At 70.5% G+C, this 49,239-nt stretch carries 46 protein-coding genes; 26 read left to right on the top strand and 20 right to left on the bottom strand.

The genetic code is table 11. The annotated features are described in order from the left end of the window. Positions 1–113: 113 nt before the first annotated feature. The 5 genes from ACZ5XS_RS40005 to ACZ5XS_RS39985 all read right to left on the bottom strand — a co-directional run bounded on the left by ACZ5XS_RS40005 (position 114) and on the right by ACZ5XS_RS39985 (position 3,174). On the bottom strand, positions 114–590 hold the full coding sequence (locus ACZ5XS_RS40005) for a MarR family winged helix-turn-helix transcriptional regulator (RefSeq protein WP_217239320.1): 477 nt from the start codon (positions 588–590) through the stop codon (positions 114–116). A 95-nt stretch (positions 591–685) separates the two neighbouring features. Next, positions 686–1,483, bottom strand: a complete 798-nt coding sequence (locus tag ACZ5XS_RS40000) for an AIM24 family protein (protein WP_468659928.1) — start codon at positions 1,481–1,483, stop codon at positions 686–688. A gap of 2 nt (positions 1,484–1,485) precedes the next feature. Beyond that, positions 1,486–2,136, bottom strand: a complete 651-nt coding sequence (locus tag ACZ5XS_RS39995) for an AIM24 family protein (RefSeq protein WP_468659924.1) — start codon at positions 2,134–2,136, stop codon at positions 1,486–1,488. Position 2,137: 1 nt separating this feature from the next. Continuing rightward, the gene (locus ACZ5XS_RS39990) at positions 2,138–2,770 is read right to left on the bottom strand and encodes an AIM24 family protein (RefSeq protein ID WP_217239503.1); all 633 of its coding nucleotides are present in this window, start codon (positions 2,768–2,770) and stop codon (positions 2,138–2,140) included. 86 nt (positions 2,771–2,856) lie between these two features. Beyond that, a complete protein-coding gene (locus ACZ5XS_RS39985) occupies positions 2,857–3,174 on the bottom strand; it encodes a DUF6191 domain-containing protein (RefSeq protein ID WP_468659922.1) in 318 nt (105 codons plus the stop codon). A 133-nt stretch (positions 3,175–3,307) separates the two neighbouring features. Between ACZ5XS_RS39985 and ACZ5XS_RS39980 the strand changes: the two genes are divergently transcribed. The 8 genes from ACZ5XS_RS39980 to ACZ5XS_RS39945 all read left to right on the top strand — a co-directional run bounded on the left by ACZ5XS_RS39980 (position 3,308) and on the right by ACZ5XS_RS39945 (position 9,326). After that, positions 3,308–3,652 carry a DUF3817 domain-containing protein gene (locus tag ACZ5XS_RS39980; RefSeq protein WP_217239317.1) on the top strand — a complete coding sequence of 115 codons (345 nt, stop codon included), beginning with the start codon at positions 3,308–3,310 and terminating at the stop codon, positions 3,650–3,652. Then, entirely contained in the window at positions 3,649–3,942 is a 294-nt protein-coding gene (locus ACZ5XS_RS39975) for an MTH1187 family thiamine-binding protein (protein ID WP_468659920.1), read from the top strand. Before ACZ5XS_RS39980 ends, ACZ5XS_RS39975 begins: the two co-directional genes overlap by 4 nt. 154 nt (positions 3,943–4,096) lie before the next feature. After that, positions 4,097–4,849 carry a hypothetical protein gene (locus tag ACZ5XS_RS39970; protein WP_468659918.1) on the top strand — a complete coding sequence of 251 codons (753 nt, stop codon included), beginning with the start codon at positions 4,097–4,099 and terminating at the stop codon, positions 4,847–4,849. Beyond that, entirely contained in the window at positions 4,846–5,526 is a 681-nt protein-coding gene (locus tag ACZ5XS_RS39965) for a DUF4166 domain-containing protein (RefSeq protein ID WP_468659916.1), read from the top strand. Before ACZ5XS_RS39970 ends, ACZ5XS_RS39965 begins: the two co-directional genes overlap by 4 nt. Further along, positions 5,523–6,173, top strand: a complete 651-nt coding sequence (locus ACZ5XS_RS39960) for a TetR/AcrR family transcriptional regulator (RefSeq protein ID WP_217239313.1) — start codon at positions 5,523–5,525, stop codon at positions 6,171–6,173. The genes ACZ5XS_RS39965 and ACZ5XS_RS39960 overlap by 4 nt, the downstream gene beginning before the upstream one ends. A gap of 427 nt (positions 6,174–6,600) precedes the next feature. Beyond that, entirely contained in the window at positions 6,601–7,110 is a 510-nt protein-coding gene (locus ACZ5XS_RS39955) for a MarR family winged helix-turn-helix transcriptional regulator (protein ID WP_468659914.1), read from the top strand. 74 nt (positions 7,111–7,184) lie between these two features. Further along, the gene (locus ACZ5XS_RS39950) at positions 7,185–7,523 is read left to right on the top strand and encodes a DUF3817 domain-containing protein (RefSeq protein WP_468659912.1); all 339 of its coding nucleotides are present in this window, start codon (positions 7,185–7,187) and stop codon (positions 7,521–7,523) included. A 102-nt stretch (positions 7,524–7,625) separates the two neighbouring features. Beyond that, positions 7,626–9,326, top strand: coding sequence for an acyl-CoA mutase large subunit family protein (locus ACZ5XS_RS39945; protein WP_468659910.1), 1,701 nt, complete (start codon positions 7,626–7,628; stop codon positions 9,324–9,326). Between the two features lie 96 nt (positions 9,327–9,422). Here ACZ5XS_RS39945 and ACZ5XS_RS39940 read toward each other — a convergent pair whose 3' ends face one another. Then, positions 9,423–10,040 (bottom strand): TetR/AcrR family transcriptional regulator, encoded by a 618-nt coding sequence (locus tag ACZ5XS_RS39940; protein WP_468659908.1) that lies wholly within the window; start codon positions 10,038–10,040, stop codon positions 9,423–9,425. A gap of 237 nt (positions 10,041–10,277) precedes the next feature. Here ACZ5XS_RS39940 and ACZ5XS_RS39935 point away from each other — a divergent pair, with 237 nt between their 5' ends. The 4 genes from ACZ5XS_RS39935 to ACZ5XS_RS39920 all read left to right on the top strand — a co-directional run bounded on the left by ACZ5XS_RS39935 (position 10,278) and on the right by ACZ5XS_RS39920 (position 14,698). After that, on the top strand, positions 10,278–11,264 hold the full coding sequence (locus ACZ5XS_RS39935) for a tetratricopeptide repeat protein (protein WP_468659906.1): 987 nt from the start codon (positions 10,278–10,280) through the stop codon (positions 11,262–11,264). 650 nt (positions 11,265–11,914) lie between these two features. Next, positions 11,915–12,565, top strand: coding sequence for a DUF6230 family protein (locus ACZ5XS_RS39930; protein WP_217239307.1), 651 nt, complete (start codon positions 11,915–11,917; stop codon positions 12,563–12,565). A 191-nt stretch (positions 12,566–12,756) separates the two neighbouring features. Next, entirely contained in the window at positions 12,757–13,353 is a 597-nt protein-coding gene (locus ACZ5XS_RS39925) for a DUF6114 domain-containing protein (protein ID WP_468659904.1), read from the top strand. Continuing rightward, complete coding sequence (locus ACZ5XS_RS39920) at positions 13,343–14,698, top strand: hypothetical protein (RefSeq protein WP_468659902.1); 1,356 nt, start codon at positions 13,343–13,345, stop codon at positions 14,696–14,698. Before ACZ5XS_RS39925 ends, ACZ5XS_RS39920 begins: the two co-directional genes overlap by 11 nt. A 120-nt stretch (positions 14,699–14,818) precedes the next feature. Here the strand turns inward: ACZ5XS_RS39920 and pyk are convergent, their stop codons facing one another. From pyk to pta, 3 genes are all read right to left on the bottom strand, one after another. Beyond that, positions 14,819–16,249 (bottom strand): pyruvate kinase, encoded by a 1,431-nt coding sequence (pyk, locus tag ACZ5XS_RS39915; RefSeq protein ID WP_468659900.1) that lies wholly within the window; start codon positions 16,247–16,249, stop codon positions 14,819–14,821. Positions 16,250–16,322: 73 nt separating this feature from the next. Beyond that, positions 16,323–17,540: an acetate kinase gene (locus ACZ5XS_RS39910; protein WP_468659898.1), complete on the bottom strand. Its 1,218-nt coding sequence runs from the start codon at positions 17,538–17,540 to the stop codon at positions 16,323–16,325. After that, positions 17,537–19,639 (bottom strand): phosphate acetyltransferase, encoded by a 2,103-nt coding sequence (pta, locus tag ACZ5XS_RS39905; protein WP_468659896.1) that lies wholly within the window; start codon positions 19,637–19,639, stop codon positions 17,537–17,539. The genes ACZ5XS_RS39910 and pta overlap by 4 nt, the downstream gene beginning before the upstream one ends. Positions 19,640–19,835: 196 nt before the next feature. Between pta and ACZ5XS_RS39900 the strand changes: the two genes are divergently transcribed. Then, positions 19,836–20,861, top strand: a complete 1,026-nt coding sequence (locus ACZ5XS_RS39900; RefSeq protein ID WP_217239301.1) for an ATP-dependent 6-phosphofructokinase — start codon at positions 19,836–19,838, stop codon at positions 20,859–20,861. Positions 20,862–21,116: 255 nt separating this feature from the next. Here the strand turns inward: ACZ5XS_RS39900 and ACZ5XS_RS39895 are convergent, their stop codons facing one another. Continuing rightward, positions 21,117–21,824 carry an XRE family transcriptional regulator gene (locus tag ACZ5XS_RS39895; protein WP_468659894.1) on the bottom strand — a complete coding sequence of 236 codons (708 nt, stop codon included), beginning with the start codon at positions 21,822–21,824 and terminating at the stop codon, positions 21,117–21,119. Positions 21,825–22,011: 187 nt separating this feature from the next. Between ACZ5XS_RS39895 and ACZ5XS_RS39890 the strand changes: the two genes are divergently transcribed. Continuing rightward, positions 22,012–22,500 (top strand): PPOX class F420-dependent oxidoreductase, encoded by a 489-nt coding sequence (locus tag ACZ5XS_RS39890; protein WP_468659892.1) that lies wholly within the window; start codon positions 22,012–22,014, stop codon positions 22,498–22,500. 48 nt (positions 22,501–22,548) lie between these two features. Here the strand turns inward: ACZ5XS_RS39890 and ACZ5XS_RS39885 are convergent, their stop codons facing one another. Next, on the bottom strand, positions 22,549–23,265 hold the full coding sequence (locus tag ACZ5XS_RS39885; protein ID WP_217239298.1) for a response regulator: 717 nt from the start codon (positions 23,263–23,265) through the stop codon (positions 22,549–22,551). After that, positions 23,262–25,022 (bottom strand): ATP-binding protein, encoded by a 1,761-nt coding sequence (locus tag ACZ5XS_RS39880; RefSeq protein WP_468659890.1) that lies wholly within the window; start codon positions 25,020–25,022, stop codon positions 23,262–23,264. Before ACZ5XS_RS39880 ends, ACZ5XS_RS39885 begins: the two co-directional genes overlap by 4 nt. A gap of 162 nt (positions 25,023–25,184) precedes the next feature. Between ACZ5XS_RS39880 and ACZ5XS_RS39875 the strand changes: the two genes are divergently transcribed. Then, on the top strand, positions 25,185–26,612 hold the full coding sequence (locus tag ACZ5XS_RS39875; RefSeq protein ID WP_468659926.1) for a cation:dicarboxylate symporter family transporter: 1,428 nt from the start codon (positions 25,185–25,187) through the stop codon (positions 26,610–26,612). Between the two features lie 473 nt (positions 26,613–27,085). Here the strand turns inward: ACZ5XS_RS39875 and ACZ5XS_RS39870 are convergent, their stop codons facing one another. Then, positions 27,086–27,526: a MarR family winged helix-turn-helix transcriptional regulator gene (locus ACZ5XS_RS39870; protein ID WP_468659888.1), complete on the bottom strand. Its 441-nt coding sequence runs from the start codon at positions 27,524–27,526 to the stop codon at positions 27,086–27,088. Between the two features lie 84 nt (positions 27,527–27,610). On the opposite strand from ACZ5XS_RS39870, the gene ACZ5XS_RS39865 reads away from it, so the two are divergent. Next, a complete protein-coding gene (locus ACZ5XS_RS39865) occupies positions 27,611–28,249 on the top strand; it encodes a maleylpyruvate isomerase family mycothiol-dependent enzyme (protein ID WP_468659886.1) in 639 nt (212 codons plus the stop codon). A 74-nt stretch (positions 28,250–28,323) separates the two neighbouring features. On the opposite strand, the gene ACZ5XS_RS39860 is transcribed toward ACZ5XS_RS39865, so the two are convergent. Further along, positions 28,324–29,247, bottom strand: a complete 924-nt coding sequence (locus tag ACZ5XS_RS39860) for an aldo/keto reductase (RefSeq protein WP_468659884.1) — start codon at positions 29,245–29,247, stop codon at positions 28,324–28,326. Between the two features lies 1 nt (position 29,248). Next, complete coding sequence (locus ACZ5XS_RS39855) at positions 29,249–30,163, bottom strand: NAD-dependent epimerase/dehydratase family protein (protein ID WP_468659882.1); 915 nt, start codon at positions 30,161–30,163, stop codon at positions 29,249–29,251. Between the two features lie 45 nt (positions 30,164–30,208). Between ACZ5XS_RS39855 and ACZ5XS_RS39850 the strand changes: the two genes are divergently transcribed. The 5 genes from ACZ5XS_RS39850 (at position 30,209) to ACZ5XS_RS39830 (ending at position 35,387) form a co-directional block, all read left to right on the top strand. Next, positions 30,209–30,718, top strand: a complete 510-nt coding sequence (locus ACZ5XS_RS39850; protein WP_468659880.1) for an Lrp/AsnC family transcriptional regulator — start codon at positions 30,209–30,211, stop codon at positions 30,716–30,718. Positions 30,719–30,747: 29 nt separating this feature from the next. Beyond that, positions 30,748–31,176, top strand: coding sequence for a MerR family transcriptional regulator (locus ACZ5XS_RS39845; protein ID WP_468659878.1), 429 nt, complete (start codon positions 30,748–30,750; stop codon positions 31,174–31,176). Between the two features lie 14 nt (positions 31,177–31,190). Further along, positions 31,191–31,505 (top strand): thioredoxin family protein, encoded by a 315-nt coding sequence (locus tag ACZ5XS_RS39840; protein WP_217239501.1) that lies wholly within the window; start codon positions 31,191–31,193, stop codon positions 31,503–31,505. 174 nt (positions 31,506–31,679) lie between these two features. Then, positions 31,680–33,932: a HelD family protein gene (locus ACZ5XS_RS39835; protein ID WP_468659876.1), complete on the top strand. Its 2,253-nt coding sequence runs from the start codon at positions 31,680–31,682 to the stop codon at positions 33,930–33,932. Positions 33,933–33,995: 63 nt separating this feature from the next. Beyond that, the gene (locus tag ACZ5XS_RS39830; protein WP_468659874.1) at positions 33,996–35,387 is read left to right on the top strand and encodes a cytochrome P450 family protein; all 1,392 of its coding nucleotides are present in this window, start codon (positions 33,996–33,998) and stop codon (positions 35,385–35,387) included. A gap of 25 nt (positions 35,388–35,412) precedes the next feature. Here the strand turns inward: ACZ5XS_RS39830 and ACZ5XS_RS39825 are convergent, their stop codons facing one another. Then, on the bottom strand, positions 35,413–36,654 hold the full coding sequence (locus tag ACZ5XS_RS39825) for an ROK family protein (protein WP_468659873.1): 1,242 nt from the start codon (positions 36,652–36,654) through the stop codon (positions 35,413–35,415). 196 nt (positions 36,655–36,850) lie between these two features. Here ACZ5XS_RS39825 and ACZ5XS_RS39820 point away from each other — a divergent pair, with 196 nt between their 5' ends. Genes ACZ5XS_RS39820 through ACZ5XS_RS39800 form a run of 5 tightly spaced genes read left to right on the top strand, consistent with a single transcriptional unit; the run spans position 36,851 to position 42,091 of the window. After that, positions 36,851–38,188: an ABC transporter substrate-binding protein gene (locus tag ACZ5XS_RS39820; protein WP_468659871.1), complete on the top strand. Its 1,338-nt coding sequence runs from the start codon at positions 36,851–36,853 to the stop codon at positions 38,186–38,188. Beyond that, positions 38,185–39,171 (top strand): carbohydrate ABC transporter permease, encoded by a 987-nt coding sequence (locus ACZ5XS_RS39815; protein WP_468659869.1) that lies wholly within the window; start codon positions 38,185–38,187, stop codon positions 39,169–39,171. The genes ACZ5XS_RS39820 and ACZ5XS_RS39815 overlap by 4 nt, the downstream gene beginning before the upstream one ends. After that, entirely contained in the window at positions 39,168–40,001 is an 834-nt protein-coding gene (locus ACZ5XS_RS39810) for a carbohydrate ABC transporter permease (protein ID WP_468659867.1), read from the top strand. The genes ACZ5XS_RS39815 and ACZ5XS_RS39810 overlap by 4 nt, the downstream gene beginning before the upstream one ends. 33 nt (positions 40,002–40,034) lie before the next feature. Further along, positions 40,035–41,060 carry a Gfo/Idh/MocA family protein gene (locus ACZ5XS_RS39805; protein ID WP_468659865.1) on the top strand — a complete coding sequence of 342 codons (1,026 nt, stop codon included), beginning with the start codon at positions 40,035–40,037 and terminating at the stop codon, positions 41,058–41,060. After that, positions 41,057–42,091, top strand: a complete 1,035-nt coding sequence (locus tag ACZ5XS_RS39800; RefSeq protein ID WP_468659864.1) for a Gfo/Idh/MocA family protein — start codon at positions 41,057–41,059, stop codon at positions 42,089–42,091. The genes ACZ5XS_RS39805 and ACZ5XS_RS39800 overlap by 4 nt, the downstream gene beginning before the upstream one ends. A 53-nt stretch (positions 42,092–42,144) precedes the next feature. On the opposite strand, the gene glgB is transcribed toward ACZ5XS_RS39800, so the two are convergent. The 4 genes from glgB to ACZ5XS_RS39780 form a co-directional block, all read right to left on the bottom strand. Further along, positions 42,145–44,766: a 1,4-alpha-glucan branching enzyme gene (glgB, locus tag ACZ5XS_RS39795; protein ID WP_468659862.1), complete on the bottom strand. Its 2,622-nt coding sequence runs from the start codon at positions 44,764–44,766 to the stop codon at positions 42,145–42,147. A gap of 68 nt (positions 44,767–44,834) precedes the next feature. Next, positions 44,835–46,223, bottom strand: a complete 1,389-nt coding sequence (locus ACZ5XS_RS39790) for a maltokinase N-terminal cap-like domain-containing protein (RefSeq protein ID WP_468659860.1) — start codon at positions 46,221–46,223, stop codon at positions 44,835–44,837. A 279-nt stretch (positions 46,224–46,502) separates the two neighbouring features. Then, a complete protein-coding gene (treS, locus tag ACZ5XS_RS39785) occupies positions 46,503–48,206 on the bottom strand; it encodes a maltose alpha-D-glucosyltransferase (RefSeq protein WP_468659858.1) in 1,704 nt (567 codons plus the stop codon). Beyond that, the coding region (locus ACZ5XS_RS39780; protein WP_468659856.1) for an alpha-amylase family glycosyl hydrolase at positions 48,206–49,239 on the bottom strand (1,034 nt) is incomplete at its 5' end. The genes ACZ5XS_RS39780 and treS, both read right to left, overlap by 1 nt.

Here is a 49,239-nt window from a genome sequence, read left to right as displayed (position 1 = left end):
CTCCTCCGCCTTGCAGCTGCACGCACCACACCCCGCTCACCGGCACTGATGTCGCACCGTCGCTTCCCTGCGACTTGATCGGCCGGACAGGTCCTGGGCGGCGGACGCCCGGGTCACGGGCGTCCGCGCTGCCCCCGCAGATGGTCGGCGACGGGCCGCAGGGACTTCTCGAGCTCCACCAGCGCGTCGGGGGACAGCATGTCGATGAAGTGCCGCCGCACGGACGCCACATGATGAGGCGCGACCTTCTTCATCGTCTCCATGCCGTGCTCGGTGAGCACCGCGAACAGACCGCGGCGGTCCGACTCGCAGTTCTCGCGCCGCACGAGGTCCGCGTTCTCCATGCGGGTGATCTGGTGGGAGAGGCGGCTCTTGGACTGGAGGGTGGCGGACGCGAGGTCGCTCATCCGCATCCGTACGCCCTCCGACTCGGACAGGTTGACCAGGATCTCGTAGTCGTTCATCGTCAGGCCGAACGGCTGAAGGTCCCTCTCGAGCTGGTACGTCAACAGCCTGTTGACCTCCAGGTGGGTGCGCCAGGCGCACTGCTCCGCATCGGTCAGCCAGCGCGTGGCCGTCTCGGTCTCCATGAATGAAGTCTACCTAAAAGGTTGAAAGGCGAACTAGTGAGGGTCGTGTGACGCCGGCGCGCACACGTTCGACGTCACACTCCGCAGACTACCGCTCACAGCCCGAAGCGACGCTGCAGGTCCCCGAGCTGTCCGGGAAGGCGCGGTGCGCCGGCTTGCCCTCCGGGCCCCGCGGGCCCCCCACCGCCGCCGGGTACTCCCGCCCCGTGCGGAACGGCCCCCATGGCCTGCTCGGCCATCAGTGCCTCCGACGACTGGAGCAGAACCGTGCCGGCCCCCACGAACTCGAACTGGTGCTCCTCCCCGGAGGCTCCGCCGAGACCCGTCATCGCACGTAGACCGCCCATCAGGCCGGTCATGTACCCGTGGTCGTAGTGATGGCACGGAGAGGGGCAGTCGGCCCAGCCGACGAGGGCCTGCGGGTCCACCCGGATCGGGGGTTCCATGAACACCACCGGGCCGTTCGACGCGGCCACGAACTTTCCGGTTCCGATGAGTGTCAGAAAACCCGGCACGATTGATTGCTTGAGGGCAAGACTTGGCTGAAAAGCGAGCAAGTTGCCCGAGCGAATGGTCAGATTGCCGTTCTCCAGGTCGTAGGAGTTCACGTCGAAGGCCCGGTCGGCGAGGAGCATCTTCCCCGAGCCCTCCGCCACGACCCAGTCGCTCGCGTGCAGAGGCGAATGGAAGGACGTACGGACAAGACGGTCCAGCCGGCCGTGCCCGATGCCGTTGAACTCCATCGAGCCGTAGTAGGCGATCATCTTCCCCTTCTGCAGGAACCACTGGCTCCCCTTGAGCTCCACGCAGAAGGTGTAGTTGTCGACGTTGTCGTCGACCGGCAGGGTCATGGGGTCGTAGACCGTCGGGCCGCCGCCCGGAGCCCCGTACATGCTCACAGCTTCTCCTCCGAGGCCTGGACGTACACCGCGCCGTTGCCGCTGAGCTCCAGCTGGAACGCCTCTCCGGAACCGCGGCCCACCATGTCCCGCCAGCCCAGCGCGGTGGACAGCTTGTTGCGGACGTCGCCGTGGTGGGCGACGTACGCCTGGGGGTCGACATGGACCGGGCGCTGCGGCGTGATGGGGATCTGGATGACTCCGCCGTGCGCCATCACCGCGACCGAGCCGTGTCCCTTCAGAGTGGTCGTGAACAGCCCCTGGCCGCTGACCTGGCCGCGGACCATGCCCATGACCCCGCCCTGGGAGCCCATGAACATGGTGCCCTGCTCCAGGGTGCCCTCGAAGGCGAGCAGCCGGTCCGCCTCCACGAACAGGGTGTCGCCGGTGAGGCTGATGACCTGCACATGGTGGCCGCCGTGCCCGAACAGGACGGTGCCGCTGCCCTCGACGGACATCAGGGGAGCGGCCTCGCCCGCCGCCCGGCGGCCGATCATCGACATGACGCCGCCCTGGCCGCCCTGCATGTTGGGCGTGAAGGACACCTCGCCCCGGTAGGCGAGCATCGCCCCGCGCTGACTGAACAGCCGCTGCCCCGGCATGACGGTCGCCTCGACCATCTTGGAGTTGATCTCCCGCAAGGCCATGTCACACATCCCCCGCGATCGTGTTCCGCTCGCTCGGCTGGACGTAGACCAGGCCGTCGCCCTCGAAGCGGATCTGGAAGGCCTCGCCGCCGCCCTCGCCCATGAGGGTGCGGAAGGTCACACCGGACTGGAAGGACTGCCGCAGGTTGCCCTGGTGGGCGATGTACGCGCCCGGGTCGACCGTCAGCGGGTACTGGGCGCTGACCCGCAGCACGACCGCCGGCCCGTCCGACATGATCGCGGCCTGGCCGTGGCCCTCGAGCGTCGTCGTGAACAGTCCGTTGCCCTGCGAGGCCCCGCGCGTGCCCGTGAACGACGTGCCGGTCCGCAGCCCCGAATCGGTCGCGAGCAGGTTGCTCGACTCCACGTACAGCTTGTCCCCCTGGAGGGCGACGAGGTTGATCTCCGAGGCCCGGTCCGCGAACCAGCAGGTCCCGTGCCCCTTCACCTCCATCAGTGTCATCTGCTCACCGGTGATCCGCCGGGTCACCATCCCCCGGATGCCCTCACCGCCGCCGCTGAGCTTCTTGAAGTCCATCTGACCGTCGTACGCGACCATCGAGCCGTTCTTCGCCTTCACGGCGTCCCCGGTCATGTCGACGGCCAGCACCTTGCTGCCTTGAAGTCGGAACATCGCCACGCTGCGAAAGGTAGCCCCCCGGGAGCCTTCGCCAACAGAGCCTGGAGGTGGAGTACGACCCTGACCGCACCCCTGAGAGGTCAGCCGCCGGCCTCGGGCAGCCGGATGACGGCCTTCCCGGTGGTCAGGTCGACCGTGGACCACGGTGGGTCCCCGTCCTCCTCGTCGTCCCGCATCACCAAGGCGCTCTGCCGTTCCTTCAGCTCGTTCTGCTTGCCCGGTGAGAAGGCGGCGTGCAGCTGCTCGAACCCGGTCGCGGAGATCTGCCCCTGCCGCCCGCTGTTCCGCCAGGGCAGCACACCGGCCCGCCCGGCACGCATCAGCACCTGATCGACGAAGGCCAGGACGGTGAGCAGCACCACCAGCCCCGGAATGGTCATGAAGAAGACGAACTGCATACGCGCTCCCCGGTTGCCGCCACCAGCTTCCACCCCCCCGGCCGTTCGCCGCCCAGCCGTTTGCCACAATGGGGCGAATCGTTTGTGCCCGGATTCACAAACCGTCCGACGTCTCTCCCACCGAAGGTGACCCGTGGACATCAAGACCGCCACCGCCCTCCGACGCCTCCGCCTGGTCTCGGCCCCCGAGGCGATCTCCTTCCTCCTTCTCCTCGTCTGCTCGGTGCTGAAGCGGACCACGGACTTCAACGCGGTCCCCGTGATGGGGATGATCCACGGCGTCCTCTTCATCCTGTACGTGATCTTCTGGGCCGACGCCTGGAACCGTACGAAGTGGCCGCTGAAGACCGCCGCCCTCTACTTCGTCCTCTCCGTGCTGCCCACCGGCGGCTTCTTCGCCGAGCGCCGGCTCAGGCGCGAGACCGAGGACGCGGTCATCGCCTCCCGCGCCCGTCAGGAAAAGGCCGTGAAGGCATGATCGTCGCCTTCTCCGTGACGCCGCTGGGCGTCGGCGAGGACGTGGGGGAGTACGTCGCCGACGCCGTCAGGGTCGTACGCGCATCGGGCCTGCCCCACCGCACCGACGCGATGTTCACGTCGATCGAGGACGAGTGGGACGAGGTCATGGGCGTCGTCAAGCGGGCGGTCGCCGCGGTCGAGCAGCGCGCCCCACGCGTCTCCCTGGTCCTCAAGGCGGACATCCGCCCCGGAGTGACGGACGGACTCACCTCCAAGGTGGAGACGGTGGAGCGGCATCTCGCCGACTAGCGCCGCAGCAGGAGAACCCGGGACGGACCCCGGCCCACACGGGCCGGGGTTTTCTTGTGCCCCCGCGTTTGAGCGATAGCTCAAACACGGGTATCTTCCTGTCCAGAAAATTTGAGCAGTCGCTCAAAAAACTGCGCCCACCTGGGGGATTCACATGGGGCTCTACATAGAGGCACGCATCCGTGCCGACCTCGACGACCTCTGGAGCCGCACACAGGAACCGTCCCGGCACCAGCGCTGGGACCTGCGCTTCACCCAGATCGACCACCTCCCGCGCGCGGAGGGCGAACCCCAGCGCTTCCGGTACGCCACCCGTGTCCTGCCCGGCCTCACCGTGGCCGGCACCGGAGTCTCCGCGGGCGAACGCGAGCGCCCCGACGGCACCCGCACCTCCGCCCTCCGCTTCGCCTCCGCGCACCCCCTGTCCCTCCTGGCCGAAGGCAGCGGTTACTGGCGCTACATCCCCGACGGCGACGCTGTCCGCTTCCTCACCGGCTACGACTACCGCCCCCGCTGGGGGGCCTTCGGCGCGCTGGCCGACCGCCTCGTCCTCCGCCCCCTCATGGGCTGGGCGACGGCCTGGTCCTTCGACCGCCTCCGCCTGTGGCTGGAGCGGGGCATCACCCCGGAACGAGCCCTGCGGAACTGGCTGGCCGAACTCCTGGTCCGCGCCCTCGTCGTCACCGTCGCCTGCACCGGCCTCGGCCTGGAACAGTTCCTGCGCCTCTTCGGCCCGCTGGCGGCGTCCATGGCCTACGTCTGTCCCCTGTTCCTCGCCGTCGCCATCGCGCTGGCCCTGTTCAAGGCGCCGCTCTCCGGCACCCCGGCAGCCCGCCGCTGCCTGCGCCGGCCGCCCACGAGCGTTCGCGCCCCCCGCCTCCTGCGCACCCTGGAGAACCCGCGATGACCTCGATCTTCCGCACGGTGATGGGTGCCGACTTCGACCGCCTCCACCCCCGGCTGCAGCGCCGCTTCTCGGTCGGCCTGACGACCGGCGAGGCCTGCACGGGCCGGGGCGTGATGGACCGCGTCTGGCACGGCGGGGCCTTCGTGAAGCCGTTCCTGGCCCTCGGTGCCACCCGTAACATCCTGGTCCCGCGGACCGGCCGCCACATCCCGTTCACCATCGAGAACGTGCCGTACACGGACACGTACGGCCGTGAGACGGTGACCTTCGTGCGCACCTTCCACCTGCCCGGCCGCCCCCGCCGCTTCGACGCCCAGATGGTCCTCGGCCCCCGGGGCGACCGCATCCTCGACTACCTCGGCACCCACCAGCACCTGGCCAGCGACCTCCACTTCGGCGCCGAGCCCGACGGCTCGCTGCTCATCCGCTCCGGCGAACACAGGTTCCGCGAGGGAGTCGTGGACGTACGCGTACCCGAACTGATCGGTGCCACGGCCGAGGTCCGCGAGTCCTACGACGACGAGAGCGGCCGCTTCCGCATACGGGTCCGTGTCGTCAACGACCACTTCGGCCCGCTCTTCGGGTACGAGGGCTCCTTCAAGGCGACGTACACCGACATCACCGCCTGCGGAGTACGGCCCGGCCTGCGGCCCGTTCGCGAGGAGCGGCGCGCATGAGCCCGGAGACGGCGAAGTCCCAGGAGACCAAGACCAGACTCCTGGACGGTGCGCTGCGCACACTCACCGAGCAGGGCATCGCGAAGACGTCGGCCCGTACGATCGCGGCGACGGCCGGGGTCAACCAGGCGCTGGTCTTCTACCACTTCGGCTCCGTCGACGAACTCCTCGCCGAGGCCTGCCGGTACGGGGCCGAGCGGACCGTGTCGCGGTACCGGTCCCGCTTCGCGGAGGTGACCTCCCTCTCCGAACTCCTCGCGGTCGGCCGGCGGATCCACGAGGAGGAACGTGCCGGGGGCCACGTCGCCCTCCTCGGTCAGCTCCTGGCCGGCGCCCAGACCCACGCCACACTGGGCCCGGCAACGGCGGCAGGCCTGGAGCTCTGGGTCACCGAGATCGAGGCTGTCCTCACGAGAGTCCTCGCGACCACGCCCTTCGGGGAGTTCGCGGACCCTGCCGGGCTGGCACGGGCGGTCGCGGCGTCCTTCGTCGGCATCGAGCTGTACGAGGGGGTGGACGCGGCGGGGGCGACCGCGGCGCTGGACGCGCTGGAACAGCTCGGGGTGCTGGTTGCCGCGTTGGAGGACCTCGGCCCGGTTGCCCAGCGGGCGGTGCGGCACCACCTACGCCGGACAGGCCGCCGCTGACCTCAGCCCCCCGGCGCCAATCCGGCCGCCTACTGGGGGCTCCGCCCCCAGACCCCCGGGCCTATGCCCACCCACCGCCCGACTCGGTGGGTCGAGAGGCGGACGTCTGCTGGGGGCTCCGCCCCCAGACCCCCGGGCCTATGCCCACCCACCACCCGACTCGGTCGGTCGAGAGGCGGGCGTACGGACCGGCACTCGCGTACGGCGGCAAGGGGCCGTGTCGGGGGGTGTCCGCCCGCAGCGGTTGGCGCGTCAACGCCGGCACCTCGATGAGCAACCGATTCCGCGCCGTTCCGAGGACGGACACCCCCCGACACGGCCCCGACCCCCACACAGCGCAAGGCGCGGGCCGCCGATGCCCGTGCCCGGCGGACCGAGGGGCGAGACGGGGCTGACCACGATGTGACCGGCCGGTAAGGTCTTTGCCGTGCCGAAGCCCCTCAGTCTCCCGTTCGATCCCATCGCCCGCGCTGACGAACTCTGGAAGCGGCGCTGGGGAAACGTGCCGTCGATGGCCGCGATCACCTCGATCATGCGTGCCCACCAGATCCTGCTCGCCGAGGTCGACGCGGTGGTCAAGCCGTACGGGCTGACGTTCGCTCGGTACGAGGCGCTCGTCCTGCTCACCTTCTCCAAGGCCGGCGAGCTGACCATGTCCAAGATCGGCGAGCGGCTCATGGTGCACCCCACGTCCGTGACGAACACCGTGGACCGGCTGGTGAAGTCGGGCCTGGTGGACAAGAAGCCCAACCCCAACGACGGTCGCGGCACGCTCGCCGTCATCACCGACAAGGGGCGCGAGGTGGTCGAGGCGGCCACCCGCGACCTGATGGCGATGGACTTCGGGCTCGGGGTGTACGACGCCGAGGAGTGCGCGGAGATCTTCGCGATGCTGAGACCGCTGCGGGTCGACGCCCACGACTTCGACGAGGGCTGAGGCGCGGCAAGGTCCGCCGGGCAGGCTCTGACCCGGGGCAAGATCCGCCGGAGTGCCTGGTTACGCTCATAGGCATGAAAAAGTCCGTGCTGACCCGCTACCGCGTCATGGCCTACGTCACCGGTGTGCTGCTGGTCCTGCTGACCCTGGGCGTGATCGCCAAGTACCTGCTCAAGATGGACGGGGCGGACGACTTCACCCGTGTCGTGGGCATCGCGCACGGCTGGCTGTACGTCGTCTACCTGATCTTCGCGTTCGACCTCGGCTCGAAGGCGAAGTGGCCGGTCGCCAAGCAGCTGTGGGTGCTGCTGGCCGGCACGGTCCCCACGGCCGCCTTCTTCGTGGAGCGGAAGATCAGCCGCGAGCTGGAGGGCAAGATCGCCGAAGACTCCCCGGCGGTCGCAAAGGCGTAACGGCACCACCTGCGACGCACCGCACCGCACCGCACCGCCGTACGGAACCCGTACGGCGGTCTGCCATCGACAGTTACTAGGACGTCCTAGTAAATTCGAAGCATGGACGCTGACGCGATCGAAGAGGGCCGCCGACGCTGGCAGGCCCGGTACGACGCCTCACGCACGCGCGAGGCGGACTTCACCACCCTCTCCGGTGATCCCGTGGAGCCGGTGTACGGGCCGAGGCCAGGGGACAGCTACCAGGGCTTCGAGCGGATCGGCTGGCCGGGGGAGTACCCCTTCACCCGCGGGCTGTACGCGACCGGCTACCGGGGGCGCACCTGGACCATCCGGCAGTTCGCCGGGTTCGGCAACGCCGAGCAGACCAACGAGCGCTACAAGATGATCCTCGCCAACGGCGGCGGCGGACTGTCCGTGGCCTTCGACATGCCGACGCTGATGGGCCGCGACTCCGACGACCCGCGCTCGCTCGGCGAGGTCGGCCACTGCGGTGTCGCCATCGACTCTGCCGCCGACATGGAGGTCCTGTTCCAGGACATCCCGCTGGGCGATGTCACCACCTCCATGACGATCTCCGGGCCCGCCGTGCCCGTCTTCTGCATGTACCTCGTCGCCGCCGAGCGACAGGGCGTCGACCCGGCCCTGCTCAACGGCACGCTGCAGACCGACATCTTCAAGGAGTACATCGCCCAGAAGGAGTGGCTCTTCCAGCCCGAGCCGCACCTGCGCCTCATCGGCGACCTGATGGAGTACTGCGCGGCCGGCATCCCCGCCTACAAGCCGCTGTCCGTCTCCGGTTACCACATCCGCGAGGCCGGCTCGACGGCCGCGCAGGAACTGGCGTACACGCTGGCGGACGGCTTCGGGTACGTGGAGCTGGGGCTCAGCCGCGGCCTCGACGTGGACGTCTTCGCACCGGGCCTGTCCTTCTTCTTCGACGCGCACCTCGACTTCTTCGAGGAGATCGCCAAGTTCCGCGCGGCGCGCAGGATCTGGGCGCGCTGGCTGCGGGACGTGTACGGCGCACAGACCGACAAGGCCCAGTGGCTGCGCTTCCACACCCAGACCGCCGGCGTCTCGCTGACGGCCCAGCAGCCGTACAACAACGTGGTGCGGACGGCGGTGGAGGCGCTGGCGGCCGTGCTGGGCGGCACCAACTCGCTGCACACCAACGCCCTGGACGAGACCCTGGCGCTCCCCTCCGAGCAGGCGGCGGAGATCGCCCTGCGCACGCAGCAGGTACTGATGGAGGAGACCGGCGTCGCCAACGTGGCGGATCCGCTGGGCGGTTCGTGGTACGTCGAGCAGCTGACGGACCGGATCGAGGCGGACGCCGAGAAGATCTTCGAGCAGATCAGGGAGCGGGGCCTGAGGGCGCACCCGGACGGGCAGCACCCCATCGGGCCGATCACCTCCGGGATCCTGCGCGGCATCGAGGACGGCTGGTTCACCGGCGAGATCGCCGAGTCGGCCTTCCAGTACCAGCGCGCCCTGGAGAAGGGCGACAAGCGGGTCGTGGGGGTGAACGTCCACCACGGCTCGGTGACCGGAGACCTGGAGATCCTGCGGGTCAGCCACGAGGTGGAGCGGGAGCAGGTGCGCGTCCTGGGGGCGCGGAAGGCCGCCCGGGACCAGGCGGGCGTGCGGACCGCTCTGGACGCGATGCTCGCGGCCGCCCGGGACGGCGGCAACATGATCGGGCCGATGCTGGACGCCGTACGGGCGGAGGCGACCCTCGGGGAGATCTGCGGCGTACTGCGGGACGAGTGGGGGGTGTACACAGAGCCCGCGGGGTTCTGACCACTACGCCGCAGGGCGTACACCGAACCCGCGGGGATATGACAACCACGCCGCGGGGCGTACACCGCGTACACCGAACGCACGGGGACATGACCGCTACGCCGCGCCGGCCAGGCCCAGCAGCAGCACCCTGGTGAAGCCGCGCACCCACTCCTCGTCCGCCGGCTCCGCGCTCACCAGGGTGCGGTGGACCACCGCACCCGCGACGATGTCGAAGATCAGGTCCACCGTGCGGGCGGCTTCCTCCGGGCTCGCCTCGGGGGGGAGCTCGCCGCGCGCCTGCGCCCGTGCCCGGCCCTCCAGGACCAACCGCTTCTGGCGCTCCACGATCGACGCCCGGATCCGTTCGCGCAGCGCGTCGTCCCGTATCGACTCGGCGACCACCGCCATCAGGCCGCTCTTGGCCTCGGGGCGGGCCAGGATCGCAGCGAACTGGAGGACCACGCCCTCGATGTCGGCGGCGAGGGTGCCGCGGTCGGGGAGTTCCAGTTCGTCGAAGAGTTCGGCCACCGCGTCGACGACGAGTTCGTTCTTGCCGGCCCAGCGGCGGTAGAGGGTCGTCTTGGCGACCCCGGCCCTGGTCGCCACGTCACCCAGGGTGAGTTTCGACCAGCCCAGCTCGACCAGCGCCTCCCGCGTCGCGGCCAGGATCGCGGTGTCCGCGGCGGCGCTGCGCGGACGCCCGGTACGGCTGGCGGGGGTGCGGCTCTGCATCTCACGACGATAACCGGCCGTTTCCTGGCCACCCGTGAGGGAGATCACCGGACTCCGCTGTTCCGTGGGCACTGGGTGCCATTACGCTACGACTCGTAGCGAAAGCACGCGACGGACGTACGCGAGCGACGCACACACGCACGGCGCGGGGTGGGGACCCGGCGCCGAACACCCGAGGGCACGACCGGCTTTCACAACGCTTTTCACATGGGCGCGGGAACGGGGGAGGATGTACGCATGCAGCCACGGAACATGTCCATGAGCGGAGTCGTCGACCTCGCCGCGGTGAAGGCGGCCCAGGAGGCCAAGGCGAAGGCGGAGCAGGCTCGCGCCGAAGCCGCCCGGCAGGGCGGTGGCGCCGCTGCCGGTGCCGTCTCCCCGGCCGATCTCGTCATCGACGTCGATGAAGCAGAGTTCGAGCAGGACGTCCTGCAGCGGTCCGCCGAAGTGCCCGTCGTCCTCGACTTCTGGGCCGAGTGGTGCCAGCCCTGCAAGCAGCTGAGCCCCGTCCTGGAGCGGCTGGCCGTCGAGTACAACGGACGCTTCGTCCTCGCCAAGATCGACGTCGACGCCAACCAGATGCTGATGCAGCAGTTCGGGATCCAGGGGATCCCGGCCGTCTTCGCGGTGGTCGCCGGACAGGCCCTGCCGCTCTTCCAGGGGGCAGCACCCGAGACGCAGATCCGGGAGACCCTGGACCAGCTGGTGCAGGTGGCCGAGCAGCGCTTCGGCCTCACCGGCCTGGCCGTCGACCCCGACGCCGAGGCGGGCGGTGCCGTCCAGACCGCTCCCGCGATGCCCGAGGGGCCGTACGACACGCTCCTCGAAGCCGCCGTACGCGCCCTGGACGCGGGGGACTTCGGCGGTGCGGTCCAGGCGTACAAGAACGTACTGAGCGACGACCCGGGCAACAGCGAGGCCAAACTCGGCCTGGCCCAGGCCGAGTTGCTCCATCGCGTGCAGGGGCTCGACCCGCAGCAGGTGCGCAAGGACGCCGCCGACAGGCCCGCCGACGCCGAGGCGCAGATCGCCGCCGCCGACCTGGATCTGGTGGGCGGACACGTGGAGGACGCGTTCGGGCGGCTCATCGAGACCGTGCAGCGCACCGCGGGCGACGACCGGGACGCGGTACGGCTTCGGCTGCTGGAGTTGTTCGAGGTGGTCGGCGGCGATGATCCGCGAGTGGCGGCGGCGCGCAGGGCGCTGGCACGCGCCCTCTTCTGACCGGGGCGTGGGGCCGGTTCTGACCAGTCCCTAAACGCCGAGGCATGTGATGCCCGAGTGAAAGATTGGCCAACAGGGGGCCACTGCGGCCGCGCTTTACCAAATCTTGGTAATCGCGGCCGCTGTTACTTGGAGTAAGTCAGAGGCGTTGATCTGTCGGAATCTGTCCAACGATCAATATTTTTGTCCAGCACCCCTCTGACACCGAGCGTTGTCGGCCGAGACCAGTGGGTCGTTGTTCGGTTATCCGGCCGTTACTAGCGAGTAACGAACCCCCTTGTGTCGGCGGCGAGAATGCACCACGATCGGCCACGCTCGGTCCCTTCCCGTACCCCGACAGCCGGTTGGGCGAACGGGAATCCCTGGGTCCCCACCGAGCAGGGTCGACGGCAGTGGCGTCGGCCCTTGGGCAGGGGGGTCTTCGCCGTTCGGCGAAGCCTGTCCAGCAAGGTTGTGCGTGATGCGTGTCAGGCGCGACCAGTGGTTGTCGCTCGGGGGTGATCGCCGGTGATTCGGGTGCGGTTCGCGCCTCCGAGCGCGGGCGCTCCCCTTCCCGAGGACGTAGCACTTCTCCCATCCCTGCCCGGCTGAGCCGTCGCTTCGACAGGAGCAGTCAGGGCCAGGAGATGTACGTCCGAGAAGGAGGAAATATGGAGTCCCAGGTGCGTGGCGGGACCAGATGGAAGCGGTTCGCTGTGGTGATGGTGCCCAGCGTTGCCGCGGCCGCGGCTGTGGGTGTCGGGCTGGCGCAGGGTGCGCTGGCCGCGTCGTTCAGCGTGTCGGGCCAGGAGTTCAAGGTGTCGGCCGGGCATCTCGAGGGCCAGGGCTTTGCCCAGTACGGCGGTGTCGACACCGGTTACACGTCGACCGACGGCAAGACCAAGACGGTTCGTCCCGTCGCGATCTCGTCGTTCAAGACCGCTCAGATCACGGACATGTGCCAGTCCGTCAAGACGGAGATTCCCCTCATAGGGAAGACGATCTACCTCCGTCTCGACGCCGGCCCGGACGCGAAGCACAAGGTCGAGGCCGAGAACCTCTACATCGACGTCGCTCAGCTCGACGCCGACGCGACGTTCAAGAACATCGACATCGGTGTCGCGGTGCAGGACCTGGACAAGACCAGGAACGCTCCGGTGAAGCAGGACGGCAAGTCCCTGCCGGGCGGTTTCGCCCAGCAGGCGGAGTCGGCCGACCTCACGAAGGTCGAGCAGACGGCGTGGGCGACCACGGCCGGCACCTTCAAGCTCAGTGGCCTGAAGATGCGTCTCGGCACCGACGCCAAGATGGAGTGTTTCTGACGGCTCACGCCGCAGGGGCGTCCTTGGACAGCTGAGCTGCCCATGGGGGCGGGGGAGTTCGCCGCTTCTCCGCCCCGCACGTCCGGCTCGACGCATCGCGCCGGGCACGTGCACATACCCAGACTTCCGGCTTCTCCATGCCTACGGCCGAGCCGGTACGTACTTCAACCGGACCCAGGGAGCTGTTTTCCATGAGTGCCGAGACTCCGGTCCAGAGCGCCGGGAGGTTCACCCGGTTGCGTCTGCGATTCCGTGACTGGCGGGGCACCCGGCCTTTCTGGGCAGGCCTCTTCACCCTGCTCGGCGGGGTGCCGATCGCCTACTTCCCGTACGCGACCTTCAAGTTGGGCAACATGTCGCTCGCCATGGCGACCACGGCGGGTGCCGGCTCCCTCATCATCGGCGTCCTGCTGGTGACCCTCGGTCTGACCATGTGGTTCCAGCACGCCACGCGCATCTTCGCCGGTGTCGCGGCGATCGTCCTGGCGCTGGTGTCACTCGTGGTCTCCAACATAGGCGGCTTCGTCGTCGGCTTCCTGCTCTCGATGCTCGGCGGCGCGCTCGCCGTGTCGTGGGTGCCGGGCAAGGCGCAGGCGGCGGGCGCCGGACCGCTCGAGGCGGAGAAGGGCCCCTCTGACGAGGGTGCCGTTGAGCCCGCTTCGGGGGGTGCCCTCGGTGAGCCGGGTGCGGCGTACCCAGCGCAGGACCCCGCGACCGGCGGACCGGCGGACCGGACGCCCGAAGGCGCCTGGGCCGAGGAATCGAACGGGGGGTACCGTGTCGGCTGATGAGATCCGTGGCGAGAGCCCCGTGATTCCGGCGCAGGCGAGAACGGGCCCTCGTCACGCGGCGCCCAAGAAGCCGCTGTTCACCAGGTTCCACATGCCGGCCGGCAAGGCGATAGCCATGGCGGCGATGCCGACGGCGGTACTGATGGGCATCGGGTTCACGCCGACGCTCGCCCTCGCCGACGAGCAGCCGGCCTCCAACAGCCTGAAGGCCGACGAGTACAAGGACTGCCTGGCGGCCCTGGAGGGCGCGTCCGCGTCGCCCACGCCGTCCCCGTCGGCCTCGACGAGCGACGACGCCTCGGCGGACGACGACAAGGACGACGCGGCGGAGCCGAGCCCCTCGGCGACGTCCTCCTCGGACTCCGACGCGGGCTCGGGCAACTCGGGTTCGGGTGACTCCTCTTCGCCGGATTCAGGTTCCGACGACAAGGCCGATCCCACCCCGTCCCCCTCGGCCTCGCCGAGCAAGGAGAGCAACTCCTCGGACGACACCGCCACGGCGAGCCCCTCGCCGTCCGCGAGTGACGGCGGCAACCTGCTGGAGGACATCGGCGACGCGATCACCGGCATCTTCACGGGCGGTAAGGCGGCGGAGGGCGCGAGCCCGACACCGACCGCGTCCCCGTCCGCCACGGAGAGCACGGAGAGCACGGAGAGCACGGAGACGGAGAGCGCCGCCAAGGACACCTCCGACGCGGTCGAGGACACGGCCGACAAGGTCACCGGCACGGTCGACGACACCGTGAAGGACACGACCGACGCGGCGTCGAAGGCGGCCGAGGACACCACGAAGGCGGTGGAGGACGCGGCCGAGGACGCCGCGGACGCCACGGCCACGCCCAGCCCCTCCGCGAGCTCCACCACGGACCCCGAGGACTGCCCGGTCGCCACCGACGCCGTGGGCGACGTCGACAACAAGGTGCTGGTGGCGGACAACCCCTGGTACCTGGAGGCCAGTTCGCTGACCCTGAAGGGCGCGGACTACCAGGGCATCGTCGAGGTGAAGACGGCCGGCGGCAAGACCAAGAAGGTCCTCAAGTACGTCATATCCGGCGGCACCGACATCGGCGACCTGCACCAACTGGTCAAGGAGCACGGCAAGACCTACCACGTGCAGGCGGCCAAGGGCTCCACGTCCACGATCACCGACGGCGACACGGTGATGTACACCGAGAGCATCTCCGGCAACCTCCTCGGGCTGATCCCGATCACGTTCGACCCGGAGCACCCGCCGCCGCTGAACATCCCGCTGATCTACTTCACCAAGGTGAAGATCACGCAGGCCGCCCAGTTCGGCGGAACCCTGCACGTCCCCGGGATGCAGCAGTACGTGACCGAGTAGGAGCCCCACAAGCCCTTCCGGGAGCCGCACACAGCTGAGGGCGCCCCCTGTCACAGGGGGCGCCCTCAGCGCCGTTCAAGGCCCTTCACGGGCCGGGCCGCAAGGCCCTCGTGAGGAGCGTCAGTCGCGGGCGCCCTCGCTGAGGTGGTGCACCCGCAGCATGTTGGTCGTGCCGGCGACGCCGGGGGGCGAGCCCGCGGTGATGATGCAGATGTCGCCCGGGTTGAAGCGCTTGGTCTTGGTGATCTCCTGGTCGACCAGGTCGACCATCTCGTCGGTGCTGTTCACGAACGGCACGACGTGCGACTCGACGCCCCAGCTGAGTGTGAGCTGGTTGCGGGTGCTCTCGTCGGTGGTGAAGGCGATGATCGGCTGGACCGCGCGGTAGCGCGAGAGGCGGCGGGCGGTGTCGCCGGACTGGGTGAAGGCCACCAGGCCCCGGCCGCCGAGGAAGTCGGCGATCTCGCAGGCGGCACGGGCGACCGAACCGCCCTGGGTGCGCGGCTTCTTGCCCGGGACGAGCGGCTGCAGGCCCTTGGACATCAGCTCCTGCTCGGCCGCGGTGACGATCTTCGACATCGTCTTGACCGTCTCGATCGGGTACGCGCCCACGCTCGACTCCGCCGACAGCATGACCGCGTCCGCGCCGTCCAGGATCGCGTTGGCGACGTCGGAGGCCTCGGCGCGGGTGGGGCGGGAGTTGGTGATCATCGACTCCATCATCTGGGTCGCCACGATCACCGGCTTGGCGTTGCGCCGGCACAGCTCGATGAGGCGCTTCTGCACCATGGGGACCTTCTCGAGCGGGTACTCGACGGCCAGGTCGCCACGGGCCACCATCACGGCGTCGAACGCCGCGACGACGTCCTCCATGTTCTCCACCGCCTGCGGCTTCTCCACCTTGGCGATGACGGGGACCCGGCGGCCCTCCTCGTCCATCACCTTGTGGACGTCCGCGACGTCCTTGGCGTCCCGCACGAAGGACAGCGCGACCATGTCGCAGCCCATGCGCAGCGCGAAGCGCAGGTCCTCGACGTCCTTCTCGGACAGCGCCGGGACGTTCACGGCCGCGCCGGGCAGGTTGATGCCCTTGTGGTCGGAGACGACACCGCCCTCGATGACGATCGTCTTCACCCGGTGGCCTTCGACCGCGGTGACCTTCAGCTCGACGTTGCCGTCGTTGATGAGGATCTGGTCGCCCTTGGTCACGTCGGCGGGCAGGCCCTTGTAGGTCGTGCCGCAGATCTGCTTGTCGCCGGGCACGTCCTCGGTGGTGATGACGAACTCGTCACCACGCTCCAGCTCGACCGGGCCTTCGGCGAAGGTCTCCAGGCGGATCTTCGGGCCCTGCAGGTCGGCGAGGACGCCGATGGGGCGGCCGGTCTCCTTGGAGGCGGCGCGGACGCGGTCGTACCGCCCCTGGTGCTCGGCGTGGGTGCCGTGGCTGAAGTTGAAGCGGGCCACATTCATGCCGGCCTCGATCAGTGACACCAACTGCTCGTGGGAGTCGACCGCGGGGCCGAGAGTACAGACGATTTTCGAACGGCGCATGGGGCGATCCTATCGGTTTGTTTCGCTGCGGAATATTCCGTCTGGCGGAAGATACAAATGGGCGGACGGTCGCTCAGTTGTTCTTTTCGACCAGTGCAACGAGTGCATAAGTCTGAGTGGCGATTTCCAGTTCTTCGTCGGTCGGCACCACGGCGACCGCCACGCGCGCGTGGGCGGGCGAGATCAGCCGCGGCTCGTCGCCGCGTATCGCGTTCAGCTCGCCGTCCACCATCAGGCCCAGCTCCTCCAGGCCCGCCACGGCGGCCTCCCGCACCGGCGCCGCGTTCTCGCCGACCCCGGCCGTGAACGCGATCGCGTCCACCCGGCCGAGCACCGCGTAATAGGCGCCGATGTACTTCTTCAAGCGGTGAATGTAGATGTCGAAGGCCAGCTGTGCCTGTTCGTCACCCGCGTCGACCCTGCGGCGGATCTCCCGCATGTCGTTGTCCCCGCACAGACCGGTCAATCCGCTCTTCTTGTTGAGAAGAGTGTCGATCTCGTCCGTGGACATTTTGCCAACGCGCATCAAATGGAAGATGACGGCCGGGTCCATGTCTCCGGAGCGCGTACCCATCACGAGCCCCTCCAAAGGCGTCAGCCCCATGGAGGTGTCCACGCACCGGCCGCCCCTGACCGCCGAGGCGGACGCCCCGTTGCCCAGGTGCAGCACGATCACGTTGACGTCCGAAGGGTCCTTGCCCAGCAGCTTCGCCGTCGCCCGGGAGACGTACGCGTGCGAGGTCCCGTGGAAGCCGTAGCGCCGGATGCGGTGCTCGTCGGCGGTCTTCACGTCGATCGCGTAGCGGGCGGCCGACTCCGGCATCGTGGTGTGGAAGGCGGTGTCGAAGACGGCGACCTGAGGGAGATCGGGGCGCAGGGCCCGCGCGGTGCGGATGCCCGTCAGGTTGGCCGGGTTGTGCAGCGGGGCCACCGGGATCAGCCGCTCGATCTCGGCGAGCACCGCGTCGTCGATGACCGTCGGCTCGGTGAAGGTCTTCCCGCCGTGCACGACCCGGTGCCCGATCGCGGCCAGTTCCGGTGAGTCCAGCCCCAGCCCGTCCTTCGACAGCTCCTCCGCCACGGCCTTCAGCGCGGCCTCGTGGTCGGCGATCGGCCCGGTCCACTCGCGGGGGGTGCCCGTGGTCAGCGGCGTGTGCTTCAGCCGGGAGGTCTCCTCGCCGATGCGCTCGACGAGCCCGACGGCCAGCCGGCTGCTGTCCCGCATGTCGAGCAGCTGGTACTTCACCGACGAGGAACCGGAGTTGAGGACGAGGACGCGCGTGGAGCTCACTGGGCGGTGGCCTTCTCGATCGGGGACGGAGCGGGGGACTGGGCCTGGATGGCCGTGATGGCGACCGTGTTGACGATGTCCTGGACGAGCGCGCCCCGGGACAGGTCGTTGACCGGCTTGCGCAGACCCTGCAGCACCGGCCCGACGGCGATCGCCCCGGCCGACCGCTGCACGGCCTTGTAGGTGTTGTTGCCGGTGTTCAGGTCGGGGAAGATCAACACGCTGGCCTGGCCGGCCACTTCGGAGCCCGGCAGCTTGGTCGCGGCGACCGTCGGCTCGACGGCCGCGTCGTACTGGATCGGCCCCTCGGTCTTCAGGTCGGGACGCCGCGAGCGCACCAGCTCGGTCGCCTCGCGCACCTTGTCGACGTCGGCGCCCGAGCCGGACGTACCCGTCGAGTACGACAGCATCGCGATCCGCGGCTCCACGCCGAACTGCTCGGCGGTGGCGGCCGACTGGATGGCGATGTCGGCGAGCTGCTCGGCGTTCGGGTCGGGGTTCACCGCGCAGTCGCCGTAGACGAGGACCTTGTCGGCCAGGCACATGAAGAACACGGAGGAGACGATGTCGGCGTCCGGCTTCGTCTTGATGATCTCGAAGGCCGGGCGGATGGTCGCGGCGGTGGAATGCACCGAGCCCGACACCATGCCGTCGGCCAGGCCCTCCTGGACCATCAGCGTGCCGAAGTAGTTCACGTCGGAGACGACGTCGTACGCCAGCTCGACCGTCACGCCCTTGTGGGCGCGGAATCGGGCGTACTTCTCGGCGAAGGAGTCGCGCAGCTCGCTGGTGGCCGGGTCGATCAGCTGGGCCTCGCCCAGGTCGATGCCGATGTCGGCGGCGTTCTTGCGGATCTGGTCGACCGGGCCGAGCAGGGTGAGGTCGCAGACCCCGCGGCGCAGCAGGACCTCGGCGGCGTGCAGGACGCGCGGTTCGGTGCCCTCGGGCAGCACGACCCGCCGCCGGTCGGAGCGGGCCTGCTCGAGGAGCTTGTGCTCGAACATCATCGGGGTGAGGCGGTCGCTGCTCGGCGCGGAGACGCGGCGGTTGAGTTCGGCCGTGTCGACGTGCCGCTCGAAGAGGCCGAGCGCGGTCTCCGCCTTGCGCGGGGTCGCCGCGTTCAGCTTCCCCTCCAGGGCGAAGAGTTCGGCGGCGGTGGGAAAGCTGTTGCCGGGCACCGAGAGCACCGGGGTGCCAGGGGCGAGGCGGGCGGCGAGGGTGAGGACGGCGTCGCTCGGCACCTCGTTCAGGGTGAGCAGGACGCCCGCTATCGGCGGGGTGCCGGCGCTGTGCGCGGCCAGCGAGCCGACGACCAGGTCGGCGCGGTCTCCGGGGGTGACGACCAGACAGCCCGGGGTCAGGGCGCCCAGGAAGTTCGGCAGCATCGCGCCGCCGAAGACGAAGTCCAGCGCGTCCCGCGCGAGCCCGGAGTCGTCGCCGAGGACGACCTTGGCGCCGAGGGCGTGGGCGACCTGGGCGACGGTCGGCGAGGAGAGGGCGGGCTCGTCCGGCAGGACGTAGCAGGGCACGGGAAGCCGGGTGTCGAGCTGCTCGGCGATCTTGTCCCGGTCGTCGCGGGTGACCCGGTTGGCGACCATGGCGAGGACGTCGCAGCCGAGGCCCTCGTAGGCCCGGAAGGCGTTGCGGGTCTCGGCGAGCATGGACTCGGCGGTCTGCCCCCGGCCGCCGACCACCGGGATCACGGAGGCGCCGAACTCGTTCGCCAGGCGGGCGTTGAGGGACAGCTCGTCGGGGAACTGGGTGTCGGCGTAGTCGGTGCCGAGGACCAGGACGACGTCGTAGTCCCGGGCGACCCGGTGGAAGCGGTCGACCAGCGTCGACACCAGCTCGTCGGCGCCCTGCTCGGCCTGGAGGGCGGACGCCTCGTGGTAGTCCATGCCGTAGACCGTGCCCGGGTCCTGGGTGAGCCGGTATCGCGCCCTCAGTAGCTCGAACAGCCGATCGGGGCCGTCGTGGACGAGTGGACGGAACACACCCACCCGGTCGACCTGCCGGGTCAGGAGTTCCATGACCCCCAGTTCGACGACCTGGCGGCCGTCGCCGCGGTCGATACCGGTCACGTACACGCTGCGGGTCACGCGTGCTCTCCGTTTCGTCTGGCGTCCAGGAACCTTGTCCATAAAAATCGCCCACCGAGGTGAGCAGAACCCTCTTGACAATACCTCTCACGATAGATAAGGCGCCCGTCAGCACGGGATGCGGCACCGACCTGCCGGACGTGAAAGAATCGAACCTGGCTCACCGGTATCAACAGCGAGCAGGAGACACAGCACGATGCGCATCGGAGTGCTCACCGCAGGCGGCGACTGCCCCGGCCTGAACGCCGTGATCCGGTCGGTCGTGCACCGAGCGGTCGACAACTACGACGACGAGGTCATCGGCTTCGAGGACGGCTTCGCGGGTCTGCTCGACGGCCGCTACCGTTCCCTCGACCTGAACGGCGTCAGCGGCATCCTCGCCCGCGGCGGCACCATCCTCGGCTCCTCCCGGCTGGAACGCGACCGGCTGCGGGAGGCCTGCGAGCACCTTGCCGAGGAGGCCCGCGACTTCGGCATCGACGCCCTGATCCCGATCGGCGGCGAGGGCACACTGACCGCCGCCCGGATGCTGTCCGACGCCGGTCTGCCGGTGGTCGGCGTCCCGAAGACCATCGACAACGACATCTCCTCCACCGACCGCACCTTCGGTTTCGACACCGCGGTGGGCGTCGCCACGGAGGCGATGGACCGCCTCAAGACCACCGCCGAGTCCCACCAGCGCGTGATGGTCGTCGAGGTCATGGGCCGGCACGCGGGCTGGATCGCCCTGGAGTCCGGCATGGCCGCCGGCGCCCACGGCATCTGCCTGCCCGAGCGCCCCTTCGACCCGGCCGACCTGGTCAAGATGGTCGAGGAGCGCTTCTCCCGCGGCAAGAAGTTCGCCGTGATCTGCGTCGCCGAGGGCGCCCACCCCGCCGACGGCACCATGAACTACGGCAAGGGCGCGATCGACCAGTTCGGCCACGAGCGCTTCCAGGGCATCGGCACGGCCCTGGCCTTCGAGCTGGAGCGCCGCCTCGGCAAGGAGGCCAAGCCGGTCATCCTCGGCCACGTCCAGCGCGGCGGCACGCCGACCGCCTTCGACCGCGTCCTCGCCACCCGCTTCGGCTGGCACGCGGTGGAGGCCGCGCACCGGGGGGACTTCGGCCGGATGACCGCGCTCAGGGGTACCGACGTGGTGATGGTGCCGCTGGCGGAGGCCGTGACCGAGCTGAAGACGGTGCCGAAGGACCGGATGGACGAGGCCGAGTCGGTCTTCTAGGGCCTGTCCGGCGGATCAGGTCGCAGGAAATGCGCGGCGCCTCGTCGACGCAGGTGAGTGGGGCCTGGTGCGTCGAGCTGCAAGGCGGAGGAGGGCGTCGACGCGATGGGGGTCCCCCCGCTCGAGCGGAGTCGAGAGTGGGGGAGTCGGCAACCGACGACAACGCCGCAGATCGGCGTGCCAGGCCCCGCGTCTGCGGCATGATCCGCCGGAGGCCCTAGGCCCTCCGGCGGATCCGGCCGGTGCCGGTCGGTGTCAGCCGGTGCTGTCGCGGACCGTCGTCCAGAACCGGTCGACGATCCGGTCGAGGAAGTCGTGGCCGGCCGCGACCGAGCGACCGCTGTCGCCGCCCCAGCTGAGCGTGGCGACCATCTGCCCCTGGTACTCCCGGTGCAGTTCCTGGAGGGTGTCCTCGACCAGGCGCCGGTCCAGGGGCACGAGCTTGGCGACCAGGCGGGCGTAGGCCTGCCAACGGGTGGTGACGGCGCTGCGCAGGTGCTCGGCCAGCCGCGGCTCGCGCCCCGTGACGGTGACGAAGTCCGGGAGCGACAGGTCGAGCAGGTCGGCCAGCGCGGTCGCCTGACGGTCGGTGCCGCGCCATTCTTCGCGCTCCTCCATGTCGAGGTACGCGAGGAGTTCGAGCCCGACCGCGCGCGCCACGTCCTCGGGCGCGAGGCCGTGGGTGATGCGGTGCTCGCGCAAGGTCCGCGGGCGGTCGATGAGTTCACCGGGGGAGCACCACAACACGGCCGCCAGGGCGGTGAGTTCGGGACTGGTGGGCGAGGCGGTCCCGCGTTCCCAGGCCATGACGAGGTCCGGCATCACGTAGGGCAGTCCGAACGAGGCACGCATGCCGTAGGCGACGTGCTCGGGGCCCATGCCGAGCGCGGCCCTGAGTCTGCGGGCGGCGGGGGCGTTGAACGGGGGACCGGGCTGGTTCGGAAGAGCTGGGGGTCGGCGCACGGGCCACAACGTAGGGGCGCGGGGCTGCGCTGACTACGGTCTGTTCGGCCAGGATCACGGATCGTAGGAACGTACGGTTCCGGCCGTGTGTTCGGGGTGGCCGAAGATCGTCTGTCGGCTGGGCGGGGGCGGTCGCGAGGATGGCGGCGGGCCGCTATCCCGGGCGCCCGGGAGGAGTGTGAGGTTCGTGTACGAGGTGAATGGCAAGGTAGAGGGGCATATTCGTGAGCGTCTGCGGGCGCCGAACTTCTGGCATCTCGCGACCGTCGGCCCGGACGGCACTCCGCAGGTCTCGCCCATGTGGGCGGACATCGAAGACGAGTACGTCATGGTCAACACGGCGATCGGCCGTGTGAAGGAGGAGAACCTGCGGCGCAATCCGAACGTTTCGCTCTCCCATCACGACCCCGAGAACCCCTACGACCGGGTGGAGATCCGGGGGCGGGTCGTCCGGTTCGTGGAGGGAGAGGAGGCGGAGCGGTCGATGGACCGGCTCACGCGGAAGTACATCGGGCAGGAGCGGTATCCGTGGCTGCTGCCGGGGGAGCGGCGGGTGATGCTCCTGATCGAGCCGGTGCGGGTGCGCAGGGTGGTGGGGGTGGAGCCGTTCCGGGCGGGGGTGTTGCCGGTGACGCCCGATCCCTCGGTGCCGCCGGTGCCGCCGGTGGGAGACTGACGCACCGTCCGAGGTCCGCGTGCGGGGCGGGATTCGGGGGCGATGCGCCTACCGCCCCCGCTCCATGTCCCCTCGCTCGTCCTTGACCCACCGGTACTGCAACTCCGGCCTGCCCACGGCGCCGTACTGCGGACTCCGAGCGGCCCGACCCGAGTCGACGAGATGCTCCAGGTAGCGCCGGGCCGTTATCCGCGAGATCCCCACCGCCTCCGCGACCCCCGTGGCCGTGAGTCCGTCGGCGCAGTCCCGCAGGGCCACGGTCACCCGCTCCAGCGTCGGGCCGCTCAGCCCTTTCGGCAACGCCGCCGGACCGGGTGCCCGCAGCGTTGCCAGGGCTCTGTCCACCTCGTCCTGTCCGCTGGCCTCACCGGCCGCCGCGTGGAACTCGGCGTACCTCACCAGGCGGTCCCGCAGTGTGGCGAAGGTGAAGGGCTTCAGCACGTACTGCACGACGCCCAGCGAGACCCCCTCCCGCACCACCGTCAGATCCCGCGCCGACGTCACCGCTATGACGTCCGCGTGGTGCCCGGCCGCACGCAGCGACCGGGCCAGCTGCAGTCCGTGCACGTCCGGCAGGTGCAGGTCCAGCAGCAGCAGATCCACCGCCGTGCGCTCCAGCGCCCGGCGCGCCTCCGCACCGGTGTGCGCCTTGCCGACGGCCGTGAAGCCCAGGACCCGGTTGACGTACATGACGTGCGCGTCGGCGGCGACGGGGTCGTCCTCGACGACCAGGACACGGATGGGGTGCTGCTCGGCTGTCGTCATACGTCGCCTCCAGAAACCGCACTGCCCCCGGAAACCGCACTGCCCCCGGAAACCGCACTGCCCCCGGCAACCGCCGCCCTGTCCCCGGAAACCGCGCTCCCCGGCACGGCCCCCTGTGACGCCGGCTCAGAGGTTCCCCGCTCGAACGCGTCCCGCTCGGCCCTTCCGCCCAGCGGCAGCCGCACCTCGAACTCCGCCCCGCCCCCGTCGGCCGCCGCCACCGTCAGCGCCCCCTCGTGCCGGTTCACCGCCTGGCGTACGAGGGCCAGCCCCAGCCCCCGGCCCCCCGGCCCCGACGGCTTCGTCGAGAAGCCCCGCTGGAAGACCGCGTCCGCGTGGGCCGGGTCGACGCCCGCGCCGGTGTCCGACACACGCAGCACCAGCTCGCCGTCCGCCGTGTACGCGGTCACGGTCACCCGGCCCGGCACACTGCCCTGGGCCGCGTCCACCGCGTTGTCGATGAGGTTGCCGAGGATGGTCACCAGGTCCCGCGAGGGGAGCGACGGCGGCAGCAGACCGTCGTCCAGCCGGCTCTCCTCCGAGACCACCAGCTCCACGCCCCGCTCGTTGGCCTGAGCCGTCTTGCCCAGCAGCAGCGCCGCCAGCACCGGCTCGCTCACCGCCGCCACGACCTGGTCGGTCAGCGCCTGGGCCAGTTCCAGTTCGGCGGTCGCGAAGTCCACCGCCTCCTCCGCCCGCCCCAGCTCGATCAGCGAGACGACGGTGTGCAGTCGGTTCGCCGCCTCGTGGGCCTGGGAGCGCAGGGCCTGGGTGAAACCGCGTTCGGAGTCCAACTCGCCCATCAGCGACTGGAGTTCGGTGACATCGCGCAAGGTCACCACCGTGCCCCGATGTTCGCCTCCCGACACCGGCGACGTGTTCACCACCAGCACCCGGTCCGCCGTCAGGTGCACCTCGTCCACCCGCGGCTCCGACGCCAGCAGCGCGCCCGTCAGCGGTACCGGCAGCCCGAGATCGGCGACGGACCGGCCCACCACATCGTCCGACACACCCAACAGCTCCCGTCCGCCGTCGTTGATCAGCGCCACACGGTACTGCCCGTCGAGCATGAGCAGCCCCTCCCGTACGGCGTGCAGTGCGGCCTGGTGGTAGTCGTGCATGGCGCTGAGTTCGGCCGCGTTCATGTTGTGGGTGTGGCGGCGCAGCCGGGCGTTGACGACGTAGGTACCGACCGCGCCGAGCGCGAGCGCGCCGCCCGCGACGCCGAGCAGGGCCGTGAGCTGGCCCTGCACCCGCTTGCTGATCTCGTCGACCCGGATGCCGGCGCTGACCAGGCCGACGACCCGTTCGTCGTCGTCCTGGACCGGAGCGACCGCGCGGACCGACGGGCCGAGCGTGCCGGTGTACGTCTCGGTGAAGGGCTCGCCCTTCAGCGCCCGGTCGATGTGGCCGCGGAAGCGCTGGCCGATCTCGTTCTCGTCGGGGTGCGTCCAGCGGATGCCCCGCGGGTTCATGATCGTGACGAAGTCGACCTGGGTGTCCCGCATGACCCGCAGCGCGTACGGCTGGAGCTCGGCCGTCGGGTCGGAGGTGCCGATCGCCTCCCGCACGGAGGGGGAGTCGGCGACGGATCGCGCCACCGCCAGGGCCTGCCGGCGCGCCGCGTCCTCGGCCTGGCCGCGGTCGCTGATGTAGGTGAAGAGCGCGTACCCGGCGACGAGCACCGCTATGAGCACGGCCTGCATGGCGAAGAGCTGGCCGGCCAGGCTGCGGGGTCTCGGGACACGGACGTGCATGCGGTCAGTCTGCCTCTTGGCTGATTGTGAACTAAATGAACGGAAGGGTGACCGCCCTCACACGGCGGGGGATAGTCACCGCATCCCCCCATGCAGAACCACGATGCACAACCCCCTGCACATCCCCATGCAGATCCCCCGGACGTGAGCCGCACGCCGGTGATGCCGACGAAGTCGTCAAGGAGGGCCGCCGTGAGCAGCGCAGCCAATACGGCAGCAACCGCACCCAAAGCCAAACGGGACCGCACCCACTACCTCTACATCGCAGTGATCGTCGCGGTTGCCCTCGGCATCACCGTCGGTCTGGTCGCCCCCGACTTCGCGGTCGAGCTGAAGCCCATCGGCACCGGCTTCGTGAACCTGATCAAGATGATGATCTCGCCGATCATCTTCTGCACGATCGTGCTGGGTATCGGCTCCGTGCGGAAGGCCGCCAAGGTCGGCGCCGTCGGCGGCATCGCGCTCGTCTACTTCACGATCATGTCGCTGGTCGCGCTGGGCATCGGCCTGGTCGTCGGCAACATCCTGGAGCCCGGCACGGGCCTCGCGGTGACCGACGCGGTCAAGGAGGTCGGCCAGGCGCAGGTGGCGCCGGAGGCCAAGGACACCACCGAGTTCCTGCTCGGGATCATCCCGACCACGATGGTCTCCGCCTTCACCGGCGGCGAGGTCCTGCAGACCCTGCTGATCGCCCTGCTCGCCGGGTTCGCGCTGCAGGCCATGGGCTCGGCCGGAGCCCCGATCCTGCGCGGTGTCGAGCACATCCAGCGGCTCGTCTTCCGCATCCTGGCGATGGTGATGTGGGCCGCCCCGATCGGTGCCTTCGGCGCGATCGCCGCGGTCACCGGCTCCGCGGGCGTCGACGCCCTCAAGAGCCTCGCCGTCCTGATGCTCGGCTTCTACGTCACCTGTTTCCTGTTCGTCTTCATCGTGCTCGGCATCCTGCTGCGGGCGGTCGCCGGCCTGAACATCCTCACGCTCTTCAAGTACCTGGGCCGTGAGTTCCTGCTGATCCTGTCGACGTCGTCTTCCGAGTCGGCGCTGCCGCGGCTCATCGCGAAGATGGAGCACCTCGGCATCAGCAAGCCGGTCGTCGGCATCACCGTCCCGACCGGCTACTCCTTCAACCTCGACGGCACCATGATCTACATGACCATGGCGTCCCTGTTCATCGCCGACGCCATGGGTACGCCGATGTCGATCGGCGAGCAGATTCCGCTGCTGCTCTTCCTGCTGGTCGCCTCCAAGGGCGCGGCGGGTGTCACCGGTGCGGGTCTGGCCACGCTGGCGGGCGGTCTCCAGTCGCACAAGCCGGCCCTGGTCGACGGCATCGGCCTGATCGTCGGCATCGACCGCTTCATGAGCGAGGCCCGCGCCCTGACGAACTTCGCGGGCAACGCCGTCGCCACGGTCCTGATCGGAACCTGGACCAAGGAGATCGACCGCGGCCGCGTCGACCAGGTGCTCGCCGGACAGATCCCCTTCGACGAGAAGACCCTCCTCGACGACGGCCACGGGGGCGGCGACCCCGAGGCCGGCCACGCGGAGATCCCCGAGCAGGGCGGCGAGAAGGAACTGGCCAAGGCCTGACGGCGCCCCACGGCCGGGGCGGGCCCGGCGCCTGAACCCGGGCCCGCCCCAACGCCTCCGGGCGGCTGAGTACTCCCCCGTAGCTCAGCCGCCCGGTCGGTTTTTCGCAGTAGATCAGTTTCCGCCACCTGCCCGGTGGCCCTGAGGCGGGCCCGCTCGCCGCGGCACCACGGTGCCCGCGGCCGAGCGGGCCCGCCTCTTCCGCTGCCGCCGCCGGCCGCGTCGAGCCTGAGCGCCCACCTCAGGGCCCTGCCGCAGCAGGCAGCCCTACGTGGGCCCGGTGCACGGCCGTGAGGCGGAGGCCGGCGCTCTGCGTGCCCTGCACGGCGGCCCTGAGCTGGACGAGCGGGATGCGGCAGACCCAGGCGGGTAACCGCCACCGACGCCACCGACGCCACCGACCGCCGCCGACGCCCGCAGGAGCGGGCCGGTACCTCCCGTGCCACCGCAGCTCCCGTGCCCATCGCGCGCGGTCACGCCCACGGATCCGTGATCTCCCGCAACGCCGTCAACGCCTCCCGCAGCTGCTTCATGCGGCGCTTGCCGAGGTGTGACTCCCACTCCCGCTCGACCTCGGCGACCACGGCGTCGGCGACCTCCTTGGCCGCCCGTGCCTTCGCCGCCCCGCACACCAGCCGGGCTCGCTTGTCCGTGGGGTCCGGTTCGCGGGTGACGTACCCCGCCTTCTCCAGCTGGTCGACCAGGAAGCCCGCGGTCTGCTTGGTGATCTGGGCCTGCTCGGCCAGCTCGGTCAGCCTCGTGCCGTTCGGACCGATGCGCTGCATGACCCGGGCCTGGGCGGGCGTGAAGTCGTCGAAGCCGGCCTCGGCGAGCGCGGTGAAGACCCGGTTCTCCAGGGCCCGGTAAGGAAGGAACAGGAGCACGCCCGTGTTGAGCTCGCTCTCCGCCACCATGGCCGACGCCTCCCGCCCATCTGCTTGACTTTGGTCAGAGCCTCTGACTAATTTAGTCAGAGAAGCTTACCACTTGATTGGGTGATGCCCATGAGTGCAGTGCTGGGGACCGACGAGCGCTGGCAGATCGTCGACCGGGAGCGGGCGAGCCTGGCCGACCTGCTGGAGGGGCTCAGCCCCGAGGAGTGGGAGACGCCCACGCGATGCGGGGACTGGCGGGTGCGGGACGTGGCCGCGCATCTGACCCTCGCGGCGCGCTTCAGCTACCGGGCCGCCCTGAGGGAGTTCGTACGCGCCCGAGGCGACTTCGACCGGATGATCCACGACTCGGCGGTCCGCGAGGCCCGGCTGCCCGTCGCCGAGATCGCCGCCAACCTCCGCGCGATCGTCGGCTCCCGCCGCCTCGCGCCGACCACCTCGCCCCGCGAGCCCCTCCTCGACCTCCTCGTGCACGGCCAGGACATCGCGCTCGCCCTCGGCCGCCGGCGCGAGATGCCCCCGGCGGCCGCCCGTGACGCCGCCGACCGGGTGTGGACCATGCGGGTGCCGCCCCGCCCGTGGCCGCTGCCGAAGGCCCGGCTCGTCGCCACCGACGTCGTGTGGACGCGCGGGGAGGGCGAAGAGGTCCGCGGCCCGATCGCCGCACTGCTCCTGCTGTTGACCGGGCGCCCGGACGCCGCCCGGGAGTGGTGCGAGCTGTCCGGTGTGGAGGGCCTTCGCTGAACCGGGCGCAGCCGCAAGCCGTCCGCCACCGACCCCGGCGGGCACGGGGCGGCTCCCCGCCGGGCTGAGCCGTGTCACGGGCGGCGGGCGGCCTCGTCCAGGCGGGCCAGTTCCGCCGCGTCCAGCACCAGGTCCGCCGCGGCCGCCGAGTCCCGGATCGTCTCCGGGCGGCTCGCTCCCGGGATCGGGATCACGACCGGCGACTTCGCCAGCAGCCAGGCCAGGCAGACCCGTTGGGGACTGACGCCGCGCTCGGCCGCCACGTCGTGGAAGGCGCCGAATCGCCGGGGGCCCGCAAGCCGCGACGGCCCGTCCAGGGAGCTGCGCGAGATGCCGCCGAGCGGACTCCACGGCAGGAACGCCAGCCCCAGCTCCGCGCACAGCGCGAGCTCCGCCTCGCTGTCCCGTACGGCCGGCGAGTACCGGTTCTGCACCGCGACCAGCCGGTCCCCGAGGATGTCGCGGGCCGTCCGGATCTGCCCGGCGTCCGTGTTGGACACCCCCGCCAGCCGGATCTTGCCCTCGTCGAACAGTTCGCGCAGGGCGCCGACCGACTCCTCGAAGGGCACCGCCGGGTCGGGTTTGTGCAGCTGGTAGAGGCCGATCGCGTCCACGCCGAGCCGTTTGAGGGAGGCCTCGGCGGCCGACTTCAGATGCCGTGCGCCGCCGCTCACCGTCCAGTCGCCGGTGGGGGTCCCCCCAGGCTTCAATGCTCTGGGGGACGGTCTGCCCCGGCCGCCCTTCGTGGCCACCAGCACGCCGGACGTGTCACCGCCGTACGCGGCGAGTGCGCGAGCCACCAGCAGTTCGTTGTGGCCGGGCGCCGCCCCGGGCAGGTGGTAGGAGTCCGCCGTGTCCAGAAGGGTCACGCCCGCGTCGAGCGCCGCGTGCACGGTGGCCAGGGCGCGCGTCTCGTCCGGGTGGCCCTCGATGGACAGGGGCATCGCGCCCAGCCCGACGGCGCTCACGCGCAGGTCGCCAAGTGTGCGGTACCGCATGTCAGTTGCCGCCCTTTCCGAGGGTGTCGGCCACGGCCCCCGGCAGCCACCGCCGTACGTCGCCGAAGGCGAAACCGAGCCGGGCGGCCCGGGAGTTGTCCATGCCGTAGGAGCGGGCGAAGGAGAACGGGGAGACCTCGCCGACCTCGACGGGGTGCCAGAGCGTCTTCCCGTCCGGGAAGTGCGCGGCCACCGCCTCGCACAGCTCCTCGGTGGTCAGCACGCCGTCGGAGGCCGCGTTGACCGGCCCGGTGAAGTCCGCGCCCGCCGCCCAGGCCAGGAAGTCGGCGATCTCCTCGACGTGGACGTAGGTGGCGGGCCGGTTCCCGGTCGGCACGGCGATCGGCTCGCCGGTGCGGATGCGGTCGGCGTAGTGCTGGAGCCGTCCGGTGAAGTCGTCGGCGCCGCCCAGAACATGGGCCACGCGCACGGACACGTACGGGAAGTCCGGGCCGGCCGCGAAGACCGCCTCCGCCTGCCGCTTGCCCTCGCCGTAGTGGGATTCCTGGAACTCCGGCTCCTCCCAGGGGAGTTCGAGGTCGACGGGGACGGTCGTCGGGTCGACGGCGTCCTCGCGTACGAGCGTGGCCGAGTCTTCGTACTCGTACACCTCGACCGTCGAGGTCATCACGTAGCGGTTGGTCCGGCCGGCGAAGACCCGGCGGGCGGTCGCCGCCTGGCGCGGGGTGTAGCAGACCTGGTCGACGACGACGTCGAAGGTGCGGGAACCGAGTGCTTCGGTGAGGGACATCTCGTCATTGCGGTCGGCGACCAGATGAATCGCTCCGGGAGGAGGAGGGGAAGAGCCGCGGTTGAGGACCGTGACCCGGTCTCCGGCGGCCAGCAGACGCGCGATCAGCCGCTTGCCGAAATAGCGGTTGCCGCCGATGACCAATACCTCTCGTGCCTTTTCCATGACCATAATTCTCCCGGGGTACACGCACGCACTGAAGGGGGAACCATGGGAGTTCCGGCCGCCACACCGAAAGAACCACGGCATCTGCGCGCCGCCGCCGACGAAACGTCGGTGGCCTTCGACGCGCTGGACCGGCAGATCCTGGAGCTCCTCCAGACCGACGGCCGGATCAAGCTCAGCGAGCTGGGCCGCCGGGTCCGCCTCAGCCCGGCGGCGGTCACCGAGCGGGTGCGGCGGCTGGAGGGCTCGGGCGTGATCAGCGGGTACGGCGCCCGGGTCGTCCCGGCCCGGCTCGGTTACGGCATCCAGGCGTTCATCCGCGTCGACCCGCACGGCGGGTACACCCTGAAGCACCCCAGGACCCTGGAGCTGATGGAGCGTCCCGAGATCACCGAGGTGCACCACGTGGTCGGGGAGGACTGCTGGTTCCTCAAGGTCGCCGTCAGGGACACCGTCCACCTGGAGGGGGTCCTGGAGGAGATCTCCGCCCTGGGCCGTACGACGACGTCGATCGTGCTGACCTCCCCGGTGGAGCGCAAACCGCTGTTGCCTTGACGTCGGCGTCAAGGCTTACGGTCGTCCCCATGCGAATCGGCGAGCTGGCCGCACGGGCCGGGACCACGACCCGGACGCTGCGCTACTACGAGTCGCGCGGCCTGCTGCCCGCGCGGCGGGGCGGCAACGGATACCGGACGTACGACGAGAACGACCTGAGGCTGCTGAGGCAGATCCGGACGCTGCAGGACTTCGGGTTCGACCTGGAGGAGACGCGGCCGTTCGTGGAGTGCCTGCGGGCCGGGCACCCGGAGGGCGACTCGTGCCCGGCGTCGCTCGCCGTCTACCGGCGCAAGCTGTCGGAGCTCGACGAGCTGATCGGTGAGCTGCAGGCGGTGCGCGCTCAGGTCGGGGCGCAGCTGGACAGGGCCGAGCGGGCGCGGGACGAGCTGGCGGCCGAGGCGGAGGTTCCGGGGGGTCCGGAGCCGGTGTGCGAACTGGGGAGGAACCTCGAGTGATCAAGGCGGCGGGTGTGGCCGAGGTGACGGACGCGGACTTCGAGGCGGAGGTGATCGGGGCGGAGCTGCCGGTGCTGGTGGAGTTCACCGCCGACTGGTGCCCGCCGTGCCGGCAGATGGGGCCGGTGCTCAGTGCCCTCGCCGCGGAGGAGGGGGAACGGCTCAAGGTGGTCCAGCTGGACGTGGACCACAACCCGGAGACCACGAACGCGTACAAGGTGCTGTCGATGCCGACCTTCATGGTGTTCCGGGGCGGCGAGCCCGTGAAGGCGATGGTGGGGGCCCGGCCCAAGCGGCGCCTGCTGGAAGAGCTGGCCGACGTGCTCTGAGCCCTACGGCATGAAGAAATCCCCTGAGCAATTGCGCTCGGGGGATTTCTTTGCGTATATTGAATGGTTCGCGAGTTCACATAATTGAGTCGCAAAGAAGTTCAGTGAACACAGTATATCCGGGCGGGAGCGGAATTGTCAAACACCGGTTTTCCCCACAGTGAAGACAACGAATTGCGGCAGGAACAGCAATTCGTCGACGGGCTGTATGTGCGCGTCGACGCCCTGCGCGGCGACACCGAGGGCTCCGTCACGGACGCGCTCGCCCAGGGCAACACGCCCATGCAGGCCCGCCTCGAACGGGACATCCTGGTCGCCGAACGCTCGGGACTGCTGGCCGCGCTCAACGCGGTGGACGGCTCCCTCTGCTTCGGCCGGATCGACCTCACCAAGGGCGTCAGCCACCACATCGGCCGGATCGGCCTGCGCACCGACGACGCCGAGCGCACGCCGATCCTGATCGACTGGCGGGCGGACGTCGCCCGCCCCTTCTACCTGGCCACCGGCCACACCCCGATGGGTCTGCGCAGGCGCCGGCACCTCACCACCGAGGGCCGCCGGGTCACCGCCCTGCACGACGAGATCCTCGACCTCGGCGACGCCACCCGCACGGGCCACGAGGACCCGAGCGGCGACGCCGTGCTGCTCGCCGCGCTCAACTCCGCGCGCACCGGCCGGATGAGCGACATCGTGCAGACCATCCAGGCCGCGCAGGACGAGATCATCCGCGCGCCCCACCGGGGCGTGCTGGTGGTGGAGGGCGGGCCCGGCACCGGCAAGACGGCGGTCGCCCTGCACCGGGCCGCCTATCTCCTCTACGAGCACCGGGATCTGCTCGCCAAGCGGGCCGTCCTCATTGTCGGCCCCAACCCTGCCTTCCTCGGCTACATCGGTGAGGTCCTGCCCTCGCTCGGCGAGACCGGCGTACTGCTGGCCACGGTCGGAGAGTTGTTCCCCGGCGTGAAGGCGCGCGCTACCGACCCGCCCGAGGCGGCCGCCGTGAAGGGCCGCGCCGACATGGCGGACGTCCTCGCCGCCGTCGTACGCGACCGGCAGGCGCTGCCCGACCCGGTGATCGCGATCGAGCACGACCGCGAGATCCTGATGCTGGACGACGACCTCGTGAACATGGCCCGCGAACGCACCCGGGCCGCCGGACTCCAGCACAACGCGGCACGCGAGCACTTCGAGGGCCACATCCTCAACACCCTCACGGACATGGTCGCCGAGCGCATCGGCACGGACCCGTACGACGGCTCCAACCTGCTGGACCCGAGCGACATCACCCAGATCCGCGACGACCTCGCAGAGAACCCCGAAGTCTGGTCGGCGATCGACCGGTTGTGGCCGAGGGTGACCCCCAAGCGCCTGGTCGCGGACTTCCTCGCGGCACCCGAGGGGTACGTCGGCGAGGAGGACGCCGCCGCGATCCGCCGCCCGGTGACACGGGCGTGGACCGTGGCGGACGTACCGCTGCTGGACGAGGCGGCGGAACTGCTCGGCGAGGACGACCGGGTGGCGCGGGCGCGCGCCGAGCGGGAGCGGGAGACGCAGGTCGCCTATGCGCAGGGCGTCCTTGACGTCTCGTACGCCTCTCGCACCTACGAGTTCGAGGACAAGGACGAGGAGGACTCCGAGATCCTGTCCGCGCACGACATCATCGACGCCGAGCGCTTCGCCGAACGCCACGAGGAGGACGACCACCGCAGCGCCGCCGAGCGCGCGGCGGCCGACCGCACCTGGACGTTCGGGCACATCATCGTCGACGAGGCGCAGGAGCTGTCGCCGATGGCCTGGCGGCTGCTCATGCGGCGCAGCCCGACCCGCTCGATGACCCTGGTCGGCGACCCGGCCCAGACGTCGGAGGCGGGCGGTGTCGGTTCATGGTCCGGGATCCTGGAGCCGTACGTCGAGGACCGCTGGGAGCACACCCGGCTCGGCGTCAACTACCGCACACCGGCGGAGATCATGGACGTGGCGGCCGCCGTCGTGCGCGCCGAGCACCCCGGCTTCGAGCCCCCGAGTTCCGTGCGGTCGACAGGGGTGCGGCCCTGGGCGCGCGCCACCGACGACCTGCCCGGAGCCGTGGCCAAGGCGGTCGGGGACCTCACCCCGGCCGAGGGCCGCCTCGCGGTCATCGCCCCGCGCGACCTGCACCGCGCGCTGGCCGCCCGGCTGGACGGAGTGACGGCGGGCGCGGAGCCCGACCTGACCGGGACCGTCGTCCTCCTCGACCCCCGGCAGTCGAAGGGCCTGGAGTTCGACTCGGTGCTGGTGGTCGAGCCGGCGCGGTACGGCACGAGCGACCTGTACGTCGCGCTGACCCGGGCGACCCAGCGGCTCGGGGTTCTGCACACCGGGCACCTGCCGCAGCCGCTGGCCGCGGCGCTCGGGCAGAACCGGGTTCCGGGGCACCGGATCGTGTAGGAGCCGTAACAGTTCGTGACGTGGTGACTGCACGTGCACGGTCGGTGCGGTAAGCGTGGCGGCATGGAAGCCCAGTCGCACCCCACCGCACCGGCCGGCAGCCCCACCCTCGCGGAGTTGCCCGTCGAACCGCTGCTCACCTCCGAGTTCGACGCCGACCCCGGTGCGGTGTACGAGCGGCTGCGGCGCACCTACGGGCCGGTCGCACCCGTCGGTCTGGCGGGCGTAACCGTGTGGCTGGCGCTCGGCTATCCCGAGGTCATGGAGGTGCTGAGGAACGAGAGCCAGTGGCGGCGGGACATCCGGTACTGGCGGGCCCGGGCCGAGGGGCGGCTGCCGGACGAGTGGCCGCTGCTCGCGGGCTACGAGGTACGGCAGATGATGTTCGTGGACGACGAGGAGCACCGGGCGGCCCGCCGCACCCACCACGCGGCCCTCGGCCCCTTCCAGGACGCCCGCAGCCCGGAGGGCTGGGAGTTGCGGGCCGCGGTCGCGCGCTTCACCGACGAACTCGTCGCCATGCTCGCCTCGGAGACGGGTTCGGCGGGTTTCGCGGACCTGGGCGCGCAGTACACCCGGCCGCTGCTGCTGATGGTCACCACCCAGTTGTTCGGCTGCCCGGTCGAGCTCGGCGACGAACTGGTCATGGACCTGTGGCGGATGCTGGACGGCGGTCCGGGCGCGGGCCCCGCCACCGGCCGCGCGCTGGCCGCGTTCACCCGGCTGGCCGCCCATCGCAGGGCCCGCCCCGGCGACGACCTCACGTCGTACATGCTGCTCGCCGACCCGGAGTTGAGCGACGAACAGCTCGGCCGGGAGCTGTTCATGAACGCCGTCTACCTGAACGACATCACCGGCAACATGGTCCTCAACACCCTGCTGGAGGTGTTGCGCGGCAACGCCACGGTCCGCAGCAGCCTGTCGGCCGGACAACTCGGCGAGACGGTCAACCGGGCCGCGCTCGCCAACCCGCCGGTCGCCAACATGTGCTTCCGCTTCGCCGCGCGGGACGTCCGGCTGGGTGGCTTCTGGGTGCGCTCCGGGGATGCCGTCTCGCCGTCGGCGGCGGCCGCCCATCGGGATCTGCTGGCGATCGGCCGCTCCCACCTCGTCGACTCCGCGGTCAGCACGCGTGCCCATCTGGCGTGGGGCGCCGGACAGCACCAGTGCCCGAGCGCGGCCCGTGACCTCGGCAGCCTGATCGTCACCAGTGCGGTGGGCCGGGTCTTCGACCACTTCTCCAAGGTCGAACTCACCCTGCCGCACGACCAGTTGCCGTGGCGGTCGGGGCCGGTGGTGCGAGGGCTGCGGCTGCTGCCGGTGCGGTACGAGCTGAGCGGGGTGGGGTCTGCGAGGAGCCGCTCGGTGCCCGCGCCGCCCCCTTCCCACGCTGCCGACCGCCGGACGAAGGGGTTGTTGGCGGCCTTGCGAAAGCTGATGTTCGGGGGTGGCTGAGGGCTCCGCCACCAGGCCCCCGGACCTATGCCCACCCACCACCCGACTCGGTCGGACTGCTGGGTGGCCGTTCCACCGGGAGGCTCGTGGGCCGGGTGCGGAGCACCTCTTCGACGGAGGAGAGGGCGAAGCGGACCGCGCCGGTTATCACGGCCTCGTCGCCCAGGGCTGACAACCGCCACTGCGGCAGGTCGACCAGGAGGTTGCCGGCTTCCTCCTCGGCGGCGCCCAGGAGCAGTTCCGCCGCCGGCAGCAGACCGGGGTCGGGGAAGAGGCTGGTGCCGAGCACGACCAGCGCCGGGTCGAGGGCGAGCAGCACGGGGGCGATCCCGGCGGCCAGTCTCCGCCCGTACGACGTGACGGCCGCGACCGCGTCGGCATCCCCCGAGGCGGCGCCGTCCGGGACCAGGGGTTCGAGGCCGGGCTGCGACGAACTGCTGCCGGGGAAGCGGATGAAGCCGATCTCACCGGCCGCACCGCGGTGTCCGCGCAGCAGGCGTCCCCCGGTGATGACTCCGGCACCGAGCCGTTCCCCGAGCAGGACGAAGACCATCTCGTCGGCCGCGCCGCCGACCCCGCGCCACTGCTCGCCGAGCGCGGCGAGGTTGGCGTCGTTCTCCACGGCGACCGGGCAGCCGAGCGTGTCGCCGAGGACGGTGACGATGTCGGCCTCGGCCCAGCCCCTGAGGTTGTCGGCCTGCCGGACACGGCTGTTGCTCCGGTCCACCAGACCGGGGGTGCCCACCGTCGCGGCCCACACCCGCCGCATGTCGGCTCCGGCGCGGTCGATCGCGCGCTGCACCACCGCGATGACGGCGCGGGCGCGGGCCGGGCCGCCCAGGTCGGCCCGCACTGCCTTGCGTTCGACGGCCACCGGTTGGCCGTCGAGATCGGCCAGGCAGGCGCTCACCGAGCGGGCCCGTACGTCCACGCCGACGACGAAGCCCGCGTGCGGGCGGAAGCGGAACCGGCGGGCCGGGCGGCCGGGAGACCGCTGACCACGGGCGGAGACGGCCGGGGCGACCTCGATGAGTCCGCGGTCGGTGAGCTCCTCGACGATCGCCTCCACCGTGGGGCGGGAGAGCTTGGTCGCCGCGGCCAGGGTGGAGAGCCGTGGGTGCGGGGCGGCCGAGCGGACGGCGGCGAGGATGGCCGCGGCGTTCGTGGCACGAAGGTCCGCCACGCCCACCACCGCGGGCGGTTCGCGGTCGGGGGAGTGCGGCTGCGGCATGCCGCCGAGCGGCCACCGGTCCCTGGACGTGGCCAATGATCAACCTCCTGTTGCGGAACGCCCCGACGATAACAATCCAGCCATGAGTCCTTGACGCGTGCCAGGCTCACTCCGATTATAAAACGCAACTGCGTTATCGAACCAAGTTGCACTCCACGGCGACTCGACGGCGTCTTCCCACCCTCCTCCGCCGCCTCCGCCGCGCCGCGTCCCGTCACGCCCAGGAGACCCCATGAGTCCCAGCCCGTCTTCCCTGTCCAGACGTACCTTCCTCGCGGCCACCGGCGCGTTCGGCGCCGCGGCACTGGCCGCGTGCAGCGATCTGACCCCGGGCGCCTCCTCGTCCGAGAACAGCAGCACCGGTCCGGTCTCCACCGCCGTACCGGCCGACAAGATCACGCTGGTGGTCGCCGACGCCGACGACACCACCATGACCCCGGGCCTCATCGCGGCCTTCCGCGAGAAGCACCCCAACATCACCGTCAACCGCCAGTACACGGGCTGGGACGACTACCTCAAGAGCATCAACACCACCATGTCGGCCGACAGTGCCCCCGACATCGCGCAGTTCACCTCCGGCATGCAGAACCTCGTGCCCGGGCGGCTGTTGCTCAAGGTCGGCGAGTACGGCAAGGCGTACGGCTGGGCGGAGAAGTTCCCCGGCCTGGACCAGATCACCCTCACCACGGACGGCAAGACCGTCGGCACCGGTGACCTGTACGGAGTGGGCGCGGGCCTGTCGTTCGAAGGCGTCTACTACAACAAGGCGAAGGCGCGGAAACTGGGCCTGAACGTCCCCCCGGCCACCCTGGAGGACCTGGAAGCCCTGTTCGCCAAGGCCAAGGCGGCCGGTGAGACGGCGCTGGTCGCGGGCAACCTCGACGGCGGCCTCAACCACCCCTTCAACGTGCTGCTCTCGGCCTATCTGACACCCAAGGACCGCGAGGCGTGGGCCTTCGGCCACAAGGGCGCCAGCATCGTGCTGCCGGAGGCCGAGAAGGCGGCCGAGACGCTTCAGCGATGGGTGGACAAGGGGTACGTCACCCCCAAGGTCAACGGCGTCAGCGACAACGACGCCACCGCCGCGTTCGCCAAGGGCGCAGGCGTCTTCCGGATCAGCGGCAACTGGGCCGCGGCCGCGGTGGCCAAGGGCCTGGGCGAGAACGCCGGCTACTTCACCATGCCGCCCGTCGCCTCCGGCGGGAAGGTCCGCACCACCGGCGCCGGGGTGTACTACTGCGTGTCCAGCAAGTCGAAGAACGCGGCCGCGGCCGCCGCCTTCCTCGACTTCGCCGCCAGTGCCCAGGCCGCCGCCATCACCGCCAAGGCGGGCTTCATGGCTCCCGACGCGGGTGCCATGCCCAGCCAGAGCGGACTGCTGGGCGATGTCCAGAAGGGCTGGCAGCAGGTCGTCAAGGACGCCGGCCTGCAGCCGTTCATCCAGAACGCCTCCACCCCGACGATGGGCGACACCCTCACCACCCAGCTGCAACTGCTCGCCGGAGGCAAGGTCAGCCCCGAGAAGTTCCTGGCCGGCCTCCAGACGGACTTCGAGAACTACCACAAATGACCACTGCCGACCGACTGACCGGCGACCCCGTCCGCGCTCCGGGCGCCCCGTCCGAGGCGAAGCGCGGATCCGGCCCCGCCGTGCGCCGGCATCGCGGTACGCCACCGTCCGGCCGCCGTCGGCGGCGCCGGGCCGTGGCGTTGCTGTACCTGCTGCCTGCGCTGCTGCCCTACACGCTCTTCGCCGTGCTGCCCATGCTGCACACCGCGTATCTCTCCCTGTTCGACTGGGACGGGGTGACCCTCCCGTCCTTCGTCGGACTCGACAACTACCGCCGTATCGCCGACGACCCCCAACTGCGCGCCGCCGCCTGGCACGCGGGCGCCCTGATCCTGTTCTTCTCCGTCCTGCCGATCTGCGTGGGACTGGTCTCGGCGGCGATCGTGTCCCGGCGCGCCGGACGCCGGGGCACCGCCCTGGTCCGCACGGTGCTGTTCCTGCCCCAGGTCATCCCGCTGGTCGCGGTCGGCATCCTGTGGCGCTGGGTGTACGGCGAGGACGGCACCCTCAACCAGGCGCTGCGGGCGGTCGGCCTCGGCGGCCTCACCGACGCCTGGCTGGGCAGCTTCACCTGGGCCCTGCCGGCCGTCGGACTGATCGGGACCTGGGTCGTCTCGGGCCTGTGCATGGTGCTGTTCCTGTCCGGGACCCAGCGCATCGACCAGGAGATCTACGAGGCGGCACGGATGGACGGAGCCGGCCCCGTACGGGAGTTCACGGCGATCACCGTCCCGCTGCTGCGGCCGGAATTCGCCGTCGCGCTGTCCATCACCGTGATCGCCGCCCTGTCCAGCTTCGACCTCGTCTACATCACCACCGGGGGCGGCCCGGGCAACAGCACCGTCGTCCCCGGAATCCTCATCTACCGCCTGGCCTTCGGGGGCGGCGCGGTCGGCGTGGCCAGCGCCCTGGCGGTCGTCCTGACGGCGGTCATCTCCCTCGCCGTCCTGGTGATCAACCGGCTGTCCAGGGAGGCACCGTGAACACATCGGCGAGAGCGGTCACCGGGCGCTTCACGGCACCCCTCGTGCTCGCCCTGTTCATGGCCGCCGTCCTCGTGCCGTTCGCCTCCCTGCTGCTGGCCTCGCTCCAGCCGGCGGGCGCTCCGCTGACCGGCTTCGCCCTGCCGGACGGGCTGCACTTCGAGAACTTCTCCCGCGCCTGGTCCGCGGCGGGCTTCGGCACGCTGCTGCGGTCGAGCGTGGTGATCGCGCTGTGCGTGGTGCCGGCCGCGGTGGTGTGCGCGACCTTGGCCGGGTACGCGCTGGCGACCCTCGAAGTCCCCGGCCGGGGACGGCTCTACGCATACCTGCTGCTCGGCCTGTCCATCCCCACCGAGGGCACCATCATCCCGCTCTACTACGACATGCGCGCCCTGGGACTGACCAACACGGTGCCGGGCCTCGCCCTCGCGGAGATCGGCGCGTTCATGCCGTTCGGGGTGTTCTGGATGCGCGCCCACTTCTCGACCATGCCGCGCAGCCTGATCGAAGCGGCACGGCTGGACGGCGCCTCGTCGTGGGCGACGCTCTGGCGGATCCTGCTGCCCAGCTCCCGCCCGGCAGTGACCACGCTGGGCGTCCTGTACTTCGTCTGGAGCTGGAACCAGTTCCTGCTCCCGCTCATCCTCATCCAGGACCCGGCCCGTCGCACGGCCCCCGCCGGACTGGGCTTCTTCACCGGGCAGTACGGCGTCGACGTGCCACTGCTCGCCGCGGCCACCCTGATCGTGATCGCCCCGGTGGTGCTCGTCTACCTGTTCTTCCAGCGGCACTTCATCAGTGGCGTACTCAGCGGCGCCCTCAAGGGCTGACCCCACAGGACATCCAGGAGGTCGGAGAATTCCATGGCAGAACTCGAAGTCGCGCTGATCGGCGCGGGCGGCATCGCCCGCACGCATCTGCCCGCGTGGGTCGCCCTCGGCGCGCGCGTACGCCTCTACGCACCCGACGGCCAGGCCCCCGCCCTGGCCCGCGAGTTCGGCGCGACGGCAGTGCGCTCCCTGTCCGAGGCGATCGCCGGGGCGGCCGTGGTGGATGTGTGCACGCCGACCGACACCCACCGGGACATCACCCTGGCGGCCGTCGCGGCCGGGGCCCATGTCCTGTGCGAGAAGCCGCTGGCGCTCGGCGCGGCCGAGGCCGCCGAGATGGCCGACGCGGCACGAGCGGCCGGGTTGCACCTGTACCCGGGACACGTCGTGCGCTACTTCCCCGCCTACGCCCGCCTTCGCGACCTGGTCGCCGCAGGCAGCCTGGGCCGGGTGGCGGTCGCCCGGTTCACCCGCACCGGCCGCTATCCCACCTGGAGCGGCTGGTTCGCCGATCCGGCACGGTCGGGCGGGATTCTGACGGACCAGATGATCCACGACTTCGACATCGCCCGCTGGCTCTTCGGCGAGGTCGTCCGGGTCCACGCCCGGACCCAGGGGCATCTCACCAGCCCGGCCCCGGAAGGGGCGGTCGCCACCGGGACCGCCGTCCTCACCCACGCGGGCGGCATCCTCGCCCAGGTCGTAGGGGTGTGGGGGCCGCCGGCCACGCCGTTTCGCACCACGTTCCATGTGTCGGGCACCGGCGGTACCGTCCAGCACGACTCCCAGGCGCACCTCGGTCTGCGGATCACCGGCACCGCGTCCGGAGGCCCGGCGGACGGCATACCGGGCGGAGACTTCGGGGAGTCGCCCTACCTCACCCAGATCCGCGAGTTCGCCGAGGCGTTCGCGGGCGGTCCCGAGCCACGGGTGAGCGGCCGGGACGGTGTGGCGGCCGTCCGTATCGCCGAGGCCGCGGCGGAGTCCGCCCGTACCGGGCGGACCATCGAACTCGCCCCGCAGACAACCACCGCACCCACAGGGGGAATCGACCAGTGAGAGTCGCCGTACTGTCCTTCGCCCATGTGCACGCCGCGACCTACATCGGGCTGCTGCGCGACCGCGACGGCATCGACCTGATCACCGCGGACCCCGACGCCCCGCCGGACGACCCCACCCGTGGCCGGGACCTCGCCGAACGCCTGGGCGCGGCCTACGCCGACACCTGGGACGAGGTGTTCGCCCTGACCCCCGACGCCGTGGTGGTCACCAGCGAGAACGCCCGGCACCGGCACCTGGTCGAACGGGCCGCCGCGGCCGGGGCGCACGTGCTGTGCGAGAAGCCCCTCGCGACGACCGAGGCGGACGCACGGGCCATGATCGACGCCTGCGCACGCGCCGGGGTCGGATTGATGACCGCCTATCCCGTACGGTTCAGCCCCGCCTTCACCGCCCTGCGCAGCGCGTTGGCCGACGGCCTGCTCGGCCAACTGGTCAGCGTCCACGGAGCCAACAACGGCTCGAACCCCGCCCGCTCGCGCCCCTGGTTCGCCGACCCGGAACTGGCGGGCGGCGGAGCGCTGGCCGACCACACCGTCCACCTCGCGGACCTCGTGGACGCGCTGCTGGACGGCGAGCAGGCGACGGAGGTGTACGCCCAGGCCAACAGCATCCTGGACGACGGCGGCCCCGCACCGGACGTCGAGACCGCGGGTCTGGTCACCATCCGCTACCCCGGCGGGGTCGTCGCCGCCGTGGACGCCAGCTGGAGCCATCCACCGGACCACCCGACCTGGGGCGGGCTCGCCATGACCTGTGTCGGCGAGAAGGCGATCGTGGAGTTCGACGCCTTCCCCCCGCTGCTCGGCGGCTTCGACTCCGCCACCGGCCGCGACCGGTGGGAGTCGGGCGGGGCGGATCTGGACGCCGCCATGCTCGACGAGTTCCTCGACGCCGTACGCACCGGACGGCGGCCGTCCCCCGACGGCGAGTCGGGCCTGCGCGCCCTCAGGATCGTGCTGGCCGCATATGAGTCGCTGCGCACGGGCCAGCCGGTCGCACTGACGGACGGCCCCGGCGTGACCGCCTGACCGCCATGGCCGAGTGGCACACGAGGACCGGCCGCCGGTCAGCCGAGGAGGCCCTACGCCGGCCGCAGCCACACCGTCGACAGGGGCGGCAGCGTCAGCCGGATGCTCGCCGGGCGACCGTGCCAGCCCTGGGCCTCCGGCTTGATGGCGTCGGGGTTGGTGACGTCGCTGCCGCCGTACCTCCCGGCGTCCGTGTTGAGGGCCTCGTACCAGGCCGGGACGTCGTCCGGGACGCCGAGACGGTAGTCGTGGCGGATGACGGGGGAGAAGTGGGAGACCGCGAGCAGGGGGTTGCCCTGCGCGTCGTAGCGCAGGAACGCGAAGACGTTGTCCTCGGCCGCGTCACCGACGACCCACTGGAAACCGGCGGGGTCGGTGTCCCGCTGCCACAGCGCCGGGGTGTGCCGGTAGACGGTGTTGAGGTCGCGGACCAGGTCACGGACGCCCCGGTGGTCGGACTCCGCCCCGTACGCCGGGTCGAGGAGCCACCAGTCGGGGCCGTGGGCCTCCGACCATTCGGCGCCCTGGGCGAACTCCTGCCCCATGAAGAGGAGCTGCTTGCCCGGGTGGGACCACATGAAGCCCAGGTACGCGCGCGTGTTGGCGCGTTGCTGCCACCAGTCGCCCGGCATCTTCGACACCAGCGAACGCTTGCCGTGGACCACCTCGTCGTGGGAGATGGGCAGCACGTAGTTCTCGCTGTAGGCGTACACCATGGAGAAGGTCATCTCGCCGTGGTGGTACTTGCGGTGGACGGGCTCGTGGCTGACGTAGTCCAGCGAGTCGTGCATCCAGCCCATGTTCCACTTCAGGCCGAAGCCGAGGCCGCCGAAGCCCCCCGGGCCCATGTGGTGGGTGGCGCGCGTGACGCCGTCCCAGGCCGTGGACTCCTCCGCGATCGTCACCACGCCCGGCACCCGCCGGTACAGGGTCGCGTTCATCTCCTGGAGGAACGCCACCGCGTCCAGGTTCTCCCGGCCGCCGTGCTCGTTCGGCGTCCACTGGCCGGCCTCGCGGGAGTAGTCGAGGTAGAGCATCGAGGCGACCGCGTCCACGCGCAGGCCGTCGATGTGGAACTCCTCGCACCAGTACACGGCGTTGGCGACCAGGAAGTTGCGCACCTCGCGGCGGCCGTAGTCGAACTCCAGGGTGCCCCAGTCGGGGTGGGCGGCCCGCAGCGGATCCTCGTGCTCGTACAGCGGGCGTCCGTCGAACTCGGCCAGCGCCCAGGCGTCGCGCGGGAAGTGCGCCGGCACCCAGTCCATCAGGACGCCGATCCCGGCCTGGTGCAGCGCGTCGACCAGGTACTTGAAGTCGTCGGGAGTGCCCAGGCGGGCGGTGGGGGAGTAGAAGCCGGTGACCTGGTAGCCCCAGGAGCCGCCGAAGGGATGCTCGGCCACCGGCATCAGCTCGACATGGGTGAACCCGAGGTCCTTGACGTAGGCCGGCAGCTGCTCGGCCAGCTGACGGTACGTCAGTCCCGGTCGCCAGGACGGCAGATGGATCTCGTACACCGAGAACGGGACCTCGTGCGCGGGGGCGTCCGTGCGGCGCGCCAGCCACTCCTCGTCGTGCCACTCGTGGTGCGAGGCGTGCACCACGGAGGAGGTGGCGGGCGGGACCTCCGTACGGCGGGCCAGCGGGTCGGCCCGCAGGGTCCGGGAGCCGTCCTGCCGGGTGAGCTCGAACTTGTACAGCTCGCCCTCGCCGACGCCGGGCACGAACAGTTCCCACACACCGGTGCCGCCGAGCGAACGCATCGGATACGCGGTCGGGTCCCAGAAGTTGAAGGTGCCGGCCACCCGCACGCCCCGCGCGTTCGGCGCCCACACCGTGAAGCGGGTGCCGGCCACACCCTGGTGGGTCATCGGCTCGGCGCCGAGCGCCGTCCACAGCTGCTCGTGCCGGCCCTCGCCGATCAGGTGCAGGTCGAGGTCGCCCAGCGCGGGCAGGAAGCGGTACGCGTCCTCGGTGTCCTGGACCGCCTCCTCGTACGCCACCAGGAGGCGGTACGCCGGGACGTCCCGCAGCGGCAGCAGGCCCGAGAAGAACCCGTCCCCGTCGTTGTGCAGTTCGGCCCGCAGATCCCCGGCGACGACCGTGACGGCCAGCGCGTACGGCCGCAACGCGCGGAAGGCGACCCCGCCGGGCACCGGATGGGCGCCGAGCACGGAGTGCGGGGCGTGGTGGGTGCCGGCGAGCAGGCGCTCGCGGTCACCGGCGTCCACGGCGGGGGAGACGGCCACGGCTGTCTCCGACGGCGGGGGGGCGACCGGGGCGGCGACCGGGGCGGTGACCTTGTCCGTGACGGCCTTCGTCGCGACAGCCTTCTTCGCGGTGGCTTTCTTGGTGACGGCCTTCTTCGCGGTGGCTTTCTTGGTGGTGGCCTTCGCCGGGGCGGCCTTCGTCGCGGTGATCTTCGCCGGGGTGGTCTTCGCCGGGGTGGTCTTCTTCGTCCCGGCCTTCTTCGTGGTCGCCTTCTTGGCCGTCGGAGTCGCCTTCTTCGCCGTGGTCTTCTTCGTCACCGTCTTCTCGGCGGTGGTCTTCTTCGCCGCCGCCTTCTTCACCGCTTCCTTGGGCGCGGTCGCCTTCTCCGCGGCCTTCTTCACACTCTTCGCGGCTTGCGCAGCGGTCTTCTTCGGGTCCGAACCGCTGGACGGGGTGCGGGGGGTCACTGGCGAGGCCTCCTCGGCGAAAAGTTCTGGTCGGCGGATCCGGTCGGCAGATCCGGTCGGCCAGAAGGTCAGATCAGGTCGGTGGTCACATAGCCCTCGATGGCCGCCATCGGCACGGGGAGCCAGTCGGGGCGGTGGCGGGCCTCGTAGACGACCTCGTAGATCGCCTTGTCCGTCTCGTAGGCGCGCAGCAGCACCGGGTCGGTCCGCGGATCGACGCCGCTGACCTCCGCGTACCCGGAGCAGTACGCCGCCCTGCACGCATCGGCCCAGCCAGGCACCGGCTGGTCGGCGGAGTGCGCCGCGTAGTCGAAGGAGCGGAGCATGCCCGCGATGTCCCGGGCGGTCGGCTGTGGCATCCGGCGTTCGGCGAGCGGTTTCGACGGCTCGCCCTCGAAGTCGATCAGCGACCACTGGCCGGCCGGCGAGCGCAGGCACTGGCCGAGGTGCAGGTCGCCGTGGATGCGCTGCGCGGTCCAGGTGCGGCCCTCGGCGGCCAGGTCGGCCAGCGCGGTGAACGCGGAGCGCAACCCCGGCGCGTGCGGCCGTAGCGCGGGCACCGCCTGCGCGGCCGCCTCCAGGCGCTCGATCATGCCGTCGACCAGCGGCTGTAGCTGGGTGTGACCGATCGTGGCCGTGGGCAGCGCCCGGGCGAGCGCGGTGTGCACCTCGGCCGTGGCCCGCCCCAGTGACCGCGCCTCCGCGCTGAAGTCCTCGCTCTTGGCCAGCTCCCGCAGCGCGAGCTCCCAGCCGTCGGAGGCGCCCTGCACGAACGGCTGGAGGACGCCGAGGACGTACGACTCACCGGACAGCTCGGCCCGCAGCCATCCCGTGGGTGCCGGCACCCGGGGGCAGCCCTCCTGGGCGAGGGCCAGCGGCAGCTCGAGGTCGGGGTTGGTGCCGGGCACGATCCGGCGCAACAGCTTCAGGATGAACGTATCTCCATAGACGATCGACGAGTTCGACTGCTCGGCGGTCATCACCCGGGGCACGAGCCCTTCCCGGATCTCCTGGTGCGGGTCGCGGTCGAAGCGCAGGCCGCCGATGCGGGCCCGCCTGCGCACGGCCTCCAGGAGCAGTTCGGCGGACCGGGAGTCGTGCAGGGCCTCGTAGACCGTCTGTCCGGCGAGCGGGCCCTCCTCGACGTGGCCGATCAGCGCGGGCGCCAGCCGGGGCGGCAGCGCCTCGCGCACGCCTATGAGGAGCTGGTAGCAGTCGCCCGGATGCGGCGGGCTGCCGAGGGTGAGGGGCTGGTGGGCACGCACCAGCAGGTGGTACAGGCCCTGCTTCGCCGTCGGCGGCAGCAGCTCGGTGGCGGCCACCAGGGAGAACCCGGTGACCGGGCGGCCCTTGCCCGCGAACCAGCGCTGCCGCGGCAGCCACTCCCGCAGCAGTGGGTCCAGTGACGCAAGGAGGCCGGGATGTGTCGTGGCGTTACGGGTGACGGCTTCCGACATGGTGAGCGTCCTTTCCGCGGCGCGTGGCGGAGGAGCGTCGGGTTGCGTGAAGGGTGCCCAGGGCAGGGCGGTGAAAACCGCCCTGCCCTCAATTGTGGCTGTGCGCCACGACCGGCGAGTTGCGGAGCCGGAACCATTGACGTTCACGCCACCCGAGTCAGGGACGTGTCCGTTCCGATCGCTCGGAACGGTTTCGCACGACAAGCGCGCGCAGTTGATGACCGAGCCACCCGCCCGGCGGGCTCGGGTTCTGATCACCAGAACGGAGTAACCGTAGCACTACTCAACGTGTTCCTTGCGCAATCGGAACCAGTAGAACCCATGCCCGCCGAGCGTCAGCAGATACGGCAGCTCACCGACGGCCGGAAAACGGACCCCGCCGAACAGCTCGACCGGATGCCGCCCGTTGAACGCGCTCAGATCCAGCTCCGTCGGCTGCGCGAACCGCGAGAAGTTGTTCACGCACAGCACGAGGTCGTCCTCGTACTCCCGGAGGAAGGCGATCACCGCCGGGTTGGAGGAGGGCAGCTCCGTGTAGGACCCCAGACCGAAGGCGGGGTTCTGCTTGCGGATCTCGATCATGCGGCGGGTCCAGTGCAGCAGGGAGGACGGGGAGGCCATCGACGCCTCGACGTTCGTCACCTGGTAGCCGTGCACCGGGTCCATGATCGTGGGCAGGTAGAGCCGTCCCGGGTCGCAGGACGAGAAGCCCGCGTTGCGGTCCGGGGTCCACTGCATCGGCGTGCGTACGGCGTCCCGGTCGCCGAGCCAGATGTTGTCGCCCATGCCGATCTCGTCGCCGTAGTAGAGGATCGGCGAGCCCGGCAGGGACAGCAGCAGAGCCGTGAACAGCTCGATCTGGTTGCGGTCGTTGTCCAGCAGCGGTGCCAGCCGCCGCCGGATGCCGATGTTGGCGCGCATGCGGGGATCCTTGGCGTACTCCGCCCACATGTAGTCGCGCTCTTCGTCGGTGACCATCTCGAGGGTGAGCTCGTCGTGGTTGCGCAGGAAGATGCCCCACTGGCAGCTCGACGGGATGGCCGGGGTCTTGGCGAGGATTTCCGAGACGGGATACCGGGATTCCCTGCGCACCGCCATGAAGATGCGCGGCATCACCGGGAAGTGGAACGCCATGTGGCACTCGTCGCCGCCGGAGCTGTAGTCGCCGAAGTAGTCGACGACGTCCTCCGGCCACTGGTTCGCCTCCGCCAGCAGCACCGTGTCCGGGTAGGAGGCGTCGATCTCCTTGCGGACCCGCTTGAGGAACTCGTGGGTCGCCGGAAGGTTTTCGCAGTTGGTGCCCTCCTCCTGGTACAGGTACGGCACCGCGTCGAGCCGGAAGCCGTCGATGCCCAGGTCCAGCCAGAACCGCAGGGCGGAGATGATCTCCTCCTGCACCGCCGGGTTCTCGTAGTTGAGGTCGGGCTGGTGGGAGAAGAAGCGGTGCCAGTAGTACTGCTTGCGGACCGGGTCGAAGGTCCAGTTGGAGGCCTCGGTGTCGACGAAGATGATCCGCGCGTCCTGGTACTGCTTGTCGTCGTCGGCCCACACGTAGTAGTCGCCGTAGGGGCCGTCCGGATCCTTCCTGGACTCCTGGAACCAGGGGTGCTGGTCGCTGGTGTGGTTCATGACGAAGTCGATGATGACGCGCATGCCGCGGTGGTGGGCGGCGTCGACGAACTCCACGAAGTCGGCGAGGTCGCCGAACTCGGGCAGGACGGCGGTGTAGTCCGAGACGTCGTATCCGCCGTCCCTCAGGGGTGACTTGAAGAACGGCGGCAGCCACAGGCAGTCGACGCCCAGCCACTGCAGGTAGTCGAGTTTCGCGGTCAGGCCCTTGAGGTCGCCGACGCCGTCACCGTTGCTGTCCTGGAAGGAGCGGACGAGGACCTCGTAGAAGACGGCGCGCTTGAACCACTCCGGATCCCGGTCCTTGGCCGGGGTGTCCTCGAAGGTGTCGTGGACGGGCTCGTTGACGATCATTAGGTGGGTGACCCTCCGATCTGCGGGGTGGACGGTCGCAGAACCGAAAAGATGTGCGCGGGCCGGGTGCCCGGTTCGAGGCGCACATAATTGGCCCTGCCCCAGTGATAGGTCTCACCGGTGAGCTCGTCGCGCACCGGCACCGACTCGTGCCATTCCAGGCCGAGTTGCGGCATGTCCAACGAGACCGTGGCCTCCTGGGTGTGGTGGGGGTCGAGGTTGGCGACCACCAGAACCGTGTTCGAGCCGCTCCGCTTCGAGTACGCGATCACCGCCTCCTGATCCGCGTGGTGGAAGTGGAGATCGCGCAGTTGCCGCAGGGCGGGGTGTGCGCGGCGGATCGTGTTGAGCCGGGTGATCAGCGGGGTCAGGGAGCGGCCCTCGCGGTCGGCGGCTTCCCAGTCGCGTGCCTTGAGCTGGTACTTCTCCGAGTCGTGGTACTCCTCGCTGCCCTCGCGCACCGGGGTGTTCTCGCACAGCTCGTAGCCGCTGTAGATGCCCCAGGTCGGGGAGAGGGTCGCGGCGAGCACGGCGCGGACCTCGAAGGCGGGCCGGCCGCCGTGCTGCAGGTACTCGTGCAGGATGTCGGGGGTGTTGGCGAAGAAGTTGGGCCGCATGTAGGAGGCCGCCTCCCCCGACAGTTCGGTCAGGTACTCGGTCAGCTCCTCCTTGGTGTTGCGCCAGGTGAAGTACGTGTACGACTGCTGGAAGCCGCTCTGGGCCAGGGTGTGCATCATCGCCGGGCGGGTGAACGCCTCGGCCAGGAAGATCACGTCGGGGTCGGTGCGGTTGATGTCCGCGATCACCCGCTCCCAGAACACGACCGGCTTGGTGTGCGGGTTGTCGACGCGGAAGATCCGCACGCCGTGGTCCATCCAGTGCCGCAGCACCCGCGACGTCTCGGCGATCAGGCCGTCCATGTCGGCGTCGAAGGCGATCGGGTAGATGTCCTGGTACTTCTTGGGCGGGTTCTCCGCGTAGGCGATCGTCCCGTCCGGCCGGTGGTGGAACCACTCCGGGTGTTTGTGCACCC

It is taken from the genome of Streptomyces sp. NPDC033131 (assembly GCF_055578365.1).
Note: the sequence above shows the minus strand (reverse complement) of the source record. Positions and strands in the feature narration are given on the sequence as shown.

What these genes read in the sequence shown, in the direction of transcription:
- ACZ5XS_RS40005 (WP_217239320.1), bottom strand. Translation starts at nt 590, where the DNA reads ATGGAGACCGAGACGGCCACGCGCTGGCTGACCGATGCGGAGCAGTGC.
- ACZ5XS_RS40000 (WP_468659928.1), bottom strand. Translation starts at nt 1,483, where the DNA reads ATGTACGGGGCTCCGGGCGGCGGCCCGACGGTCTACGACCCCATGACC.
- ACZ5XS_RS39995 (WP_468659924.1), bottom strand. Translation starts at nt 2,136, where the DNA reads ATGGCCTTGCGGGAGATCAACTCCAAGATGGTCGAGGCGACCGTCATG.
- ACZ5XS_RS39990 (WP_217239503.1), bottom strand. Translation starts at nt 2,770, where the DNA reads ATGTTCCGACTTCAAGGCAGCAAGGTGCTGGCCGTCGACATGACCGGG.
- ACZ5XS_RS39985 (WP_468659922.1), bottom strand. Translation starts at nt 3,174, where the DNA reads ATGCAGTTCGTCTTCTTCATGACCATTCCGGGGCTGGTGGTGCTGCTC.
- ACZ5XS_RS39975 (WP_468659920.1), top strand. Translation starts at nt 3,649, where the DNA reads ATGATCGTCGCCTTCTCCGTGACGCCGCTGGGCGTCGGCGAGGACGTG.
- ACZ5XS_RS39970 (WP_468659918.1), top strand. Translation starts at nt 4,097, where the DNA reads ATGGGGCTCTACATAGAGGCACGCATCCGTGCCGACCTCGACGACCTC.
- ACZ5XS_RS39965 (WP_468659916.1), top strand. Translation starts at nt 4,846, where the DNA reads ATGACCTCGATCTTCCGCACGGTGATGGGTGCCGACTTCGACCGCCTC.
- ACZ5XS_RS39960 (WP_217239313.1), top strand. Translation starts at nt 5,523, where the DNA reads ATGAGCCCGGAGACGGCGAAGTCCCAGGAGACCAAGACCAGACTCCTG.
- ACZ5XS_RS39950 (WP_468659912.1), top strand. Translation starts at nt 7,185, where the DNA reads ATGAAAAAGTCCGTGCTGACCCGCTACCGCGTCATGGCCTACGTCACC.
- ACZ5XS_RS39945 (WP_468659910.1), top strand. Translation starts at nt 7,626, where the DNA reads ATGGACGCTGACGCGATCGAAGAGGGCCGCCGACGCTGGCAGGCCCGG.
- ACZ5XS_RS39940 (WP_468659908.1), bottom strand. Translation starts at nt 10,040, where the DNA reads ATGCAGAGCCGCACCCCCGCCAGCCGTACCGGGCGTCCGCGCAGCGCC.
- ACZ5XS_RS39935 (WP_468659906.1), top strand. Translation starts at nt 10,278, where the DNA reads ATGCAGCCACGGAACATGTCCATGAGCGGAGTCGTCGACCTCGCCGCG.
- ACZ5XS_RS39930 (WP_217239307.1), top strand. Translation starts at nt 11,915, where the DNA reads ATGGAGTCCCAGGTGCGTGGCGGGACCAGATGGAAGCGGTTCGCTGTG.
- ACZ5XS_RS39925 (WP_468659904.1), top strand. Translation starts at nt 12,757, where the DNA reads ATGAGTGCCGAGACTCCGGTCCAGAGCGCCGGGAGGTTCACCCGGTTG.
- pyk (WP_468659900.1), bottom strand. Translation starts at nt 16,249, where the DNA reads ATGCGCCGTTCGAAAATCGTCTGTACTCTCGGCCCCGCGGTCGACTCC.
- ACZ5XS_RS39900 (WP_217239301.1), top strand. Translation starts at nt 19,836, where the DNA reads ATGCGCATCGGAGTGCTCACCGCAGGCGGCGACTGCCCCGGCCTGAAC.
- ACZ5XS_RS39885 (WP_217239298.1), bottom strand. Translation starts at nt 23,265, where the DNA reads ATGACGACAGCCGAGCAGCACCCCATCCGTGTCCTGGTCGTCGAGGAC.
- ACZ5XS_RS39880 (WP_468659890.1), bottom strand. Translation starts at nt 25,022, where the DNA reads ATGCACGTCCGTGTCCCGAGACCCCGCAGCCTGGCCGGCCAGCTCTTC.
- ACZ5XS_RS39875 (WP_468659926.1), top strand. Translation starts at nt 25,185, where the DNA reads ATGCCGACGAAGTCGTCAAGGAGGGCCGCCGTGAGCAGCGCAGCCAAT.
- ACZ5XS_RS39870 (WP_468659888.1), bottom strand. Translation starts at nt 27,526, where the DNA reads ATGGTGGCGGAGAGCGAGCTCAACACGGGCGTGCTCCTGTTCCTTCCT.
- ACZ5XS_RS39865 (WP_468659886.1), top strand. Translation starts at nt 27,611, where the DNA reads ATGCCCATGAGTGCAGTGCTGGGGACCGACGAGCGCTGGCAGATCGTC.
- ACZ5XS_RS39860 (WP_468659884.1), bottom strand. Translation starts at nt 29,247, where the DNA reads ATGCGGTACCGCACACTTGGCGACCTGCGCGTGAGCGCCGTCGGGCTG.
- ACZ5XS_RS39855 (WP_468659882.1), bottom strand. Translation starts at nt 30,163, where the DNA reads ATGGAAAAGGCACGAGAGGTATTGGTCATCGGCGGCAACCGCTATTTC.
- ACZ5XS_RS39850 (WP_468659880.1), top strand. Translation starts at nt 30,209, where the DNA reads ATGGGAGTTCCGGCCGCCACACCGAAAGAACCACGGCATCTGCGCGCC.
- ACZ5XS_RS39845 (WP_468659878.1), top strand. Translation starts at nt 30,748, where the DNA reads ATGCGAATCGGCGAGCTGGCCGCACGGGCCGGGACCACGACCCGGACG.
- ACZ5XS_RS39830 (WP_468659874.1), top strand. Translation starts at nt 33,996, where the DNA reads ATGGAAGCCCAGTCGCACCCCACCGCACCGGCCGGCAGCCCCACCCTC.
- ACZ5XS_RS39820 (WP_468659871.1), top strand. Translation starts at nt 36,851, where the DNA reads ATGAGTCCCAGCCCGTCTTCCCTGTCCAGACGTACCTTCCTCGCGGCC.
- ACZ5XS_RS39815 (WP_468659869.1), top strand. Translation starts at nt 38,185, where the DNA reads ATGACCACTGCCGACCGACTGACCGGCGACCCCGTCCGCGCTCCGGGC.
- ACZ5XS_RS39805 (WP_468659865.1), top strand. Translation starts at nt 40,035, where the DNA reads ATGGCAGAACTCGAAGTCGCGCTGATCGGCGCGGGCGGCATCGCCCGC.
- ACZ5XS_RS39790 (WP_468659860.1), bottom strand. Translation starts at nt 46,223, where the DNA reads ATGTCGGAAGCCGTCACCCGTAACGCCACGACACATCCCGGCCTCCTT.
- treS (WP_468659858.1), bottom strand. Translation starts at nt 48,206, where the DNA reads ATGATCGTCAACGAGCCCGTCCACGACACCTTCGAGGACACCCCGGCC.